The organism is Kitasatospora sp. NPDC056273 (assembly GCF_042268845.1).
Classification (GTDB): domain Bacteria; phylum Actinomycetota; class Actinomycetes; order Streptomycetales; family Streptomycetaceae; genus Kitasatospora.
Genome location: NZ_JBHJSJ010000044.1, coordinates 1 through 55,952 on the forward strand (window position 1 = coordinate 1; position 55,952 = coordinate 55,952).

Genomic DNA, 55,952 nt, shown 5'->3' on the forward strand with positions numbered 1-55,952 from the left:
CCGTCGAGTCGCTGTCCGCCACCCCGGCCCGGCTGCTCGGCCTGGGCGACTCGATCGGCTCGCTGGAGACCGGCAAGCTCGCCGACCTGGTCGTGCTCGACTCGGAGGGCTACGACCTGGTCGCGGTGATGCGCCGCGGCCGGTGGATCGTCGGCGGCGAGAGGTTCTCCACCGTCGAGCCCGCCTGAGCGACGCCGACGGCCGCCCTCCCCCACGCGGGGACGGGCGGCCGTGGTGTGTCCGGAGGAGGGGCGGGCTCAGCCGCCCGGCTCGATGGTGATCTGGTCGACCAGGACCGCGCCGGAGGGCACCGTGAGGGTCACCGTGTTCGGCCCGGCCTGGAACTGCGGCAGTATCCAGGTGCTGTACCAGGCGGAGGTCTGGTCCTTGGGCTGCGGCCCGTAGATCCTGTACGTCACCCCGCTCGGCCAGTCCTTGCCGTTCACCGCGGCCGAGCCCTTGAACTCCGCGCCCGAGTAGTTGTAGTGCACGGTCAGCTTGTACGACCCGGCGGTGGCGATCTCGCCGGTCCAGGTCACCGAGCCGCCCGGCTGGAGCGTCAGGTAGCTGCCGTCGGCCGACTTGGCGCCCTTGACGGTGTTGCCGGAGGGCGCGTTCTGCCCCTGGAGCTGGCCGGCGTCCACGGTCGTCGGTCCGGAGACCGGGGTGGCGCTCGCCGAGGGGGAGCCGCTGGCGGTCGTGGCGGTCGGCCCCGGGGTGGTGGGGGCCGGCGGGGCGGTGGTGGCGGTGCCGCCCTTGCCGGTCTTGTTGTCGTCCGGGTCCCCGGTGGAGAGGGCTATGCCCGCCCCGATCGCTATCGCCGCGACCACGGCCACCGCGCCGATCACCGCGCCCTTGCTCCGGCCGCTGCTGCGCGGCTCCTCCCCCGGCTGCGGCCGGGAGTGCTCGGCGTAGCGGGTCTGCTGGGTGGGCGCCGCACCGTACTCGGGCTGCTGCGGCGGGCCGGGCTGACCGTACGGGGCCTGCGGCTGGCCGCCCGGGTACTGCGGCGGCATGCCCTGCTGGCCGTACGGCTGCTGCTGTTGCTGCTGTGCCCGCGGCGGGTAGCCGTACTGGGCGCGCCCGACCTCCATCGGGCGGCTGTACGGCGTGCGCGGGACCCCCTGCTGCGGCTCGGCCGGCTGCCCGGTGGAACCGTCGGCCGGGCGGTAGAGGTAGCCGAACGGGTCGTCGTCCTGCGGGGCACCGCCCCCCTGGCCCTCGGGCACTCCGTTGCTGCCGGCGGTCGTCACGGTGGTCTGCTCCCCCATCCGGTGCGCCGCCTGCTGCGGGCGGCGCAGATCATGGACGCTGTCGTACCGGGAACCCTACCTGCCGTATGTGACGGCGGGAAAAGAACCCTTGACAACTCACGGGTAACCGGGACCGACCAGGGCCGGCCCGGGCCCGCGGGGGCCGTCCGCCGGCTCAGCCCGCGCGCCGGTGCGAGCGCTCGCCGCGCGCCCCGCGCACCGCCCCGCCCCGGGCCCGCTTCTCGTCGTACATCCGCTCGTCCGCGGTCTGCAGCACCTCCTCGATGCTCATCCCGCAGCCGGCCCAGCCGACGCCGAGGCTCACCCCCACCCGCATCGCCCGTCCGTCGATCCGCATCGGCGGGATGATCGCGCCCCGCAGCCGGTGGGCGAGGTCCTTGGCCTCCTCGCGGCCGATCCCGTCCGCCAGCACCACGAACTCGTCGCCGCCGAGCCGGGCCACCGTGTCGCCGTCCCGGACGGCCTGGCTCAGCCGCCGGGCGACCTCGACCAGCACCGCGTCGCCCGCGTTGTGGCCGAACCGGTCGTTGATCGACTTGAAGCCGTCCAGGTCGCAGAAGAGCACCGCGAGCCCCTTGTCCACCGCCGCCGCCGCGCCCGAGCGGAACGGAGCCGACCAGGCCTCGCCGCCCGGCCCGTACTCGGCCGGGACCACCGCGTGCACGTGCTCCCCGAAGCCCGGGCCGAGCCCGCTCGGCAGCCCCTCGGGCAGGCCGTAGCCGTGCGCCGGCCCGGCGTACCGGTCCGCGCCCTCCAGCCCGTCGTGCGCCGCGTGCGCGCTGTAGGAGTCGGCCGGGTAGCCGTACGGCTGCGGGTAGGCCACCTCGACCTGCCCGCCGGTGGCGCCGACCGGCTGCGGCTGGGCGCAGAGCCGGCGGGCCAGCCGGGCCTTGAGCTCGGCGCCGTTCGGCAGCCCGGTCAGGGCGTCGTGGCTGGCCCGGTGGGCGAGCTGGAACTCGTGCCGCTTGCGGTCCTCGATGTCCTCGACGTGGGTGAGCAGGAAGCTCGGCCCCTCGGCCGCGTCCGCGACGATCGAGTTGCGCAGGCAGACCCACTGGTAGCCGCCATCCCGCCGGGAAAGCCGCAGCTCCGCGCGGCCGCTCTCGGCGCTGGTGCGCTCCAGCAGCGCCCGGTCCTCGGGGTGCACGAGGTCGGCGAAGCTCTGCTGGCGCAGCACCGCCCGGGGCCGGCCGAGCAGTCGGCAGAGCGCGTCGTTGACCCTGGTCAGCTGGCCGCGCCCGACGCCGTGCAGCTCGGTGATCGCCATCCCGCTGGGCGCGTACTCGAAGGCCTGGCGGAAGCTCTCCTCGCTGGCCCGCAGCGCCTGCTGCTCCTTCTCCAGGCGGGCCAGCGCGCGCTGCATCTCGGCCCGCAGCCGGGCGTTGCCGATCGCGATGGAGGCCTGCAGCGAGAACATCTCCAGCGCCTCGCGGGTCCAGGCGCCGGGCCGCTTGCCGCTGCGCGGGCGGTCCACCGAGAGGACGCCGAGGAGGTCGCCGCCGGCGCTGTACATCGGGGCGAGCAGCCCGTCGGCGGGGTGCCAGTCGTTGGCGTACACCGGCAGCGGGCCGTCCCCGATCCAGCGCGGGATGTCGCTGGCGACGGCCCAGCCGCGGTCGTACGGCAGGAAGCGCAGGGTGCCCCAGTGGTCGCTGACGCCGAGCAGCCGGTCCCAGGACTCCCGGGAGCCGACCTGGCCGAGCAGGACAGAGGGGCCGCCCATCGGGCTCTCCTCCAGCTCCCAGACAGCCGCCACCACGAGGTCGCCGTCGGGCCGGACGAGGCTGACCGCGGCGGCGTCGAAGCCGAGCCCGTGCACCGCGCCCTCGACCACGGCCTGGAGCGTGCCAGCGAGGCTGCGGGCAGCGTTGAGGTCCGCCACGACCCGGTGCAAGGTGCGGAGGGTCGCGAGACGGACGTACGGCTCCGACTCGGCTTCCATGCGGGGGCTCCCCGGCTGCTTCGGATAGTTCTTGATTGGTTATCGTCCGATTGCCAGAAGAACTGAATCACAGGGAGCACAGCGCTCGGCACGCTCGGTCAGCAATAGGCCATCACTTGTGACTTAAATCACACGAGACTAATGCGCCCTTAATCAGTTCATCTGTCCCGTAGTGGGACATACAGCGCCATCGGAACTTTTCTGGTGGTCGACCGCATTGGCCGCCGACTGAAGCCGACTGCACCCGCCAGTCCGGTCGCTTCACTCCTGAGGGTGAGTTCGGCCACCGGGCGTAACCCTTCGGCCGGACCGCCGGTCCTACGACCAAGGCCCGATGCCGTTCCTCCCGGGTGACGACTACCGTGCGGTACGTGTACCCGTCGCCGCAGCCCGAAGCTGCCCCCCACGCCACGCCCGACGAGTTCCGGGCTGCCCTCTCCCAGCTCGCCGCCGGCGTGAGCCTGGTGACCGTCCACGACCCGGAGGACGGCGAGGACGTCGGCATGACCGCCACGTCCTTCCTCTCGGTGTCGCTGGAGCCGCCGCTGGTGCTGATCTCGGTCCGCGAGGACTCCCGGATGGACGAGGTGCTCTCCCGGGTGGACAACTGGGCGGTCTCGGTGCTGACCGAGGGACAGAAGACGCTCGGCTCCCGGTTCGCCATGAAGGGCCGTCTCAGCGACCGGCTGCTGTTCGCGGACACCCCGCACCACCGCGGCCCGCGCACCGGCGCCCCGCTGGTCGACGGCGCGCTGGCCACCGTCGAGTGCCGCACCGAGCAGCGGATACCCGCCGGCGACCACACCCTGCTGCTCGGCCGCGTCCTGGAGGCCACGGTGCCCGACCCCGGCGGCCGCCCGCTGCTCTACTTCCGCGGCGGTTACCGCACCCTCGGCTGAGGCCGCGCCGGCTACTCGCCGCCCCGCGGCGCCCGGCGGCCCCGCTTCAGCTCGGAGCGGTGCTTCTTGTTCTCCAGCCGCCGCTGGACCATCCCCCGGCTCGGCCTGGTCGCCCGCCGGGCCTTCGGCGGCGGCGCGCACGCCTCGGTCAGCAGCGCCGACAGCCGGGCCGCGGCCGCCTCCCGGTTGCGCCACTGCGAGCGGAACTCCGAGGCCTGGACCACCAGCACCCGGCCGTCCACCAGCCGGCCGGCCAGCCGCTCCAGCGCGCGCTCGCGCCACACCTCGGGCAGCGCCCTGGTCGAGGCCAGGTCGAAGCGCAACTCGGCCTTGGAGTCGGAGGTGTTGACGTGCTGGCCGCCGGGGCCGGAGGAACGCGAGAAGCGCCAGACGAGCTCGGCGTCGGGGACGACCACCGACCCCCGTACGCGGATGGGCTCGGACATGCGCCCATCATCCCGCGCCCGGCCCGCCCGGTCACCCGGATATCGGTACGCCCCCCGCTTCCGCACCCGGTTACCCCCGGGCGCCCCGAGCCCCGACAATGGCGTACGTGATCGAGCTCGGCTACTCCCTCTCCAACCGCTTCCCCGACCCCCCGCAGACGGACTACCGCACCGCGTCCGTGCACGCCCTGCGGTACGACCTGTTCTGCGGCGACGTCTACCTGGACGGCGAGGGCTCGGAACTGTCCACCGCCTGGGGCTGGGTGCCCGTGCTCGACTTCGCCTGGGCGCTGTGCGACGTCGCCGAACTCCTGGACCGCGACCCGGACGGCGTCCGGGCCGCCCGGGTGCAGACCGCCGACCTCGACTTCACCCAGAACACCGAGCTGCTGCGCTTCGCCCGCCGCTTCAACTGGGTCGAGGTCACCGCCACCTGGCTGCCGGACGAGCCGCCGGTGGTGGTCCGCCACGGCGAGCTGCGGCGCGAGGCCCGGGACTTCCTCCAGGACACCCTGGCCGACCTCTTCGACATGCACCCCGACCTGGCCGACAACCCGAACATCTGGACGCTGCAGGGCCGGTTCCGGCGCATCTGACACGTCCTTTGCCCGGTCTTTGCCCTCCGTTGGGCGCCCACGAAGAATTCACGGCCCCTGCGGAACCAAGCCACCGCGGTATTGCGTTGTCCCGGGAAATAGCGAACGAAGCGAACGAAGGGACTGCAATCGTCATGCCAGTGAGCCTCTCCAAGGGTGGCAACGTCTCGCTGACCAAGGAGGCCCCCGGCCTGTCCGCGGTCACCGTCGGCCTGGGTTGGGACGTCCGCACCACGACCGGCGCCGAGTTCGACCTCGACGCCAGCGCGATCGTCCTGAACGCGGACGGCAAGGTGCTGTCCAACGGCCACTTCGTCTTCTTCAACAACACCAGCACGCCGGACAACACCGTCGTGCACACCGGTGACAACCGCACCGGCGAGGGCGCGGGCGACGACGAGTCGATCAACATCAACCTGGCCGGCCTGCCGGTCGAGGCCGCCAAGATCACCTTCCCGGTCACCATCTACGACGGCACCGCCCGCGGCCAGAACTTCGGCCAGGTCCGCAACGCCTACATCCGCGTGGTGAACGCGGCCGGCGGCGCCGAGATCGCCCGCTACGACCTCTCCGAGGACGCCGCCACCGAGACCGCGATGATCTTCGGCGAGCTCTACCGCAACAACGGGGAGTGGAAGTTCCGCGCCGTCGGCCAGGGCTACGCCTCCGGCCTGGCCGGCATCGCCCAGGACTTCGGCGTCCAGCTCTGACGCACCCGCGGACAACGCCGCGGCGCGGGAAGTCGGTCCGTCCGACTCCCCGCGCCGCGGTTTCTCCGTTTCCGGGGCCCGGCGGGCCTCAGCGCGAGGCGCGCAGCTCCGGCAGCTGGATCAGCTCGGTCTCGTCCTCCGGCGTCAGGTCCACCACGGTCGGCTCGCCCTGCTCCGGCCGCTCGGCCGACTCCGCCGCCCGGGCCTCGGCCACGGCCTTCTCGGCCACCGCCTCGTCGCCCACCACGTCCGCCAGGTCGGCGCGCTCCCCCAGTTCGGCGACGCTGCCCACCGCCGGTGCCGGGGCCGCCGGGCGCGCCGGGGCAGCCGCACCGCGGCCGAAGAAGCTGAAGCCCTGCCCGCGGGCCGGACCGGACTGCGCCGGACGCGGCCGCTGCCGCTCCACCGGCGCGGGCGCCGCGGCCGGCCCGGCCGACGCGCCACCGAGCTGACCGACCGTCGCGGTCAGCGCCGGACGCACCGGCTCGGGCCGCACCGGCGCCGGGGCCGCCGGAGCCTGCCCCGGGGTCGGCACCGAGGGCGCCACCGGGGCCGGCACGGCCACCGACGCGGCCGGGGCGACCGGCGACTCCTTCGCGGGCTTCCGCAGGGCCACCTCCGCGCCCGCCGTACGCGCCCGCCGGGCCTCCTGCTCCGCCGCGCGGCGCTCCAGCAGCCGCAGCACGGACGCCGCCCGCACGTAGGCGGCCGGGCTGGCCGGGTGCTTCGGACGGCTCGCGGCGAGCGCCTGCTGGGCCGCCTCGGCCTCCTTGAGCGCCTGCTCGGCGACCGCCACGGCCCGCTCGCGCAGCAGCCGGGCGATCTCGGTCTCGGCCTTCGCCAACCGCGACTTCTCCGCCGTCAGCCGCCGCCCGAACCGGGTGGCCCGCTCCTCGGCGACCTCCGCCGCGTACTCGGCCTCGGCCAGCTGCTCCTCGAACCGCTCCTCGGCGCGCAGCCGCTGGGCCGCGGACGTCTCGGCGGCCGCCCGGGCCGCCTTGTCCCGCTGGCGCAGCAGCAGCGCGAAGCCGAGCGTCGCGATCACCGCCGCGACGCCCACCGAGCGCACCAGGACGGTGTCCTGACTGAAAAGCAGAGCGGCCAGTGCGGCGACCAGCAGCACGCCGGCGGCGGTGGGGGGAAAGACCCGGCCGAGGACGGAGGAATGACGGTGGCGTCCGCGAGACATGTCCAAGAAACTAGCGTGCGAATTGGGGGCCTGTCAGCCCAGGGTCCCCTTCCGCCCTTGACAGGGTGCGGTTTTTACCGCACGTGCCCGGATTCTCACGCAAGATCACGAGGAAAGCCCTGCTCAGCGGTGCCGACGAGGCCGACGGTGCCGGCGGGGCCGTCGAGGCCCCCGTGACGCCCGGGCGGCGCCCCGGCGCTGCCCCGGCCGCGTCTCAGCGGTGCGACGCCGCCGGACCGCCCGGGTCGTCGTGGTTCTCCGGCAGCTTGCACACGTGCTGGATCCAGAGCGCCGCCGCGATCACCGCGGCCCCCGCCAGCACCGCGAGCCCGGCCGTCACGGCCTGGTCCTTGCGGGCCGACACGTCCAGCTCGCCCAGCAGGTAGATCCCGGCCCCCGCGTAGATCCCGGTGACCACCGAGGAGACCAGCGCGCTGGCCTGCCCCAGCACCACCGCCCGGGCCGCCAGCAGCGGGTCGACCCCCTTCGCCCCGGGCTGCCGCTCGCGCACCGCCTTCAGCCGGGCCCGCAGCGACAGCGCGGTCGCCAGCAGGACCACCGCGACCGCCGCCAGCACCACCGGCGCCGCGGCCGGCACCGCCGGCAGCGTGTCCACGGAGGCCCACAGCTTGGAGCCGGCCCAGGACAGCGCCGTCGTGGCGGCGGTGATGCCGATCAGGAGGCGGAGGCGAAGCAGCTTCACTCGGAGGAGGTCCTTCCCGGGTACCCGAACCGGCCGCCCGCCCGGTGGCGCGGCGACGCCAGGCCACCGTACCGGGCCCGGCCGGGCGGGCACCCGCGTGAACGGCGGACACCTACTCGTACGGCCGGGCCCCCGGCCGAGTTCCCCGGGCAACGGCCCCGGTCACCGGCCTCCGGACCTACTCGGGCAGCGTCAGCCCGATGTCCTCGCGGCGCTTCACGCCCTGCGCGTCCGGACCGCCCAGCGCGGTCAGCAGCGCGTCCACCCGCCCGTGCCCGGGCACCTCGGCCTCCGGCTGGGCGTCCAGCCAGGGGGCGAGCACGAAGGCGCGCTCGTGCGAGCGCGGGTGCGGCAGCAGCAGCTGCGGGTCGTCGCTCAGCACGCCCTCGTAGGCCAGGATGTCGACGTCCAGGGTGCGCGGGCCCCAGTGGACGGTCCGCACCCGCCCGAAGGCGTCCTCGATGGCGTTGCCGCGCTCCAGCAGGTCCCGCGGGGGCAGCGAGGTGCGCAGCACCACGACCGCGTTGTAGTAGTTCGGCTGCTCGTCCGGCCCGCCGACGGCCTCGGTCTCGTACACCGCGGAGACGGCCTTGATCTTCAGCCCCGGGGTGTCGGCGAGCGCGTCGACGGCCCCCTGGAGGGTGTCCAGCCGGTTGCCCAGGTTGCTGCCGAGCGCGATCACCGCGCAGCGCTGGCTGTGCAGCGTGGTGTCGGCGGAGTCCACCCGGCTCTCCAGGTCGAACGCGTTCGGCGTGGCGGTCGGGTCACTGGTGCTCATGCGCCCGCCTCGCTTCGCTCAGCAGGGGCACTCACCCATGCGCACCTCTTGATCATCCGCTCGCTTCGCTCGCTCATCGGAAAACGTCCTCTACATCGGATACCGGGCGCGCGGTGGGGGTCATGCGCGGCCCCGGTGGATGGTCACGGTCACGTCGTCGAACGGCACGGTGATCGGGGCGTCCGGCTTGTGCACGGTGACCTCGACCTCCTCGACCGCTTCGTGCTTGAGGCACTGGTCGGCGATCCGCTGGGCCAGCGTCTCGATCAGGTCGACCGGCTCCCCGGCGATGATCGCGGTGACCTCCTCCGCCACCAGCCCGTAGTGCGCGGTGCGGGTGAGGTCGTCTCCGGCCGCGGCGGGGCGGGTGTCCAGGTGGAGCACGAGGTCGACCACGAAGGTCTGCCCCTCGACGCGCTCGCGCTCGAAGACGCCGTGGTGGCCCCGGGCTCGCAGCCCCCGCAGGGTGACGCGGTCCAGCAAACGAATCACTGCTCCCAGTCGGACGGGCCCCGCCCGGAGAAAGGCATGGACGGGCAGGGCGAAGGCGGGCGGCACGCCCGCCACTCCGTTTCGAATCTACCCGCGAGCACGGACAACGCCTGACCGTCCTACCCGGCACGAACCGACGCCACGCGCACCGATATGGCGATTGACGTGAACGTTCGGTGACCACTCGGAAATTCCCGGCGACTTCCCGGCACCGCATTTCCGCAAGTGCCGGAATCAGCTCTCCTCGTCGTCGTCCCCGCTGGTCAGAACGGGTGAACCGTGATGCGACCAGAGCTTCCACCCGGCCGGGGTACGACGGAACAGATTCGTCGACACGACCTTTCCGCCGACCAGCGGCCCGAGTTCCCCCTCCTCCTCCGACTCTCCGCCGGACAGGATGTTCTCGGTGCACGTGACAAGGGCCACATCACCGTGCACCTCGGCCTCGACATCGGTCAGGAAGAACTGGATGTACTCCGTGTTCATCATGATCAGCATGTACGAACGGGTCACCTGGGCCCGGCCGCGGAGCACCGGCCAGCCCGGGTGCACGCACACCACGCCACCCTTGTCGTCGGCGTCCGCGGCGCCCAGCCAGGCGTCCTCGACCGCTTCCAGGTCCCCCCGTTCCAGCGCCTCGTAGAGCCCCTGGTTCGCCGCCAGAACGGCCTCCAGGTCCGCCTCGCGGGCCCGCCCGGCCGTACCGCCGCTCAACCTGCCGTCACCTGTCACAGACCCTCCCTCACCCCAACCGCGCCGCGTGCTGCCAGGCCGCGACCACCCGGACGGCATCCGCCGTGCCGGACACGTCGTGCACCCGCACCGCCCAGGCTCCCGCCCGTGCGGACAGCACCGACACCGCGGCCGTCGCGTCGTCGCGCTCCCGGGCCGGGCGCAGTTCCCCGGTTGCCGGGTCGGCGAGCAGCGTACCCAGGAACCGCTTGCGCGAAGCCGCCACGAGCACGGGACGGCCGAGCGCGGTGAGCGCGTCCAGCCGGCCGAGCAGCGCCCAGTTGTGCTCGGAGGTCTTGGCGAAGCCGAGCCCCGGGTCGAGGATCAGCTGGTCCTCCTTGACCCCGGCCGCCAGCAGCGCGTCCACCCGGTCGGTCAGCTCGGCGACCACGTCCCGCACGACGTCGTCGTAGACGGCCATCCGGTCCATGTCGGCGGACTGCCCGCGCCAGTGCATCACCACGAAGGGCGCGCCGGTCTCGGCGACCACCCGGGCCATCGCCGGGTCGGCGAGCCCCCCGGAGACGTCGTTGACGATCGCGGCGCCGGCCTCGACGGCCCGCTCGGCGACCGAGGCGCGCATGGTGTCCACCGAGACCACCACCCCGGCGTCGGCGAGCTCGCGCACCACCGGGATCACCCGGCGCAGCTCCTCCTCCTCGGGGACCCGCTGCGAGCCCGGCCGGGTGGACTCGCCGCCGACGTCCACCAGGTCGGCGCCGCGGGCCCGCAGTGCGAGGCCGTGCGCGATCGCCTTGGCGGGGTCGTGCCACATCCCGCCGTCCGAGAAGGAGTCGGGCGTGACGTTGACCACGCCCATCACGGCGCAGCGCTCCAGTCGCGGCAGACCGGCCGGCAGGGAGAAGGAGGGCGAATCGTTCATGCTTCCCATTATCGAACGGGGCCCCCGCCGAGGATTCTCGGCGGGGGCCCCGTTCCGTGCCGTCGCGGCCCCGAAGGCCCGCGACGGGCCTCAGGCGGCCTCGGTGACCTCACGGGTCGACGGGACCGGCATCAGCCCCTCGCGCTGGCGCCGGCGGCCGAGACGCGGCATCCCGAGCGTGATGAAGGCCTCCGCCTGCATCGCGGCGAAGCCGATCCGCGGCAGGTCCCGGGTGCTCGGGAAGACCAGGAAGCGCGGCTCCCACTCGGGCTGGAACTTGGCGTTGAACTTGTACAGCGACTCGATCTGGAACCAGCGCGACAGGAACACCAGCAGCCCCCGCCAGGCGCGCAGCACCGGGCCGGCGCCGATCCGCTCGCCGCGGGCCAGCGCCGAGCGGAACATCGCGAAGTTGAGCGACACCCGGCGCACGCCCATCGCGGGCACCGCCTGCAGCGCGGCGACGATCAGCAGCTCGTTCAGGCCCGGGTCGGCGGCGCGGTCGCGGCGCATCAGCTCCAGCGAGATGCCGTCCGGGCCCCAGGGCACGAAGTGCAGCACGGCCTTCAGGTCGTCGCCCTCCTCGCCCTCCTCCGGGGCCTTGTGGGCGGTGACCACCACGCAGTCGTCGTCCAGCGGGTCGCCGAAGCGGCCGAGGGCCATCGAGAAGCCCCGCTCGGTGTCGGTGCCGCGCCAGCGGGCGGCGGCGTCGGCGATCCGGTACTTCTCCTCCACGGTGAGCTCGGAGACCCGGCGCACCTGGCAGGAGTAGCCGTTGCGCTCGATCCGCTTGACCATCTGGCGCACGTTGCGCATGGCCCGGCCGGAGAGCGAGAAGGACGCGGTGTCCACGATCGCCTCGTCGCCCAGCTCCAGCGCGTCCAGGCCCGCCTCACGGGTCCAGACCTCGCCGCCGACCTCGCTGCACCCCATCACGGCCGGCACCCAGGCGTGCTCGCGGGCCTCGGCCATGAACACCTTGATCGCGCCCGGCCAGGCCTCGACGTCGCCGACCGGGTCGCCGGAGGCCAGCATCACGCCGGAGACCACCCGGTAGGAGATCGCGGCCTTGCCGGTGGGCGAGAACAGCACGCTCTTGTCGCGGCGCAGCGCGAAGTAGCCGAGCGAGTCGCGCTCGCCGTGCCGCTTGAGCAGCTCGCGGACCTTCTCCTCGTCCTCCGCGGTCAGCTCGGGCTTCGGCTTGCCCGGGCGCAGCGCCAGGTACGCGGTGGTGAAGGCGGTCAGCAGGCCGAGCCCGCCGAGCAGGTAGGCGACCAGGTCGGACATCCGGACGTTGTTGTACCGGATCGGGCCCTCGAAGCCGAACAGTCCGTACCCGACGTGCTGCAGGCGCTCGGTCAGGCCCGGGTGGCCGATCTCGTACTTGGTCCGGGTGCTCACGATCAGCAGGCCGAGCAGCACGCTGAGGACGCCCATGACGACCAGGTTGACCACCGCCCGCCAGCGGGTGCGCGGGTCGGCCTTGGCGTAGAACTCGCGCTGGTGGACCAGCATCACGGCGAGGACCACCAGCGAGACGACCGCCGGGCCGATCTGGTGCCAGCGCACGATGTGCAGCCCGGCGCTGACCGGCAGCAGCACGCAGACCGCCCGCCAGGCCCGCCGCTTGCGCCGGCGCAGCGCGTGCGCCAGCGGCACCAGCAGGATGCCGACCATCAGCGCGCCGACCGCCGCCAGGCTGGTGGTGCCGCCCGGCAGCTGCCCCGCGAAGGTGTGCACCTTCGTGTGCCGGAGCCTGGGGAACACCGCGCTGGCGATGTCCACGAGCCCGATCAGCAGACAGGCGTAGCCGACCGCTCCGGGGAGCCAGGCCCTCGGGACGGCGGACGCCTGGTTGCGCAGCGTCTGCAGGCCGCGGCGACGGCGCGGCGGCTGCTCGGGGCTCGGCTCAACGGACACGGGAACGCTCATGGAAGCTCAGCGTAGAGGCTGCGGTGCGGTGTCCGGTCACTCCGGGGGAGGACGCGTGATGGACCTTCATGCCTATTCCTTCATCAGGCAATGCGCATACCAAGGACCCGGAAACGGTCGGTAAACCGGGGCCGTGGTCGCGCTGCGGGTTGAGCCGGCGGTGGGAGCCGGGGGCCCGCCGCAGCGTGGCGCGACGGGACCCTCCGGGACGCGTTACGTACGGTGGACGCCGCATTCTAGGGCGCCGGTTGCCTCCGGCTCTCCCCGCCCTACCAGCCCGCCCGGGCATCCGGACAGCCTAGCCACGGTGGCCCGGCCTGACGGACCGCCAGACGATGAAGCCTGCACCGACAGTGTCCCACCGGAAGGCCGACGGCATGGAACTGACCAGCGACGCGCTGGTGAACTCGCTTCTCGCACTCGGCGCCGCGGCGGTCGTCACGACCCTGTGGCTCTGGCCGCGGCTGGCGCCGCAACGTCCACTGCCGGTGCTCGGCCGGATCGGGTTACTGACGGTCGTTCAAGCCTCGGTCCTGGCCGTGCTCGCGCTGTCGGTGAACAACTCCTTCGGGTTCTACACCTCCTGGGACGACCTGCTCAGCCCCGGCGGCGCCAAGCTCGCGCTGGCCGGCAACGAGAACCACAGGGGCGGCACCCCGGTCCCCGACGCGCTGGTCCAGCCCACCACCGAGGGCGGCCTGGAGACCATCACCAACCTGCCGAAGGGCCCGCCCGAGGAGGTCGGCAGGATCGAGTCGGTCCGGGTGAGCGGCAAGGAGACGGGCTTCTCCGACCAGATGTTCGTCTACCTGCCGCCCGCGTACTTCGACCCGAAGCTCACCCTGGTCCGCTTCCCCGTCCTGCTGGCCATCGCCGGCTACCCGGGCACCACCCTGAACCTGCTGCACGAGCTGCCCCTCGCCCAGACCGCGATCGAGCTGCAGCGCTCCGGCAAGATGCCGCCGACCGTCCTGGTGATGGCCCGCCCGGCGGTCGTCCCGTCCCGGGACACCGAGTGCGTGGACGTCCCCGGCGGGCCGCGCACCGAGACCTGGTTCGTCAAGGACGTCCCCGAGGCCATCCTCAGCGCCTACCGGGTCGGCCGCACGGCCGGCTCCTGGGGCACCCTCGGCTACTCCACCGGCGGCAGCTGCGCGCTGCGCCTGGCGATGCGCTTCCCGAACGTCTACGGCAGCGCGGCGAGCCTGCACGGCGACTTCACCGTGCGCCAGGACAACTACACCGGCGGCGACCTCTTCAACGGCGACAAGGCGCTGGCCCAGCAGCACGACCTCGGCTGGCGGCTGCAGAACCTGCCGGTCCCGGCGCTCAACGTGCTGGCGGTCTCCACCCGCGCGGAGGGGGACTACCCGCAGACCGTCCAGTTCGTCGACCTCGCCACCAGGACCGCGGCGGCCAACCCCCAGTTCAAGATCGACTCGCTCTACCTGGACGACGGCGGGCACAACTTCGACAGCTGGACCAGGGAGCTGCCGGCCACCCTCGAATGGCTGGGCTCGCACCTCGGCTAGCGCACGTGGGTGACTACCCGCCGGTCGGCCCGCCCGGCCGGCGGCCCGGGGGAACGTATCGCGACCGCCCGTCGGCCCCCGCCGGGCGCCCCCGGACCCGCGCAGGAGGCACTGTGCTGAGCACCCGCTCGCTCTTCGACGAGATCTACCGCAACGACCAGGCGTACCAGCTGTTCTGCAGCATCGCGGCCGGCGGCGAGGACCAGGGCGGCTGGGAGAACGAGCGGATCGCCGCCCTCACCCGGGACCCGGTCCTCGCCCCGAAGGTCGCCCGGCACGGTGCCGACGAGCGCAAGCACGGCCGGATCTTCGCCCAGCTGCTGAACCGGCGCGGCCTGCCCAAGGTGCCCGTGCCCGACGAGACCGACTACTGCATGCTGCTGGAGCGCCAGGGCATCGGCCTCTCGCACGAACGGCTGAACACCGACGTCCCGCTGACCGACCGCGAGCTCATCACCTACCTCGCGCACAGCCGGGTCACCGAGCAGCGCGCCGCCGAGCAGATGCGGCAGCTGGTCAAGGCGTACGCGGACAACCCGGCCCTCGGCCGGGCGATGCGGGTGATCTCCGCCGACGAGGACGACCACCTCGCCTACTGCCACGAGGAGCTGCTGCGGCTGATCTCCGAGGGCCACGGCCCGTACGTCCGGCACGCCCTGGAGACCAGCGCCCGGGGCGAGGTCCGCACCTACCGGGACGTCGGCCTCGCCGTCACCGCCCGGATGGCCCGGATCCTGCGCTGGCCGCGCTGGCAGCTCGCCCTGATCACCCTCGGGGTGCGCGCGCTCCACCTGTACGACCGCGCCTACGGCTGGCGCCGGATGGTCACGCTGCGGATGCCCGAGCACCGCAACGCGCTGGGCACCCCGGCTCCGCCGCACGCGGAGCACGAGGTGCCCGGTTCCTGAACCGTCGGCCGGCCGGCGCCCTACCGGCCGATGATGAGGCTCATCGCCTCGGCCCGGGTGGCCGGGTCGCGCAGCTGGCCGCGCACGCAGGAGGTGATGGTCTTGGCGCCGGGCTTGCGGATGCCGCGCATCGACATGCACATGTGCTCGCACTCGACCACGACGATCGCCCCGCGCGGCTCCAGGATCCGCATCAGCGCGTCGGCGACCTGGCTGGTCAGCCGCTCCTGCACCTGCGGCCGGCGGGCGTAGACGTCGACCAGCCGGGCGAGCTTGGACAGCCCGGTGATCTTGCCGCTGGTGGACGGGATGTACCCGACGTGGGCCACGCCGCGGAACGGCACCAGGTGGTGCTCGCAGACCGAGGTCAGCTCGATGTCCTTGACCAGCACCATCTCGTCGTGGCCGAGGTCGAAGGTGGTGGTGAGGACGTCCTCGGGCTCCTGCCACAGGCCCGCGAATATCTCCTTGTAGGCGCGCGCCACCCGGGCCGGGGTCTCCAGCAGGCCCTCGCGGTCCGGGTCCTCCCCGACGGCGAGGAGCAGCTCGCGGATGGCGTTCTCGGCCCGCTTCTGGTCGAAGGTACCGACGGCGGGCGGACCGTCGAAGGTCACCGGGTCGATCATGCGGGCCTCGCTTATGTATCGGAAGACTCTGGCTGAACAGCACGGATGCCGCGCCTCCAGGGTACAAACCCTGGTGACGCGGCATCCATTCCCTACGGAGCGGGGGTCAGCCCTCGGTCGGCGGCTCGGTGGCCGGCAGCGGCGGGAGCTTCACGACGTCCACCGGAGCGGCCTCGCCGGAGGCGGCGCCGTTGGTGAGCGCCAGCTCCTTCGGGGACTGCACCGGAGGCCGGGTGGACGGCGTGCGGCGGGCGGAGCCCGTCCAGGCCGGCCGGGTCGGGCGCTTGACGATCGGGGCGAAGACCTCGGCGATCTGCTCCTTGTTCAGGGTCTCCTTCTCCAGGAGCTCCAGGACCAGGTTGTCGAGCACGTCGCGGTTCTCGACCAGGATCTCCCAGGCCTCGTTGTGCGCCGTGTCGATGAGCTTCTTGACCTCTTCGTCGACCAGCCCGGCGACCTCTTCCGAGTAGTCGCGCTGGTGGCCCATCTCGCGGCCGAGGAACGGCTCCGAGTTGTCCGAGCCGAACTTGATCGCGCCGAGGCGCTCGGTCATGCCGTACTGGGTGACCATGGCCCGGGCCGTCGCGGTGGCCTTCTCGATGTCGTTCGAGGCACCGGTGGTCGGGTCGTGGAAGACCAGCTCCTCCGCCGCGCGCCCGCCCATCATGTAGGCGAGCTGGTCGAGCATCTCGTTGCGGGTGGTGGAGTACTTGTCCTCGTCCGGCAGCACCATGGTGTAGCCGAGGGCCCGGCCGCGGGACAGGATGGTGATCTTGTGCACCGGGTCGCTGTACTGGCAGGCCGCCGCGACCAGGGCGTGGCCGCCCTCGTGGTACGCGGTGATCTTCTTCTCCCGGTCGGACATGATCCGCGTGCGCTTCTGCGGACCGGCCACGACGCGGTCGATCGCCTCGTCCAGGATGCCGTTGTCGATCAGCTTCTTGTCCGAGCGGGCGGTCAGCAGCGCCGCCTCGTTGAGGACGTTCGACAGGTCGGCACCGGTGAAGCCGGGGGTGCGCTTGGCGACGGCCGACAGGTCGACGTCGGGCGCGATCGGCTTGCCCTTCTGGTGCACCTTGAGGATGTCCAGCCGGCCCTGGAGGTCGGGGCGCTCGACCGCGATCTGGCGGTCGAAGCGGCCCGGGCGCAGCAGCGCCGGGTCCAGGATGTCGGGGCGGTTGGTCGCGGCGATCAGGATCACGCCGCCCTTGACGTCGAAGCCGTCCATCTCGACCAGCAGCTGGTTGAGGGTCTGCTCGCGCTCGTCGTGGCCGCCGCCGAGGCCCGCGCCGCGGTGCCGGCCGACGGCGTCGATCTCGTCGACGAAGACGATCGCCGGGGCGTTCGCCTTGGCCTGCTCGAAGAGGTCGCGGACGCGGCTGGCGCCGACACCGACGAACATCTCGACGAAGTCCGAGCCGGAGATGGAGTAGAAGGGCACCCCGGCCTCGCCCGCGACGGCGCGGGCCAGCAGGGTCTTGCCGGTGCCGGGCGGGCCGTAGAGCAGCACGCCCTTGGGGATCTTGGCGCCGACGGCCTGGAACTTGGCCGGCTCCTGGAGGAACTCCTTGATCTCGTGGAGCTCCTCGACCGCCTCGTCCGCGCCGGCGACGTCGGCGAAGGTGGTCTTCGGGGTGTCCTTGGTGAGCAGCTTGGCCTTGGACTTGCCGAACTGCATGACCCTGGAGCCGCCGCCCTGCATCTGGTTCATCAGGAACAGGAAGACCAGGACGATGATCACGATCGGGAGCATCGACAGCAGCAGGCTGACGAAGGTGCTCTGCTTCTCCGGGCTGATCGTGTAGCCCTCGGCGAGCGTGCTCGCGTCCTTGTCGTTGACCTGGGCCTGGAGCTTGTCGGCGATGGCGACACCCTGGTCGCCGATGTAAGAGGCCTGGAACTTGGTACCGGACGGGGTCTTGCCCGTTCCGGCACTGGGCAGCGTGGCGCCGTCCTTGAGCTGGATCTTGATCGTGTTCGAGTCACCGGTGGTGATCTGCGCCGACTTGACGTTGTGCGCGTCGATCGCCGCGACGACCTGACCGGTGTCCACCGTCTTGTAGCCGTTGGAGTCCGAAACGACCTGCATCAGCACGATGACGGCGAGGACGGCCAGCACGATCCACATGATCGGCGCACGGAAGTATCGCTTGACGTCCATCCATGCGGGGCGTTGCCGCCCCGTCCCTCCTGCCACTCAACGGCGCCGGGGGGCTGTTGGGCCGCGGCGCAATCCGATTGGTGCTCATGTGAAGAGCGGTTTATTGGACCGTACCGCAGTCGGACCCACCCATGGCGGGAGCACGGCGAGACGGCTGTGGTTCTTTGTCCCCGGGGGTCCAACGGGCGGGAACGGCCTACTGTTCCCGCCCGTAACCCGAACGGGGCCGTCAGCCGCCGTAGACGTGCGGGGCGAGGGTCCCGATGAAGGGGAGGTTGCGCAGCTTCTCCGCGTAGTCCAGGCCGTAGCCGACCACGAACTCGTTGGGGATGTCGAAGCCGACGTACTTGACGTCGATCTCGACCTTGGCGGCGTCCGGCTTGCGGAGCAGCGCGCAGACCTCCAGCGAGGCCGGACCGCGCGAGCCCAGGTTGCCGAGCAGCCAGGACAGCGTCAGACCGGAGTCGATGATGTCCTCGACGATCAGGACGTCACGGCCGGCGATGTCGGTGTCCAGGTCCTTCAGGATCCGCACCACACCGGAGGACTTGGTGCCCATCCCGTACGAGGAGACGGCCATCCAGTCCATGGTGACCTGCGAGTGCAGGGTCCGGGCCAGGTCGGCCATGACCATCACAGCCCCCTTGAGGACGCCGACGATCAGCAGGTCCTTGCCTGCGTAGTCCCGGTCGATTCGCTCGGCCAGCTCCAGGAGCTTGGCGTCGATCTCGTCCTTGCTGATGAGCACCTTCGCGAGGTCAGCGCCCATGTCGTTCTGGTCCACCGGGGATACGTCCTCAAACGTTCGGGGTCTGTGTGGCCGGCGGTCGGCTCCCCCTGGGCATGCCTCGCCCGTCAGTCGCCCTGCCGCCGAAAGACCAGCGTGCCACACCTGCGGGTGGCCTCGACGCCCCCGGGTAGGTGCAGCGGGCCCTGTCCGCGCCATCCGGTGACCAGCAGGTCGATCGTCTCCAGGTGCCGGGCGAACAGGTCCCCGGCCGGACAGCCCGCCCGCAGCGCGGCCCGGCGCAGCACCCGGCGGCGCACCGCGGGCGGCAGTTCGGCCAGCTTCACGGCGTCCAGGGCGCCGTCGCCCGTACGGAGGTCGCGTTCGGCCAGTGCGGCCCACTGGTCGAGGGCGTCGGCGTCGTCGCGGAACAGCCGGGCGGTGCGGGCCAGCGCCTCGACCACCCCGCCGCCCAGGTGCTTCTCCAGGACCGGCAGCACCTCGTGGCGGACCCGGGAGCGGGTGTAGGCGGGATCACAGTTGTGCGGGTCGTCCCAGACCGGGATCGACTGGGCGGCGCAGGCCTGCCGGGTGGCCGCCCGGTCCAGCTCCAGCAGCGGGCGGCGGTAGCGGCCCTTCTGGGCGGGCATCCCGGCCAGCGAGCGGGAGCCGGAGCCGCGGGCCAGGCCCAGCAGCACGGTCTCGGCCTGGTCGTCCCGGGTGTGGCCGAGCAGCACCGCGATCGCGCCGTGGCGGTCGGCGGCCGCGTCCAGGGCGGCGTAGCGGGCGTCCCGGGCGGCGGCCTCCGGGCCCCCGGCGCGGCCGACCCGGACCGGGACCGCCTCCACCGGGTCGAGGCCGAGGCTGCGCAGCCGGTCGGCCACCTGGGCGGCGCGCTCGGCGGATCCCGCCTGGAGGCCGTGGTCGACGGTGACGGCGCCAACCCGCAGGCCGATCTTGGGGGCCTCGAAGGCGGCGGCGATGGCCAGCGCCATCGAGTCGGCGCCGCCGCTGACCGCGACCAGGACCAGCGGCGAGCCGGGCGCGGCCGGGGTGCGGGGCAGCCCGGAGGGGTGGCGCGCGGCGTTGCCGATCAGGGTGGTGCCGACCGCGGCACCCACCAGCGGCGCCCCGGCCGGGCGCTCCCGCGGTCGGCGCACGGGCGCGGTGAAGGTGGAACCGGCCTCGGCGGCGAGGTCGGTGAGCGTACGGCGAACGGCCAGGCGTATCGCGGCGACGGCGGGGTGAGGACCCACGGCGGACGACTCCTCGACGGAGGGGGGACAGGACGTGCGGCGGACGCGGCGGGGACCGCGCACCCGCATGAGCACCCGGTTACCGGGCGCTCACAGATGGTGGCAGATAGTGGCCACCCACTACGCCACCCGCGCCCCCGGCAGGTCGACCGTCCCACGTTCGGGTGAATGAAGAAACGCTTCTTCACTCGTCGTCGGCCTGATTGGACCACTCGTACGAGCGGGTTTGACCGGCGCGCGCCGCTTGCCGTCCGGCGTACGGCGCGCCCGCGTCACGACCGCGCTCAGCGGGCCACCCGGGCCACCCAGGCGGCCGGGTCGTGGATCTCGTCCTTGGTGGGCAGGGTGTTCGGGGAGGTCCACACCCGGTTGAACCCCTCCATGCCGACCTGCTCCACCACCCCGCGCACGAACACCGCGCCGTCCTGGTACTGGCGCAGCTTCGCGTCCATGCCGAGCAGCCGGCGCAGCAGCAGGTCGAGCCGGTTGGCGCCGCGGTCCCGGCGCTGCTGGAACTTCTCCCGGATCTCGGCGACCGTCGGCACCACGGCCGGCCCGACGCCGTCCATCACCACGTCCGCGTGGCCCTCCAGCAGCGACATCACGGCCGTCAGCCGGCCGAGGATCTCGCGCTGCGCGGGCGACTGGACGATCTCCAGCAGGTTCCCGGAGGAGGCGCCCTCCCGGCTGCCGCCACCCGGCAGGCCGCCGAGCGAACCCGCCGCGTCCCGCAGCCGCTCCAGCAGGGCGCCCGGGTCGACGTCCGTCTCGGCGAGGAAGGACTGCACCTCGGACTGGATGTGGTCGCGCAGCCACGGCACCGCGGTGAACTGCGTCCGGTGCGTCTCCTCGTGCAGGCACACCCAGAGCCGGAAGTCGGACGGGTCGACGTCCAGCTCCCGCTCGACGTGCACGATGTTCGGCGCCACCAGCAGCAGCCGGCCCGGCCCGGGGCCCTCCGGCCCCAGCCGCGGCTTGTCGAACAGCGCCGCCGGGCTGTCCGGCGCCTCCAGCGGGGGCTCGGCCGGGGCGAAGGTCTCGTACTGGCCCAGCACCTTGGTGGACAGGAACGCCAGCAGCGCCCCGACCTCGATCCCGGTCGCCTTCTCGCCCACCGCGCCGAACACCCCGGCCGCCGTGCTGTTCGCCCGACGCGCCTGGAGCTTCTCCACCAGCGGCTGGACGACCGTGCGGAAGCCCGCCACGTTGGCCCGGATCCACCCCGGACGGTCCACCACCAGCACCGGCGTCGCCGCGGCCTGGGACAGGCTGGACGAACGCATGCCGGTGAACGCCCGCACGTGCTCCTCCGCCTCCAGGGCGTGCCGGCGCAGCTCGGCGACCACCGCCGCCGCTTCCTCCCGGCTCACTTCCGGACCCGGCCGCACCAACCTGGTCGCGGTTGCGACCGCGAGGTTCCAGTCGACCATGTCAGCACCGCCACTCGCGCTCGTCATGCCCTCACCGTACGTGCTCCCCACCACCAACGGCAGCCACCCGCCGCGAACACCTCTCCCCAACGGGCCCCGGCCCCACCGGTCTCCGGCCGCGGCCGGTGGCGGGCGGCGGACCGGTGCGCGGCGGCGGGGTGCCTCCGGGCCGCCGGGCCGGGGCCGTTGAAGGGCGGCGGCGGGTCAGTGGCAGCCGCAGGTGGTGAGGCGGGCGGCGACGCGGTCCATCGCGGCGCGGGCGGTGTCGGCGGGGGCGGCGGTACGGGTCATGACGGCGAAGGCGAGCAGGCGGCCGTCGGCGTCGACGACGGTGCCCGCGAGGGTGTTGACGCCGCTGAGGGTGCCGGTCTTGGCGCGGATCAGCCCGGCCGCGTCGGCGGCGCCGGACCCGGAGCCGTACCGCTTGTTGAGGGTGCCGGTGAAGCCGGCGACCGGGAGACCGGTGAGCACCGGGCGCAGGGCGGGGTGCTGCTCGGAGGCGGCCAGCGCGAGGAGTCGGACCAGGACGGCGGGCGGTATCGCGTTGCCCGGGTGCAGGCCGCTGCCGTCGTTGAGGACCACGGTGCCCATCGGCACGCCGAGCCGGGTGAGCTCCTGGGTGACGGCGGCCGCGGCGCCCTCGAAGCTCGCGGGCTGGTGGGCGGCGATGGCGACCTGACGGGCGATCGCCTCGGCGAGCTGGTTGTCGGAGGTGGTCAGCAGGCGTTCGACCAGCCGGGCGACGGTCGGCGAGAAGACGTCGCCGAGGGGCGCCGTGCCGGTGGCGGTCGGGGCGGGCGCGGGCGCGGCGGCGGGGCCGGCCTTGCCCGTCACGGTGATGCCGCGAGCCCGGAGCAGCGCGGCGAAGGCCTCGGCGGCCGCGGCCGCCGGGTCGGCGACCCGGTCCGGCGCGTCCTCCCGGCTCTTCGGGTCCGCCTTGGCCTCGTCCACCATCAGCGGGACCACCAGGGCGATGTTCTGGGCGTCGTGGTTCCTGTGCTGCGGGCCGCCCGCGTACATCGACAGGTCGTAGTCCAGCTGGACCGTCGTGGTGCCGAGGCCCTTGAGGCTGTCGGCGGTCTGCTGGGCGAGGGAGTCCAGTGAGGCGGGGGCGGTGTCGGCGTCGGCCGGCTGACCACCGATCTGCACCTGGTCGGCGGGCAGCGCGGTGAGCGTCGGGTCGCCGCCGCCGACCAGGGTGATGGTGCCCGGGGCCGCGCCCTGGACCACCCGGGTGTGCAGCCGGGTGTCGCCCGGGATGAGGGACAGGGCCGCGACCGCGGTGGCCAGCTTGGTGGTGGAGGCAGGGGTGGCCGGGGTGTTCTCCCCGGAGCCGTACAGGAGTTGGCCGGTGCCGGCGTCCGCGACGGCGAAGGTGACCTCGCCGAGGCTCTTGTCGGCGAGCACGGCGGCGAGCGCCTGCCGGAGGCCCTGCGCGGTGGGGACGGCGGCGCCCGGGCCGCCCTCGACGGCGGCCAGGACGGCGCCCGGCGCGGGGGCCGGGCGCGCAGCGGACGCGTCGCCACCCCCGGTGGCGGGCACGGAGGCGCCGGGCACGGAGGCCGCGGGTGAGGGGGCGGCGGGCGGCGCGGCCCGACGGGCGGGCGCGGCGCCCGGGTCGTCGTTCGACCGGGGACCGGCGCCGCCCTTCCCGTGCTCGCCCTTCCTCCCGCCGTGGCCGTTCGGTCCGTCGTGGTCCTCGCCCTCGCCCGGCCCGGCGCTGTGCCCGCCCGGCGGCGGGGCCGGCTGCGCGACCGCACCACCCGAGGTCAGGACCGTACCGACGACCAGGAGCGCCGCTCCGAACAGCCCCGCGGCCGTCCCCCCGCGGCGGCCCGCCGCCCCTCCCCCTGTGCCCACCGACCGGCCCCTTTCCCGAGCACCCGCTCCCGTAGGAGACACTTGGATTCTGTCAGTCCCTACCTTGGAGGAACCGTTGGAGTTCGACGTCCTTATCGAAATCCCGAAGGGCTCTCGTAACAAGTACGAGGTCGACCACGAGACCGGCCGTCTGCGGCTCGACCGGATGCTCTTCACCTCGACCCGCTACCCGGCCGACTACGGCTACGTCGAGGGCACGCTCGGCGAGGACGGCGACCCGCTGGACGCCCTGGTCATCCTGGACGAGCCGACCTTCCCGGGCTGCCTCATCAAGTGCCGCGCCATCGGCATGTTCCAGATGACCGACGAGGCCGGCGGCGACGACAAGCTGCTCTGCGTCCCGGCGACGGACCCGCGCTGGGAGCACCTGCGCGACATCCACCACGTGTCGGAGTTCGACCGCCTGGAGATCCAGCACTTCTTCGAGGTCTACAAGGACCTGGAGCCGGGCAAGTCCGTCGAGGGCGCCAACTGGGTCGGCCGCGCCGAGGCCGAGGCCGAGGTCACCGCTTCGATCAAGCGTCTGGCGGAGCAGGGCGGCCACTGAGCCGTCGTTCCGATCCCACTCGGCCGGGGACGGTCGGAGGCAGGTCGGGGCAGCCCGGGGCCGGGGTTCGCGGATTCGTCCGCGGACCCCGGCCTCTGTCGTGTCCGGGGACGGGACGTCTTGCCGACAGCCTGTCGGCAAGACGTGAGGTTAGGTTAGGCTAACCACACATTCAGCCGATTCCCACCGGCCGATCCCGGACCCTGGAGGCCGCATGCCCACGCCCGCGCCCGCCCCGTTCTCCACCGTGCTCCGCACCGCCAGCAGCGAGGAGCACGAGGCCGCCGAACAGTCCTCGTTCATGAGCCGGCTGCTGGGCGGCGGTCTCGGGATCGAGGCGTACGCCGACCTCACCGGCCAGCTCTGGTACGTCTACCGGGCCCTGGAAGAGCGGGCCGAGCAGCTCGCGGAGCACCCGCTGGCGGGCCCCTTCATCGACCGGGCGCTGCTGCGCACCGCCGCCATCGAGCGCGACCTGGCGCACCTGCGCGGGCCCGACTGGCGGGACGGCCTGGCCCCGCTGCCGGCCACCGCCGCGTACGTCGCCCGGCTGGAGGAGCTGGCCGCCGAGTGGCCGGCCGGGTACCTCGCGCACCACTACACCCGCTACCTGGGCGACCTGTCGGGCGGTCAGATCATCCGGGGCATAGCGGAGAAGACCTGGGGCTTCGAGCGCAAGGGCGACGGCGTGCGGTTCTACGTCTTCGAGGAGGTCGACAACCCGGCCGCCTTCAAGCGCGAGTACCGGGCGAAGCTGGACGCGGCCGGGGAGGCGATGGACGAGGTCGAGCGGCGCCGGGTGGTCGAGGAGTGCAAGCGGGCCTTCGTGCTCAACGGGGCGGTCTTCCGCGACCTGGACACGCGCTACCCGCTGAGTGCGTAAACGTTCCTCCTTACCCCGGTCACGGGAAACGGCCCCGGCGAGCGCTTGCTCACCGGGGCCGTTTCGGCACTCCGTCCGGGCGTCAGGCCTGGACCGCGCCACGGCGGTTGCGCACCAGGACGGTGGCGCTGCCGCCGACCAGCAGCAGACCGGCCGCGGTGGCCAGCAGCGGGACCACCGGGGTGTCCGCACCGGTGGCGGCCAGCGAGCCGCCGCCCGTACCGCTCAGGCCGCCGGTGGTCAGCGAGGCCCCGCCGGAGGTACCGCTGCCGGTGCCCTGGCCGCCGCCGGCCGCGGAACCACCGCCGGCGCTGCCGTTGCCGTTGCCGGAGGAGCCGGCCGGCGGCAGCTTGGCGTCCTTGTCGAAGGCGAGGGTGGCGCTGACCGGGTCCAGGGCCGTACCGGCCGGGTAGTTGGAGAAGGCCGGCACCCCCTCGGCGGTGAGCGTGGCCGGCACACCGGAGAGCGTCACCACGCCGCCGACCGGCTTCAGGGCGGAGGCCGGGACGTCCAGCCGGGCGATCCTGACACCGCTCAGCGAGGTCGAACCGCCGTCCTGGGACTTGCCGTTGACGTCGGCGGTCAGGAAGGCGCCGTCCCGGTCGATGGTCAGGCCCAGCTTGGAGAGCGTGGTGTCCAGCGCCCAACCGTCCTTGCCGGGGTGGCCGAGGAAGCGGACCGAGCCGTTGAAGGCGGCGCTCAGGGAGTGGTCGGTGGTGTTGTAGGCGCCGGTGGCACCGCCGAAGCGGTAGTCGGCCGCGCCGCCGCCGAACTCGACCTTCCCGGCGGCCATCGGGGACTCCAGGTACGTGCGGAAGCTCTCCTTGACCTTCCAGTCCAGCGTCCCGTTCACCACCGGCAGGGTGGCCGGGGCCGTGCCGGGGCCCCCGCTCGCGGACGGGGAGGCGGTGGCGCCGGGCGCCTGGGTGGCCGACGGCGAGGAGCCGGCCGAGGGGGTGCCGGACGACGGGGTCGCGGTCGGCGTGCCGGTGGCCGTGGCGGTGGGGCTCGCGCTCGGGCTGCCGGTGGGGCCGCCGGTCGGGCCCGTGCTCGGCGAGGAGGTGGCGGTCGGCGTGGCGGTGGCCGTCGCGGTCGGCGGCACGGTCGGCGGGGTCGTGGCCGGGCTCTGCTTCAGCAGCAGCGACAGCGGGTCCATGTCCGCCCCCGCAGGGTAGAAGCCGGCGAAGGCCCGGGCGCCCTGCTCGGTCAGCTTGGCCGCGGCGGGCGTCCCGTTGGTGGTGTCCCGCGCGACGGTGAACGTCACCAGCGGCACGTCGTCCCGGCGGGTGACGTCGGCGGCGCCCACCGACTCCTTGGAGGCGGTGTCGGCGGTCAGCGTGCCGGTGGTGCCGGAGGTGGTGATCCGCAGGTCGCTGAGCGCGACGTCCAGCGCGCCGTGGTGGGCGGTGAAGTGCACGCCGCCGGTGAAGGAGGAGCTGAGCGCGTGCGTGGTGAGGTCGTACGCCGCGTTCGCCAGGCCGAAGTGGAAGGTGCCGTCGGCGTTGCGGGTCGCGCCGCCGGTCAGCTCGATCGCGCCGCCCTGGGAGGCCGGGCCCTCGATGTAGCTGCGGAAGCTGGCCTTCACACCCCAGTCCAGCGCTCCGGTGTCGTACGTGACGCTGCTCGGGCCGCCCGCGCCGAAGGCCAGTGCGGGGGCGCCGAGGGCGGTCAGGCCGAGGCCGGCGGTGGCGGCCGCGAGGGCGGCCAGCCGGGTGCGGTTGCGGGACATGCTGGGTACTCCGTTCGGATGGGGGGAGGGAGCGGGGGGACGCTCCCGGAGGGGTCAGGCCGCGTCGTCGGCGTCGGGCCCGGTGGCGGGGGCCCCGGCCGCGGCGGCCGCCCGGCGGCGGCGGACGAGCAGGCCGCCGGTGGTGGCGAGGGCCGCCACCAGCACCGCGCCGCCGATCACGGCCGGCACCGGGACGCCGTCCGGGGAGGACGCGGCGACGGGCGCGGCGGCCGGGGAGGCGGGCGGGCTCGCGACGGCGCCCGGCGGGGTGGCCGGGGCGCTGCCGAGGTCGGGCAGCGGGGGCAGCGCGGCGGCCGGGTCGAGGGCGACGGCGAAGCTCAGCGGGTCCATCGCGGTGCCCGCCGGGTACAGGCCGCCGAAGGCCTCGGCGCCGCCCTCGGCGAGCGTGAGCGGCAGTTCGACGGCCGTCAGCAGGCCGCCCTCGGCCTTGAGGCCGGCCGGGTCGAAGGTCGCCAGCTCGACGCCGGGGAGCTGCCGGGTGCCACCGTCCGGGGTCCGGCCGGAGACGTCGGCGAGCAGTCGGCCCTGGCCGCCGGAGACGCTGACGCCCGGGTTGGCGAGGGTGAGGTCCAGGCCGTAGCCGTCGCCGGCGCGCATGCCGGTGAAGCGGACGGTGCCGGTGAAGGCGGCGGTCAGCTCGCCGGTCGCCGGGTCGTACGCGCCCTTGGCCGGGGTCCAGCGGAAGAACGCGCCGCCGTCGGCCGCGCCGCCGCCGAGCTCCCAACGGCCTTGGGCGATCGCGCCGGTGACGTAGTCGCGGAAGGTGCGGCGCACGCCCCAGTCGAGGGCGCCGTTGGCGAACCCGGTACGGGCCGGGGCCTGGGCGGCCGGCTCGGTGGCCGGCGGGGCGGCCGGCTCGGCCGGCGACGGGGCGGTCGCCGGCGGCATGGTCGCGGGCGCGGTCGTGGCGGCCGCGCCGGACGTCGGGGCGGGTGCCGCCAGCGTCGGCTGCGCGGCGGGCAGGTTGACCGAGAGGCTGAGCGGGTCGAGGGCCGTGCCGGCCTGGTAGAAGCCGCCGAAGGCCTTCGCCCCGGCGTCGGTGAGGGTCGCCGGGACACCGCTCAGCGTCAGGGTGCCGGCCGCGCCCCGCAGGTCGACGCCGGCCAGCGAGAGGTCGGCCAGCTTGGCCTGGCTCGCGCTGCTGACCTGCCCGGTCTCCTTGGACTTGCTGCTGACGTCGGCGTACAGCCCGGCCGCGCCGCCCTGGACGGCCTTGAAGGTGAGCCGGCCGATGCTCAGGTCGAGCGCGTTGGAGCCGCCCTCCTGGTGCCCGGTGAACCGCACGCCGCCGGAGAAGGCGGCGGTCAGCGCGCCGGCCGCCGGATCGTACGTGCCGTTCGCCGAGTGGAACCGGAAGGTGCTGCCGCCGACCGTGGCCGCGCCGCCGGTCAGCCCCCAACTCCCCTTGGCGATGGGCCCGGTGACGTAGGTCAGGAAGGACTGCTTGATGCCCCAGTCCAGCCGTCCGCCGGAGACCCTGCCCTCGGCGGCGGCCGCCGGCCCCGGCGACAGGCCCACGGCCAGCAGGGCGGCGAGGGAGGCCACCAGGGCGGCGGCCAGACGGCGGAGCCGGCTGGACAGGGGCACGGCGAATCACTCCTCAGGGGGCATGGGGGATGCCGCAAAGGGGGCCCGGCGGGCACCACCCCCTTGCGGAACTCAGGTAAGGCTAACCTAATATATGAGTCAAGAGCCCCGCCGCCCCCTCCCCCGGCGGCGGGGCGCCACAGGCACCAACTCCCGGTGAAGGGAACCAGGTTGAGCAGCGTTACGATCCGATCCGGGGCGGCCCGCGGGCCCGCCCTCCTGCTGCTCGCCCTCGGCCTGCTGCTCGCCCTCACCGCCTGCGGCGCCGCGAGCGGGACCGCCGGGGCAGCGGGGGCGGCCGTCTCCCGCACCCCCGACGCCGTCGAACCGCTGCCCGGCGAGCCCGTCCCCCGGCTCCCGGCCACCACCGCCTCCGCCGACGGCCGCCAGGTCACCGTCACCAGCGCCGAACGGGTCATCCCGCTCAACGGCAGCCTCGCCGAGCTGGTGTTCAGCCTCGGCCTCGGCCCCAAGGTGGTCGCCCGGGACGTCTCCACCACCTTCGAACAGGCCGCCGCCCTGCCGGTGATCACCCAGGCCCACGACGTCTCCGCCGAGGGCGTGCTCTCACTGCACCCCACCGTCGTCCTCGCCGACCGCTCCACCGGCCCGGCCGAGGCGATCGCGCAGATCCGGGCGGCCGGCGTCCCGCTGATCGTCCTGGACGACGCCAAGCGGCTGGCCGACGTCGGACCGCGCATCGACACCGTCGCCGCCGCACTCGGCGTCCCGGACGCCGGACGGCAGCTCAAGGAGCGCACCGAGCAGCGGATCGACCAGGCCATGGCCGCCGTCCCGGCCGACGGCCGGCACCCCCGGGTCGCCTTCCTCTACCTGCGCGGCAGCGCCTCCGTCTACCTGCTCGGCGGCCCCGGCTCCGGCGCCGGCTCGCTGATCGAGGCGGTCGGCGGCGAGGACGCCGGCACCGCGGCCGGCCTCACCAACGACTTCGTCCCGCTCACCAGCGAGGCCCTGGTCAAGGCCGCACCCGACGCGATCCTGGTGATGAGCAAGGGGCTCGACTCGGTCGGCGGAACGGACGGCCTGCTCAAGCTGCCCGGCGTCGCCCAGACCCCGGCCGGGCTCGACCGCCGGATCGTCTCGATCGAGGACGGCCAGCTGCTCAGCTACGGCCCGCGCACCCCGCAGGTCCTGCGCGGGATCACCGACCAGCTCTACCCGGCGGACGCCAAGTGACCACCGCCGTACGGGAGGAGACCTCCCGCGAGGCCCCCGGGGAGAGCGCCGCACCGACCGCCGGCCGGACCGCCCTGCTCACCGCCGGACTCGCCGCCGCCCTGCTCCTCTGCGCCCTCCTCGCGGCCGGCGTCGGCGCCTACCGCATCCCGCTCGGCGACATCCTCGCCTCCACCGCCCACCGCCTCGGCCTCGGCGGCCACGCCCTGGACCGGGTGCCCGAGTCCGTGCTGTGGAACGTCCGGCTGCCCCGGGTGGTGCTCGCCCTGCTGGTCGGCGGCTCGCTCGGCTGCGCCGGGGCACTGATGCAGGGCGTGTTCGGCAACCCGCTCGCCGAGCCCGCCGTGATCGGGGTCTCCTCCGGCAGCGCGGTCGGCACGGTGGCCTGCATCGTGCTCGGCCTGAACACCCTGGGCGGTTGGACGGCCCCCGTCTTCGCCTTCGCCGGCGGCCTGCTGACGGTCGTCGCGGTGTACGCGATGTCCCGCTCCGGCGGGCGCACCGAGGTGGTCACGCTGATCCTCACCGGCGTCGCCGTGAACGCCTTCTGCGGCGCGCTGATCGGCATCCTGCTGTTCATCGCCGACCCCGCCGCGATCAGCCAGGTCACCTTCTGGCAGCTCGGCTCGCTCTCCCAGGCCACCTGGGGCAAGGTGCTCGCCGTCCTGCCGTTCGCGCTGGCCGGCCTGGCCGTCGCCCCGCTGTACGCCCGCAGGCTGGACCTGCTGGCGCTCGGCGAGCGCCCGGCCCGCCACCTCGGGGTGGACGTCGAGCGGATGCGGCTGGCGCTGATCACCGTCGTCGCCCTGCTCACCGCGGCGGCCGTGGCGGTCAGCGGCATCGTCGGCTTCGTCGGCCTGGTCGTCCCGCACCTGCTGCGGATGCTCGCCGGGCCCGGCCACCGCTTCCTGCTGCCCGCCTCGGCACTCGGCGGCGCGCTGGTGCTGGTGGCCGCCGACCTCGCCTCCCGCACCGTCGCCGAGCCCGCCGAGATCCCGCTCGGGGTGGTCACCGCACTGATCGGCAGCCCGTTCTTCTTCTGGCTGCTGCGCCGGACCAGGACCAGGCAGGGAGGCTGGGCGTGAGACTGCGACGCCACCGGGAGATCCCCGAACGACCGGAGCCCGGAAGCGAGTTGCTCGCCGCCGAGGGCGTCCGGCTGAGCCTCGGCGGGCGCCCTCTGCTGGACGGCGCCGCCGTCCGGGTCGCGGCCGGCGAACTGGTCGCGCTGCTCGGGCCGAACGGCGCCGGCAAGTCCACCCTGCTGTCCGTACTGGCCGGCGACGTCCGGCCGGACGGCGGGTCGGTCGCCCTGCGCGGCCGCCCGCCGGCCGACTACGGCGCCGCCGAACTCGCCCTGCACCGCGCCCTGTTGCCGCAGTCCGCCGCACTGTCCTTCCCGTTCCCGGCCGGCGAGGTGGTCCGGATGGGCCGCGCGCCGTGGGCGGGCACGGCGGCGGCCGCCGAGGACGCGGCGGCCGTGGCCGAGGCGATGGCGGCCACCGAGTCCACCGCCTTCGCCGGGCGCCCGTTCACCGCCCTGTCCGGCGGCGAGCGGGCCCGGGTGGCGCTGGCCCGGGTGCTGGCCCAGCGCACCCCGCTGCTCCTGCTGGACGAGCCGACCGCCGCCCTCGACCTGCGCCACCAGGAGCTGGTGCTGCGGGTCGCCCGGGCCCGGGCCGCGGCCGGGGACGGGGTGGTCGTGGTGCTGCACGACCTGTCCCTGGCGGCGGCCTACGCGGACCGGGTGGTCCTGCTGACGGGCGGGGCGACGGTCGCGGACGGGCCGGTCGCCGAGGTGCTGCGGGCGCCGCTGCTCAGCGAGGTGTACGGGCACCCCGTCGAGGTGCTGGCGCACCCGCGCACCGGGGTGCCGCTGGTGCTGCCGGAGCGCTGAGCGCTTCGCCGGCGCTCAGTCCTCCAGCCGGAAGCCGACCTTGATGCACACCTGGTAGTGCTTGATCCGGCCGTCCTCCAGGTGGCCCCGGACCTGCGAGACCTCGAACCAGTCGAGGTTGCGCAGCGTCCGGGAGGCCCGCTCCACCCCGTTGCGGATCGCGGCGTCGACGCTCTCGGCCGAGGACCCGACGATCTCGGTCACCCGGTACACATGGTCGGTCATGGCGGACTCCCTCAGCTGTACGGACGCCCCCGGTCCACCGTGCACCGACCCGGGTCCGCCCGCACCCCGACGGGTGGCCTCCGACGCCGCGGGCTGGTCCTAGAACGCCGCCCGCACCTCGCCGACCGGCACGCCGCCGCCGAGCAGCGGGGCCGCGCCGATCCGCTCGACGGTCCCGTCCGCCCCGGTCACCCCGAGCCGGCGCAGCGCGGCCGCCAGCACCGGGCCGCGGGCCCGCTCGGCGCCGTCCTCGATCTTGAAGGCCAGCGCCCGGCCGTCCGGCAGCGCGACCACCTGGACGGCCTCGGCGCCCATCTTGGACAGCGCGCCCGGCACCGCCCGCATCAGCCAGGTGTCGGCCCGGCGGGTGCCGGCCACGTACTCGGGGTGGGCGCGCATCGCGTCGGCGACGCGGCGCGGCTCGCTGCCCTCGGCGGCCAGCAGCAGGCCGCGGTAGCCGCGGGCCAGGCCGGTCAGCGACACGGCCAGCAGCGGCGCGCCGCAGCCGTCCACCCCGGCGTGGGCGGCGGTCTCGCCGGTGGCCTCCTCCAGGGCCTCGCGGGCCAGCCGCTGGATCGGGTGGGCCGGGTCGAGGTAGCTCTCGGTGTCCCAGCCGTTGGCCGTGCAGGCGGCCAGCCAGCCGGCGTGCTTGCCGGAGCAGTCCATCAGGATCGGGGCGCGCCCGCCGCCGGCGGCGAGCAGCAGCTCCGCCTCGGTCTCGTCCAGCGGCAGGTCGGCCGGGGTGCGCAGGGCCGACTCGTCGAGCCCGGCGGAGCCGAGGATGCTCCGCACGCCATCGAGGTGAAACGATTCCGCGGAGTGGCTGGAGGCCGCCAGCGCCAGCAGCTCACCCTCGATCGCCAGCCCGGCCCGCAGCGTGGCCACCGCCTGGAACGGCTTGGCGGTCGACCGCGGGAAGACCGGGGCGTCCGGGTCGCCGAGCGCGAACTCGACCGAGCCGTCGGCCGCGAGCAGCACCAGGGAGCCGCGGTGGCGGCCCTCGACGAAGCCGGAGCGTATGACCTCGGCGAGAACGGGCGCGGGGGCGGGCAGGGACATGGCGGTGTGAGCCTTCCGGGGCGAGGGTGGGCCGGGAGCGAGCCGGGCCTCACCCGCCCGCGGCGACCCACCCGGTCAGAGCGGCCCCCGTGCGAGCAGGTCGTCGACCCGTGCTTCCCCATCACGGTACCTGCGGGTGATCTCGGCGTTGCAACCGTCGGCCGTGCGCAGCAGCCGCTGGCGCCGTCCGGACACCTCCCGCTCGTACGCCCGCAGCCGCTCCAGGGCGGCCAGCAGCTCCTCGGCCGGGTGCGCCGCCAGGTCGGCGAGCTGGACGTCGCCCATCAGCGCGTCCGCCTCCAGCCGGGACTCCCGGGTGCGCGGCGGCCCGAGGGTGACGTGCCGGGCCGAGCGCCGCACGGTGGAGGGCGCGTCGGTCAGGATGGCCGGCAGCCGGTCCAGCAGGTCGCCGGGGGCCGGGGCGGGGCCGGACGGGTCGGCCGTACGGACCGGGCCCGTGCCGGGCCGCCGGTCGAGTTCGGCGCGCAGGATGTCCATCCGCCCGTGCAGCAGCCGCCGCAGGTAGGACAGGTCGGCCTCCTGCTCCAGGGTCTCCCGGCGCAGCACCCGCAGCTGCTCCAGGCCCAGCCCCTCCAGGTCGGGCTCGTCCTCCGTGCCCGCCGCCGGACCGTCCGGGCCCCCGGGGGCCCGCACCACCGACCCGGACCGGTCCCGCGCCACGCTGCTCGCGTCCATCACCCAACCACCTGACGTCGTCCGATCCCGCCCGCTCGCGGCACCCCGTCGCTGCCGCCGGTCCGACCCGTCCCCCGACGGGCCGCGCGTCCCGTCCACCGGCCCGCCGGGAACCCCCGGAGGCTCCGGTCCCCGGCCGTGACGCCCACCGGGGCGGCACCGCCAGACGCCTGACCTACCGGCTCGACCGCCCGGCCGAACCCGGGTCCGGCGCGGCGGACCTCCTGGCGCCCCGGACCCCTCGTACGGTCCACCAGCGTGCCACCCCACCCGGCGCACGCGCACCGCCCGTGCACCCGAACGGCCCCCTGGCGAACGGGGGTGGCTGATATGACCAGCCCTTTCCCCAGGAAGAGTGGCGCCCGATTCCGCGCAGGCGCGCACCCCAGGGCGTGCACGGCCTTCACGCGCGCCCCTGGTGTGCGCCCTGGGGAGGCCGCGAGGGCGGAGGGACGGGGCCGACCGGAGGGGCGGCCGGGCGGAACGGCCGGGAAGGGCGCGGCGCTGAGCCGGGGGCACGGCGGATGCGCGGGCGCGGAGGGGAGGCGGACGCGCCGGGCGCGGGCCGCGCGGAAAGCACCCGGGGGTCCTCCGGGGGCCGTACGGCGCTCCGGCACAATGGCGGCATGCGAGCAGTGGTGCAGCGAGTGACCGAGGCCCGGGTGACCGTGGCCGGTGAGACCGTCGGCGCGATCGAGGGGCCCGGGCTCTGCGTCCTGGTCGGCGCCACCCACGACGACACCCCCGCCAAGGCCGCCCAACTGGCCCGCAAACTCTGGACGCTGCGGCTGCTGCCCGCGAACGACGAGGGCGTCGAGCAGAGCTGCTCGGACCTCGGCGCCCCGCTGCTGGTGATCAGCCAGTTCACGCTCTACGGCGACGCCCGCAAGGGCCGCCGCCCCACCTGGAACGCCGCCGCCCCCGGCCCGGTCGCCGAGCCGCTGGTGGACGAGGTGGTGGCGCAGCTGCGCGCGCTGGGCGCCAAGGTGGAGACGGGCCGGTTCGGCGCCGACATGCGGGTGGCGCTGGTGAACGACGGCCCGTTCACCGTCCTCGTCGAGGTCTGACCCCGCCGGGGCCCCACCGGGCCCGGCCGGGGCGCCGAGCGGCCCCGGCGCGGCCCCGGCGCGGCCCTGGAGGGCCCTACTGCGGGACGATCACGTCCTGGGTGCCCGGCACCGTGCCGGCCAGCAGCACGGCGTCCACCGGGACGTTCCGCTTGACGATCGCCAGCGCGATCGGCCCCAGCTCGTGGTGCCGGGCCGAGGAGGTCACGAAGCCCAGCGCCCGCCCGTCCGGGTCGGTGGCCAGCCGCACCTCGGTGCCGTGCGGGGGCAGCGTCTCCTCGGTGCCGTCCAGGTGCAGGAAGACCAGCCGGCGCGGCGGGCGGCCCAGGTTGTGCACCCGGGCGACGGTCTCCTGGCCGCGGTAGCAGCCCTTCTGCAGGTGGACGGCGGTGCGCAGCCAGTCCACCTCGTGCGGGATGGTCCGGTGGTCGGTCTCGAAGCCCAGCCGGGGCCGGTGGCCCTCGATCCGCAGCGCCTCGTACGCCCAGACCCCGGCCGCCGGGCCGTACCCGGCGGTGAGCCGCTCCAGCTCGGCGCGCGGCACGAACAGGTCGCGCCCGTACGGGAGTTCGCGGACGGCCGCGGCGCCCTCGACGGAGGCGGTGGAGCCGGCCGGCAGGTGGACCACGGCGTACTCGGCGGTCGCGTCGGCGACCTCCACCCGGTAGAAGAACTTCATGCCCTCCAGGTAGGCGACCAGCGCCTCCTGGGTGCCCGGCTCGACGTGCGCCCAGGTGGTGGTGCCGTCGTCCACCAGGTAGAGCGCGTGCTCGACGTGCCCGTTCGGGGAGAGCACCAGCGCCTCGGCGGCCTGCTGCGGCGGCAGCTCGCTGACGTGCTGGGTGAGCAGCAGGTGCAGCCAGGAGAGCCGGTCCGCGCCGGTCACGGTGACCACGCCGCGGTGCGAGAGGTCGACGAAGCCGACGCCCTGCGACAGCCTGCGTTGCTCGCGGAAGATGTCGCCGTAGTGGGCGGCGACGCCCTCGTCGGCCCCCTCGGCGGGGACGGCTCCGGGCAGGGAAAGCAGCGGGCTCTTCACACCGGTCATACCGGCCAGCTTACGGCTGGTCCCCGACGAGCTTGGCGGTGCAGTCGGCGCAGCGGCCGAAGATGGCGAAGTGCTTGAGGTCGGTGTCGAAGCCGTGCCGCTCGCGCAGGCTGTCGATCAGCGGCTGGGCGATCTCGGTGCCGGTCTCGGTGACCTTGTCGCAGTCCCGGCAGACCAGGTGCAGGTGGTGGTGGCGGCCGGCCAGGTGGTAGGTCGGGGCGCCGTGGCCGAGGTGGGCGTGCGAGACCAGGCCCAGCTCCTCCAGCAGCTCCAGGGTCCGGTAGACGGTGGAGATGTTGACGCCGCTGGCGGTCCGGCGGACGTGGCAGAGGATGTCGTCGGGGGTGGCGTGGTCGAGCTCGTCGACGGCCTCCAGCACGAGCTGCCGCTGCGGGGTGAGCCGGTACCCGCGTTCGCGCAGGTCGGCCTTCCAATCGCCGGAGAGCTGCCAGTCGGTGGTGCCGGTGTCCGCCACGGTACTCGTCCCTGCCAATGGTCGGGGGTCCTGGAGCAAGTGTAGGGACCGGCCGGGGGCCGGTCCCTACCTCGTGCACGGAAGTGCCGGTCGCGCGATCGGCCTACTTGAAGAAGGCGATGCCGTCGTCCGGCAGGTCGTTGATGTCCTTGATCAGCTGGGCCGGGCTGAGCACCTTCTTCAGCTGGGCGGACATGTACGGGCGCAGCGGCACGCTCGGGGCGGCCTTCTCGCCGACCCAGAGCAGCTCGCCGTTGACGAAGCCGTACAGCCGCTTGCCGCCCGAGTACTCCGGGGAGCCCTCGATCCGGGCGACCGCGTCGGTGGAGACGTCGACCTGGGGCTTGCCGTCGGCCAGCTCGCCGTACCAGATCTCGACCGTGCCGTCGTCGCGGACGGAGGAGATCTCGATCCCCCGGACACCGCTGGTGCCGTCGTGGTTGCTGGTGATGCGCCAGAACGCGTGCTCGTTCTCCAGCGGACGGACCTTCTCGCCCTCGCTGTCCAGCACCCAGGTCCGGGAGCGGAACTCCAGGAAGGGGCGGCCGTCGTGGCGGATCACGATCTCCTGGCCGAAGTTGCACTTCTCCGCGCCCGGGAAGTCGTAGACGCCCGCGCCCTCCCAGGTGCCGAGGAGGAAGGCGAGCGGGACGACGTCCCTGTGGAGGTCAGAAGGGATCTCGATCATGTTCCTGGTCGCTGTTCTCGTCGGTGTGGGACTGCCTCAACCGTACGGCAGTCTCAGCGCTGGCCCTGGTACAGCTTCATCACCGAGAAGATGGCGAACCAGGTGATCAGCACGGCCATGAGGGCCAGCAGACCGTCGAAGAAGATTTCCAGACCGGACACGGGTGGCTCCCAGGCGGCGACAGTGTGGTGGATTGTGCTCGGCTCACTCTATCCGCCGGGTTCCGGAGGGTCGCGGTGAGCCCCACCACGTCGCCGTTCGCGCCGTCCTCCTGCGGCTGCTCAAGCTTTGCCCAAGGCTTCCGGGGATGCCGGACGGCGGGGGCGCCGGCACCTCTAAGGTGGCGCCATGGCGAAGAAACTGGTCATCAAGGTCACCGCAGGGGCGGACGCGCCGGAGCGGTGCTCGCAGGCGTTCACGGTGGCGGCGGTGGCCGTCGCCAGCGGGATCGAGGTCTCGCTCTGGCTGACCGGGGAGTCCTCCTGGTTCGCGCTGCCGGGCCGGGCCGCGGAGTTCGAACTGCCGCACGCGGCGCCGCTGCCGGACCTGCTGGAGTCGATCCTGGCAGCCGGCTCGGTGACGCTGTGCACCCAGTGCGCGGCCCGGCGCGGGATCACGCAGCAGGACACCGTCGAGGGTGTCCGCATCGCGGGCGCCCAGGTCTTCGTCAGCGAGATCATGTCGGACAACGTCCAGGCGCTCGTGTACTGAGGCACCTCGCACATTGACGCCTACGGGCGTTCCTCGTGGTCGGGGCGGTCCCGGTCGTGGCCGGGCTCGTCCCACTTCGGGTCGTCCCAGCGCGGGTCGTTCCACCAGTCGTCGTCCGGGTCGCGCTTGTTGGCGAACACCGCGGCGGCCGGCGGGATGACCATCGCGACCACGCACATGCCGATCGCCGCGCCGACCGAGAAGAACCGCACCACGCCCCAGGCCATGACGAACAGGCCCAGACACACGCCCATCATGGCGAAGTAGTAGCGACGCCGCCGCCTTGCCTGCACCCCTCCACGGTACGACCGAGGGCCCCTGCTCGGCAGGGGCCCTCGGAGTCTGGTCCGGGATCGTCCCGGCTCCGGTCAGACCGCGATCGCGACCTCGACGGCGGTGCCCTGGGAGGCCACCACCTGACGGTCCACGGTCTGGCCCGGCACCAGCGCGCGCAGGGTCCACTTGCCCGGGCGGGCGAAGAACCGGAACTGGCCGGTCGCCGAGGTGGGCACCTCGGCCGTGAACTCGCCGCCCTCGTCCAGCAGCCGCACGTAGCCGTTGACCGGCTCTCCGTCGCGGGTCACCGAACCCTGGATGATCGTCTCGTTCGCCACGTCAACTCCTGCCAGGTCCGGGCCGCCGGCCTTCGCACCGCACATGTCTGTCTCCTTCTGACTTACGGGTCGAGCCGGGGGCTCAGTTGCTGCCGAGCTCGATCGGCACGCCGACCAGGCTGCCGTACTCGGTCCACGAGCCGTCGTAGTTCTTGACGTTCTCCTGGCCGAGCAGCTCGTGCAGCACGAACCAGGTGAGCGCGGAGCGCTCGCCGATGCGGCAGTAGGCGATGGTGTCCTTCGCCAGGTCGATGCCCTCGGCCTCGTACAGCGCCTTGAGCTCGTCGTCGCTCTTGAAGGTGCCGTCGTCGTTGGCGTTCTTGGCCCACGGGATGTTGCGGGCGCTCGGCACGTGGCCGGGGCGCTGCGACTGCTCCTGCGGGAGGTGCGCCGGGGCGAGCAGCTTGCCGGAGAACTCGTCGGGCGAGCGGACGTCGACCAGGTTCAGGGTGCCGATGGCGGCGATCACGTCGTCGCGGAAGGCGCGGATCGAGGCGTCGGCGGCCTGCGCCGTGTACTCGGTGGCCGGGCGGGCCGGCACCTCGGCGACCAGGTCGCGGGAGTCCAGCTCCCACTTCTTGCGGCCGCCGTCCAGCAGGCGGACGTCGCCGTGGCCGTACAGCTTGAAGTACCAGTAGGCGTACGAGGCGAACCAGTTGTTGTTGCCGCCGTACAGCACGACGGTCTGGTCGTTGGCGATGCCCTTGGCGCTCAGCAGGGCCTCGAAGCCGGCCTGGTCGATGAAGTCGCGGCGGACCGGGTCCTGGAGGTCCTGCTTCCAGTCGATCCGGACGGCGTTGCGGATGTGGTTCTTCTCGTACGCGGAGGTGTCCTCGTCGACCTCGACGATGACGACCTTCGGGTCGTCCAGGTGGGCCTGGACCCAGTCGGCGTCGACCAGGACGTCGCTGCGGCTCATGGTGGGTTCTCCATCCGAGGGCGGTTGTGCGGAAGGTGCTGCTCAGGAGGGTGCTGCAGGGTGCCCGGGAGGGTGCGGTCCGAAACCCTGTCCGAATAGCGGGACAAGGGGGTGGGCCGGTGCGGCCGGGCAGGAGACTGCGGAGTACCTCGGCGACCGCCGGCCCGGGGGGCCGGGCGCGGTCGCCGGAAAGATCGGCGGCGGGCGTCAACTGCCCTGCCGGGGCGCCGAATCAGCGCATTCGACACAGACAGGCGGCCACGCGGCACAGGTCTACCGCCCGCCGCTTCGTGAGGTCCGTCTGTCGCTTCATGCCGACGATGCTAGGGACACCGGAGGCCCGCTGTCATCAGCGTATCGAATAGTGGGATCAGAACGACCGGATGATGGGATTTGCCCCCGGTCCGGCCTGTCCGGGCCCGGCCGGCGGCCCCCGGAGGGCGTGCGCGGGGCGCGAACGACACCGCTCCACGGCCCGCGCTGGACAGCGCGTCTCGCGGAGCGGAACGATTCGGCACAGCCGTGGGCGGGCCCCGAGGACGGGCCGGGGACGGGCCGCGCACGGGCCTGGATCAGCCCAGGAGCTTGACGTCCTTGCCGTCGAAGGTCAGCTGGAGGCCCTCCGGCAGCGGCGTCACACCGCCGCCCCCGCCCTCCTTGTCGGCCAGCTTCAGCCCGGCCGGCAGCGAGTCCAGGGTGAAGCTCATCGGCTCCAGCTGCTGGTTGGTCGCGCCGGCCACCAGCCCCGCCAGCGAGCTCAGCCGGAAGCCGTCCACCGTGACGGTGTTCCCCTTGTTGCGCACGCTGCCCTCGCCGATCTCGATCGGACCCAGCGAGGCCTTGACCTTGCCCGGACCGGCGTAGGCCAGGCTCAGCCGGGAGTTGCCGCCCACCGGCAGCTTGGCGCCGTGCAGCAGCTGGGAGGCGGGCGGCAGCAGCTGCGCGAGGTCCGGGTAGGAGATCACCCCGCTGCCGGTGCCGCTGTCCACCGTGGCACTGCTCATGCTGTCGCTGACCTTGACGCCGGCGAGCCGCGCCTTGAACGAGTGCAGCGCCACCTGGTGGCTGCCGTCGCCGACGGCCAGGCCGTCGGAGGAGATCCGGACGTCGTCCAGCTTCATCGACAGCACCTGGGTGAGGAACGGGAAGCCCTCGATCGAGACGTCCGGGCGCTGGCTCATCCGCCCGCTCTTCACGATCCGGTCGGCGGCCTCGTCCTCGGCCACGCCCACCGCGATCCGGTCCGCACCCAGCAGCAGGCCGGAGAGCACCGCCAAGCCGATCGTGGCCTTCAGCCATCCGCGCATCGTGTCCCCCGTCGTCGCCGGTCGCTGTGGTCGTTCGTCGCTGTGGTCGTTCGCAGTGGGTCGTTCACCGTTCCGTGGCGGACGCAGGACACGTCCGCCCTCGCACGACCGTACGACGTCCCGCCCCGGAACATGGTTCCGGGGCGGGAATTCGACCTGAACAGGCCTGGACGGGTGGGTACGGGTGGCTCAGGCCAGCAGCTCCGTGGCGATCCAGGCCAGCGGCGCGGCCACCGCCAGCGGCAGCGCCACGCCCGCCGTCATGTGCACGAAGCGGGACGGGAAGTCGTACGCCGCGACCCGACGGCCGACCAGCGCACCCAGCCCGGCCAGCGCACCGAGCGCCGGCGGGGCCCCGACCAGCAGGCCCAGCAGCACCGCCGCGGCCAGGCCCAGCACCGGGCCCAGCTGCTTCGGCCCGGGCAGCGGCGCCGCGGCCAGCAGGGTGGCCAGCGCCACCGCGCCCACCGCGGCCGGCACCCAGTCGGCCAGCAGCAGCGCGGTGCACAGCACCGTCACCACGGTGGCCGAGCCGAGCACGGTCAGCGCGTAGAACCGCTCCTTCGGGTCCGACGGGCGGAACGTCTGCAGCACCAGGACGAGCAGGAAGAACCCGCCCAGGGTGCCCACCACGGCCGCCACGCCACCGTCGGAGTCCGCCAGCAGCACCGCCACGTCCGCCGTCAGGCCCGCCAGCGCGGCGAGCAGGATGCCCTGCCGGGCCGGCCACATGCCGTTCAGCCGGAACCAGCCGGCCGCCGTCAGCAGCTGGAGCGGCGCGACCACCAGGGCCAGCGCGACCTGCCCGAGCGCGGCACCGCCGGCCAGCAGCGCGGCCACGGCGGCGGTGATCAGGGCCGGCTGCAGGCCCGGGTCGATGATCGGTGAGCCGGTCCGGCCGCGCGGACCGGCGGGCGGCGCCGCCTGCGGCGGGACGGCCCCGTACGGCGGCGCGGCGGGGGCGCCCAGCGGGCCGGGGGCCACCGGGCGCTTGAGCGTCATGGTCGGCGGGTCGAAGGCCTCCGCCGCCTGCTGCGCGGGGGCCTGCTGCGGCGCCGGGGCCGCGTGCCGGGCCCGCGGCCCCGGCGGCCGGGGGAGCTGCAGCTGGATCGTCGGATCCGGCTGGGGCTGCACCGGCTGCTCCGGCGGCCGCCGCCGCTGCCGCGGCTGCGGGGCCTGCGGCGGCTGCGGGACCTGCTGGGCCTGCGGGACCTGCGGCGGCTGGTACGGCTGGTGGGCCTGCTGCGGCTGGTGACCCTGCGGCTGGTACGGCTGGTGACCCTGCTGCCGGGGCGCGCCCGACAGCGGACCGGACACCACCACCGGCGGCAGCAGCGCCGTCGCCTCGGCGTCGCTCACCGCCGGCACCGGCGGCAGCAGAGTGGTCGCGGCCGCGTCGTCGAACGCGGGCACCGCCGGCAGCACCGCGGTCGCCGCCGCGTCGTCCACCGGGTAGCCGTACGGCGACTGGTGGCCGGGCTGCTGCGGCGGGACGTACGGCTGCTGCTGCGGGTACGGCTGCTGTCCCTGGGGCGGGTACGGCTGGTGGGGCTGCTGCGGCCACTCGCCGTGGCCGCCGTGGTTCGGGTGGTTCGGGTTGTTCATGTCCGTCACGCCGCTCAGCCTCCCGCGAACGGCGGGAGGACCTCGACCGTCCCGCCCTCGGTCAGGGCGACGGTCGCGTGGTCGCGGCCGCCCACCTGGGCCCCGTCGACCAGGTACGAGCAGTGCCCGAGCAGCTGGACGAGCTTCGGCCGGTCGGCGTGCCGCGCCCTGGCCGCCGCCAGCGCCTCCGCCAGGGTCGCCGCCTCGTACGGCTCCTCGGCCAGCCCGGCCTCAGACTTCGCCGCCGCCCAGTAGCGGATCGTCCCGCGCACCCGGGCGCCGCTCGCGGGCTCGGTGGTCGCGCCCATCGGGCCACCCCTTCTCGTCGTCCTCGCCCGGCTCCGGTACCCCGGTCCGGCTCGCCACCGCGACGGCCGCCCGACCACCCGAACGATGGACCCGAACAGCGCCTCCGATGTGCGCCCCCCATGATGGCGTGTCGGCCACCACGAGCGGCAATCGCCCTGGCCGGACCGGCACGGAGTACGCACCGGCCTCGCACCGGACCGCCACCCGGAGGCGCCGGACCAGCGCCGGACCGGCGCTCGAAGCTGTGTCCAGCCTCACCCGGCGCACGCCCGAATTGGGCGAACCGCCGGATTCCGGCACTCCCGGCGGAGGGGGCGGTCGGCTATCCTCGACCACCAAGAGGGATCCGGGCAGAGTCGCCCCCGGGTCCTTTTGTGCTTCCAGGACGCCGGTACGGACGTTCTTGCGATTCGTCGGCCCACCCCCGGCGCGCAGCAGGGACCTCCCGGCCGGCGCGGCACAACGACGTGCCCCGGCCGGCCGGGGCATCGCCACCCGGCACCGGGCCGCCACCCGGCGCCGGACCAGACCGGAGGGTTCGCGGTGAGGAACAGGGCAGAAACGGTGCGCCCGGGGTTGCGGGACCCCCGGCGGACCCGCCGTCGCGCCCCGCACGCCGTCCGCTCCCCCGGTCCGCCGCGACCGGCCGTCGTCCTCCCCTCCCCCTCAGCACGTGCGCCATCCGGCTGTGGCGGCAGCCGTCACGCGACCGCGACGACCCGGAAAGGGGACCACCGGGTATGAGTTCTCTCCTCCTCCTCACCAATGCGCTGCAACCGTCCGCCGAAGTGCTGCCCGCCCTCGGACTGCTGCTGCACAACGTCCGGGTGGCCCCCGCCGAGGGCTCGGCCCTGGTGGACACGCCCAGCGCGGACGTCATCCTGGTCGACGGCCGGCGGGACCTGCCGCAGATCCGCAGCCTCTGCCAGCTGCTGCGGTCCACCGGCATCGGCTGCCCGCTGATCCTGGTGGTCACCGAGGGCGGCCTGGCCGCCGTCACCGCCGAGTGGGGCATCGACGACGTCCTGCTGGACACCGCGGGCCCGGCCGAGGTCGAGGCCCGGCTGCGGCTCGCGCTCGGCCGCCTCCAGGTCGTCACCGACGACAGCCCGATGGAGATCCGCAACGGCGACCTCTCGGTCGACGAGGCGACCTACTCCGCCAAGCTCAAGGGCCGGGCGCTCGACCTCACCTTCAAGGAGTTCGAGCTGATCAAGTACCTCGCGCAGCACCCCGGCCGGGTCTTCACCCGGGCGCAGCTGCTGCAGGAGGTCTGGGGCTACGACTACTTCGGCGGCACCCGGACGGTGGACGTGCACGTCCGGCGGCTGCGCGCCAAGCTCGGCGTGGAGCACGAGCAGCTGATCGGCACGGTGCGCAACGTCGGCTACCGCTTCGTCGTCCCGGAGAAGCCCGAGAAGGGCGAACGGCCGGAGCTCGCCCAGCGCCCCGCCACCCCCCTGGACGCCTGAGGACCGGCCGGGCGGGCCGTCCCCCGCCCGGCTTGTCCGGTTCCTCCCGGAGCCGCCCGCCGGCCTGCCGAACAAGGCCCCAGCTCCCCCTGCCGCCCCGGAGGCCACACGCGTAGACTCCCCCCGTGGCCAAAGTGACGCGCGACGATGTAGCCCGGCTGGCTGGTACCTCGACCGCGGTCGTCAGCTACGTCATCAACAACGGTCCGCGCCCGGTCGCACCCGCGACCCGGGAGAAGGTCCTCGCGGCGATCGACCAGCTCGGCTACCGGCCGAACAGCGTCGCCCAGGCGATGGCCTCCCGGCGCACCAACCTGATCGGCATGGTCGTCCCGGACGCCCGCCAGCCCTTCTTCGCCGAGATGGCGCACGCCGTGGAACGGGCCGCCTCCGAGCGCGGCAAGCTCGTGCTGATCGGCAACTCCGACTACGTGGACGACCGCGAGGTGCACTACGTCCGCGCCTTCCTCGGGATGCGCGTCTCCGGCCTGATCCTCGTCAGCCAGGGCCCCTCGCAGCGCGCCGCCGAGGAGTTCGCCGCGATGGAGGGCGCCAAGGTCGTGCTGCTGCACCGCCGGCCCGAGGCGATCGACGACGTCGCGGTGGTCACCGACGACGTGGCGGGCGCCGAGGCGATCGTGCGCCACCTGCTGGAGGTGCACGGGCACCCGTACGTGGCCTGCTTCGGCGGCCCGGTCGAGTCCCCCGCCCCCGGCGACCCGGTCATCGACCACGTCGAGGGGTGGCAGCGCGCCATGGACGCGCACGGCGTCCCCACCGAGCCGCACCTGATCGACGCGCCCTTCCACCGCTACGGCGCCTACGACGTCGCGCTCGGCGTGCTCCGCTCGCCGGACCGGCCGCGGGCGATCTTCTGCTCCACCGACGACCAGGCGATCGGCGTGCTGCGGGCCGCCCGCGAGGTCGGCCTGCGGGTCCCGGAGGACCTCGCGGTGGCCGGCTTCGACGACGTGCCGGAGGCCGCGCTCGCCGACCCGCCGCTGACCACCGTCGCCTCCGACCGCGACGCGATGGCCCGGGCCGCCGTGGACCTGGTGCTGGACGACTCGCTGATGGTGCCCGGCTCGGACACCGAGCGGGTCCGCACCTTCCCGTCCCGGCTGGTCATCCGCCGTTCCTGCGGCTGCGGCGGCGACGCCCCCGGCCGGTCCGTAGCGGAGTAGCCGGCCCGGACCGGAGCGGCGGGCCCGTACCGGAACGGCCGGTTCCGCTCGGCAGGCGGGCTGACCAGGCTTTATGAGAACCCAACGGGCTTCTCTCCCCGTTCTGAGCCGGTTCTCATCCACTCCTCATGCACCGGGCCGAGCTTGGTCGACATGAGCGAGAAGCAGCAGCACCCCAGCGAGCAGTACGGCCCGTACGAGCCCCACGAGCAGTACGACCCCTACCAGGCCCACGGCCGGTACGGGCAGCACGGCCAGTACCAGGCCCACGGGCAGTACGAGGCCCAGGAGCCCCGGGTGATCGAGGGCACCGTGCTCGGCAGCGGCCCGGCCGCCGGCGGCTCCGGCACCACCGGCGCGGACGGGTACGGGCCCGGGTACAGCTACCGCGAGGACCACTCCGACGGCGGCTTCGACGCCCCGCCGCCGCCCCCGCCGATCCCGCCCGAGCCGCCCACGATCCTCGGACCGGGCTCCCCCGAGGGCCCCGGCCACCACGGCGGCCGGGCCCGGCGCGGACTGCTGCGCGGCCGGCTCGCCCTGGTCACCGCCGTCGCCGCGGTCGCGGCCGTCCTCGGCGGGGTCACCGGCGGCCTGGTCGCCGCCGACCACCAGGGCTCCGAGAACCGCGTCGGCACCATCGCCAGCCCGGTCTCCGCCCGCTCCGACGGCACCGCCGACGTGGCCGCCGTCGCCGCCGCCGTCTCGCCCAGCACCGTCGAGATCACCGTCAAGACCGGCAACGGCACCGCCACCGGCACCGGCGTCGTCCTGAACACCGACGGGCAGATCCTCACCAACTACCACGTGATCGACACCGCGTCCGCCGGCGGCCGGATCACCGTCACCTTCAAGGACGGCTCCACCGCCCAGGCCACCGTCACCGGCACCGACAAGGCCCTCGACGTCGCCGTGATCACCGCCACCGGCGCGAAGAACCTCACCCCCGCCGTCCTCGGCGACTCCTCCACCGTGGCCATCGGCGACCCGGTCGTCGCCATCGGCAACCCCGACGGCCTCACCGGCACCGTCACCTCCGGCATCATCAGCGCCGAGAACCGCGACGTCACCGTCCAGCTCGACGAGGGCAGCACCAGCAACAACGGCGGCTTCGGCCTCCCCTACCTGCCCGGCGTGCCCGGCCTGCGCGGCACCGCCCCGCAGTCCGACAGCGGCAGCACCACCACCTACAAGGCCTTCCAGACCGACGCCGCGCTCAACCCCGGCAACTCCGGCGGCCCGCTCATCAACGCCAACGGCCAGGTCATCGCCATCAACTCGGCGATGTACGCGCCCGGCGGCTCCGGCTCCTCCGGCGGCTCGGCCGGCAGCGTCGGCCTCGGCTTCGCCATCCCGATCAACGACATCAAGCAGGTCCTGCCGAAGCTCGAAGCCGGCCAGAACCTGTGAGCACCGCTCCCTGAGACGGACAATTGCTCCCAGCAGGCCCTCCACCCGACGAGAAAGGGCACCCGCCCATGACCCCGTCCGCCGACGACCGCACCACCGCCGAGGCCGGCCACCCCTTCGCCCGGCTCCTCGTGGTCGACGACGAACCCGCCCTCCGGGACGCCCTGGAGAGCAGCCTCGCCTTCGAGGGGTACGAGGTCGCCACCGCCACCGACGGCTACGAAGCCCTGGAATCCGTCGAACGCGACCGGCCCGACCTCGTCCTGCTGGACATCATGATGCCCCGGATGGACGGCCTCACCGCCGTCCGCCGGATGCGCTCGCGCGGCGACACCGTCCCGGTGCTGATGCTGACCGCCCGCGACGCCGTCGGCGACCGCGTCACCGGCCTCGACGTCGGCGCCGACGACTACCTCGCCAAGCCCTTCGAGCTCGACGAACTGCTCGCCCGCGTCCGCGCCCTGCTGCGCCGCAACGCCCTCGCCGCCGAGGCCGCCGCCCGCGCCGCCGTCGAGGACGAGAGCGAGGTGCTCGCCTTCGCCGACCTGCGGATGAACACCGCCACCCGCGAGGTCACCCGGGCCGGCAAGCCGATCGAGCTCACCCGCACCGAGTTCATGCTGCTGGAGATGTTCCTCGCCCACCCCCGCCAGGTCCTCACCCGCGAACAGATCCTCAAGGCGGTCTGGGGCTTCGACTTCGAGCCCTCCTCCAACTCCCTCGACGTGTACGTGATGTACCTGCGCCGCAAGACCGAGCAGGGCGGCATGCCCCGCCTGATCCAGACCGTACGCGGCGTCGGCTACGCCCTGCGCCCGGCCGCCGGCACGAGCGCGTGAACCACGTCCCGCCCCCACCGCTGGCACCCCCGCTGGCACCGCCCCGCACGCCCCGCCGCCGACAGCGCCTCCTCCACTGGTTCCGCTCCCGCTCGCTGCGCAGCCGCCTCACCTTCCTGAGCGCGGCGGCGGTGGCGGTGGCGATCGCGCTGTCGGCGCTGGCGTGCTGGTTCATCGTGGAGAAGCAGCTCTACGACCAGGTGCGGACCGACCTGGCCAACGCGACCGTGCCATCGGCGGCCCGAGTACCCCTGCTCCTCTGTTACCCGACCGCAGAACAGGCTCTGGCGAACCAGCCTACGAGCACCACCTCGGAGAACAGCATCGCAGTGGCCCGGGACACCCAGTTCGTGGTGGCCAACCCGACGGGCGTCTGCCTGCCCCCGAACGCGACCAAGGCGATCGTGGTCCAGCCCGGTGACGCAGCCGGGTTCAGGCTCAAGAACGGCCAGTCGATCATCCGCGACGGCCGTTTCACCGACGGGACCCCGGCGGTCGTCCGGATCTCGCTGGCCCACTCCGCGTCGGGGCCGGCCCTGCTGATGGTGGCCACCTCCACCCAGCCCGTCGAGGACTCCCTCCAGGGCCTCGCCATCCTCCTCGGCTCCGTCTCCGCCGGCGGCATCCTGCTCGCCGCCATCGCCGGCCGGCTGGTCGCCCGCTCCTCCCTCAAGCCCGTCGACCAGCTCACCGACGCCGTCGAGCACATCGCCCGGACCGAGGAGGTGGGCACCACCATCCCGGTCAACGGACACGACGAGATCGCCCGCCTCTCCACGTCGTTCAACTCGATGAGCACCGCCCTCGCCAACTCCCGCGAGCGGCAGACCCGGCTGATAGCCGACGCCGGGCACGAGCTCCGCACCCCGCTGACCTCCCTGCGCACCAACGTCGACCTGCTGATCCGCAGCAACGACACCGGCCGCCCGCTGCCCGCCGCCACCAAGACCAAGCTGCTCGGCAACATGAAGGCGCAGATGCAGGAGCTCACCGTGCTGATCGGCGACCTGCTCCAGCTCTCCCGCCCGGACACCCCGAAGAGCGGCCCGGCCCCCACCGTGGTCGCCCTGCACGAGCTCGCCGGACGGGCCGTCGAACGGGCCAAGCTGCGCGGCCCGGGGCTGGTCTTCGAGACCGACACCGAGCCCTGGTACGTGCACGGCGACGCGGCCGGGCTGGAACGGGCGGTGATCAACCTGCTGGACAACGCGGTCAAGTACAGCCCGCCCGGCGGCACCATCGACGTCCGGCTGCACCGGGGCGTGCTGACCGTCCGCGACCACGGCCCCGGCATCCCGCCGGACGAGCTCCAGTACGTCTTCGACCGGTTCTGGCGCTCGCCCTCCTCGCGCCAGCTGCCCGGCTCCGGCCTCGGGCTGTCGATCGTCGCGCAGAGCGTCCGGGAGGCGGGTGGCGAGGTCACCCTCGGCCCGGCCGCGGACGGCGGTCCGGGCGCGCTGGCCACCGTCCGCCTGCCCGGCGGCCCCGCCCCGGAATGACGGAATGACGGAATGACGAAAGGGGCGGGTGGGGCGCCCCGACAGCGCCCCACCCGCCCCCGTCCCAGGGCACACGCCCCGGAGCCGGCTCACGGTCAGTCGATGTCGCTGCCCGGGCCGATGACCTTGATCCGGTCCTGCGCCGGGGCCTGGAGCGGCGAGGCCGCCGTGCTGTGGGCGCTCAGGTAGGCCACGAAGACGTCCAGGTCCGAGGCGCCGACCAGCTTGTCGGTGCCGGCCGCGAAGGCCGGGAAGCCGTCGCCGCCGCCGGCCAGGAACTCGTTGGCCGCGACCCGGTAAGTGGCCGCCGGGTCGACCGGTGCGCCGTTCAGCCGCACCGAGTCCACGACCACCCGGTCCGCACCGGTCTTGCGCATGTCCAGGGTGTAGTGCAGGTTCGAGGACACCTGGAGGACCTTCGGCGCGGCCGCGTTGGAACCGCTCACCTGCTGCTGGAGCAGCTGGATCAGCTGGGCCCCGGTCAGCGTCTTGACCTGCATCATGTTGGTGAACGGCTGGACGGTGAACGCCTCGCCGTAGGTCACCACGCCGTCGCCCTCGCCGCCGGAGGCCTTGTAGACCAGGTCGGAGCGGATGCCGCCGGGGTTCATGAAGGCGACCTGCGCGCCGCCCTTGTCGGCCGGGGCCAGCCCGGCGAGCTGCGAGTCGGCGATCACGTCACCGAGCGGCTTCTCCAGGTCGCTGCTGCCGCGGCCGTTGATGTCCGAGGCGACGTAGCCGACCGGACGGTTGGCGATCGGGGCGGCCAGCTTGGAGTAGTGGTCGACCAGCGCCGTCATGTCCGACGCCTTCTCGACCGTGCGGCGCACCACGTGGTTCTCGGCCTTGACCGAGGGGCGCACGATCTCGCCGGTGGTCTTGTCCAGCTTCATGTCGATCTCGGTGAAGAGCCGGCCGAAGGAGGCGGCACTGGTCACCGAGCGCGGGACGCCGTTGGGGTCGGGGATGCTGCAGGCGTACGCGTTGTGGGTGTGGCCGGTGACGATGGCGCCGACCGCCGGGTCGATCTTCTTGGCGATGTCGACGATCGGGCCGGAGATACCCTGACCGGCCGCGCCGCAGTCGTAGTTGTAGACGCCGCTGGCCGGGTAGCCGCCCTCGTGGATCAGCGCGACGATCGAGTTGACGCCCTTGGCCTTGAGCTCGGCGGCGTACTTGTTGATCGTGGTGACCTCGTTGGCGAACTTCAGGCCCTTGACGCCCTCGGCGGTCACGATGTTCGGCGTGCCCTCCAGGGTGACGCCGATGAAGCCGACCTTCACGCCCTGGGACTTGGTCACCCAGTAGGGCGCCAGCAGCGGCTTGCCGGTCTTCTCGTCGGTGACGTTGGCCGACAGGTAGTTGAAGTTGGCGCCCTTGAAGGTGCGGCCGGGCTCGTAGCAGCCGTCGGTCGGGTGGCAGCCGCCGTCCTGCATGCGACGCAGCTCCTGCGCGCCCTCGTCGAACTCGTGGTTGCCCACGGAGGTGACGTCCAGGCCGAGCTTGTCCATCGCCTCGATGGTCGGCTCGTCGTGGAAGAGCGCCGAGGTCAGCGGGCTGGCGCCGATGATGTCGCCGGCCGCGACGGTGATCGAGTCGTCGGCCGGGATGCGCGCCTTGCGCAGCTCGGTGGCCAGGTACTCGATGCCGCCGGCCGGGGTGGCGACCTCCTTGCCGGTGGCCGGGTCGATCTCCTTGATCGTGCCGGACGAACCGGCCGGAGGCTCCAGGTTGCCGTGGAAGTCGTTGATCGCCAGCAGCTGGAGGTTGACGGTCTTGTGGCGCTTGGCGTCGGCGGCCTGGGCGGCCGTCGGCACGACGACCGTGCCGAGCAGACCAGCGGCGGCGACGACGGCGAGCGCCGTCCGTCGGGATCTGACGGTGAGCATGAAGGGTTCCCCTGCACCTTGGAGGGAGCACCGGCTGCGGACAGCGGCGGCGTTCGGGCGTGTGACATGTGCTGCGACTGCGAAGCCTAGGGTCAACGCGCGTAGCTGTCAGGACGTGGAACGTAACGAGAGGATTACCTCCGGACGAACCGTCACCGTCCGCCGGGTGCGGAGCCTGCGGAGAAGGCCCCTCAGACCCCCGGCTCGGCCGCCAACTTCTGGTCCGCGCGCACCCGTTCGGCCACCGCGTCCTCGGTCATCGCGCGGTCGGTGTAGACCAGCGGGCGCTCCGCCTCGGTGATGATGTGTTTGACCACCTGGACGTTGCTGTTGACGTCCCAGACCGCGATGCCCGGCGACAGGGTCGGGATGATCTCCACCGCCCAGCGCGGCAGGCCCAGCACCCGGCCGGTGGCCCGCGCCTCCTCGGCCTTCTGCATGTAGATCGTCCGGGTCGAGGCCATCTTCAGGATCGCCGAGGCCTCCTTGGCCGCCGCGCCGTCCACCACGTCGGACAGGTGGTGGACGACCGCGACGAAGGACAGGCCGAGCCGGCGGCCGAACTTCAGCAGCCGCTGGAACAGCTGGGCCACGAAGGGGCTGTTGATGATGTGCCAGGCCTCCTCGACCAGGAAGATGCGCTTCTTCCGGTCCGGCCGGATCCAGGTGTGCTCCAGCCACACCCCGACGATCGCCATCAGGATCGGCATCGCGATCGAGTTGCGGTCGATGTGCGAGAGGTCGAAGACGATCAGCGGCGCGTCCAGGTCGATGCCGTCGGTCGTCGACCCGTCGAACATGCCCCGCAGGTCGCCGTCGACCAGCCGGTCCAGCACCAGCGCCACGTCCAGGCCCCAGGACTGCACCTCGCCCACCGCCACGCCCAGCGACTCCACCGAGGACAGTTCGGGGTTGCGCAGGGTGTCGATGATGTCGTCCAGCACCGGCTGGCGGTCCTTCACCGAGGCCACCACGTGGGCGTGCGCGGCCTTCAGCGCGAAGCCGGCCCGCTCCTCCAGCCCGCGCCCCATCGCCACCTCGACGATCGTGCGCAGCAGCGACAGCTGGCCGTTCTGGGTGATCGCCGGGTCCAGCGGGTTGAGCTTCACCCCGCCGTCCCGGGCCGCCATCGGGTCCAGCCGGACCGGCTTTATGCCCAGCGCGTTGGCGATCAGGTTCCACTCGCCCACGCCGTCCTCGCCCTGCGCGTCCAGCACCACGACCTGGCGGTCGCGGAACCTCAGCTGCCGCAGCACGTACGTCTTCTCCAGCGCCGACTTGCCGTTGCCGGACTCGCCGAGCACCAGCCAGTGCGGCGCGGGCAGCTGCTGCCCGTACAGCTGGAAGGGGTCGTAGACGTACCCCTTGCCGCTGTACACCTCACGCCCGATGATCACCCCGGAGTCGCCCAGCCCCGGCGCGGCGGTCGGCAGGTAGACGGCCTGCGCCTGGCCGGTGGAGGTGCGCACCGGCAGACGGGTGGTCTCCACCTTGCCGAACATCAGGCTGGTGAACGCCTCGGAGAGGTTGCCGAGCGCCATGGGCGGGCTCCTGACGGGTCAGCGGTGGACGGACGTACGGGTGTGCGGGTGCACGGGTGTGCGGGTGCGTCCGCTCAGCGGCGGATGCCGGTGGCGAACGGGAGGGTGTTGACGAAGGCCCGGTGGTGCTCGCGGTCGCACCACTCCAGCTTGAGGTAGCTCTTGCCGGCCGAGGCCCGAATGGTCCGCTTGTCGCGGGCCAGCGCGTCGGGGTTGCGCGAGGAGACCGTGATGTAGCCGACCAGGTTCACCCCGGCCGCGCCGGAGGCCAGGTCGTCGCCGCGCTGGTCCACCCGGCCGGTGTGGGCCAGGTCGCGCGGGTCGACCGTGCGGTTCATCTTGGCCGCGCGGCTCGCCTCGGCCTCGTCGTTGGTCTTCTCGGTCAGCATCCGCTCGATCGCGACGTCGGTGGGCTCCAGGTCCATCGTCACCGCGACCGTCCGGATCACGTCCGGGGTGTGCACCAGCAGCGGCGCCAGGAAGTTGACGCCCACCGGGGTGAGCGGCCACTCCTTGATCCACGCGGTCGCGTGGCACCACGGCTCCCGGGTCGCCGACTCCCGGGTCTTCGCCTGCAGGTACTGCGGGTCGGTCGCGTCCAGCTCGGCCGGCCAGGCGTTGCGCCGGGACATCGCCTGGATGTGGTCGATCGGGTGGTCCGGGTCGTACATCGAGTGCAGCAGCGAGGAGAGCCGGGCCTGGCCCAGCGGCTGGCGCACCCGGATGTCCGCCTCGGCCAGCCGGGCGCAGATGTCGGTCAGCTCGCGCGCCATCACGGCCGCCAGCCCCTCGTCGTCCCGCGCCCGCCGCCCGGTGGCCGTCCGGCCCATCGCGTGCGCCTCGGCGGCCAGGTCACGGGTGTAGTGCATGCAGGCCACCAGGTACGCCCGGTGCTGCTCCGAGGAGGTCGACACCATCGACTGGAGCTGGTCGTACGAGTCCTGCAGCCAACGCGGCGAGGACGGGTCCCCGCGCCGCTCGACATCCTTGGCGTGCGCGTCCGGGTCGGCCGGCAGGGTCCGGGCCAGGATCTGCAGCCGGGTCACGAAGCCGTCCCCGTTGGCGACGTGCTTCAGCAGCGTCCCGAAGCGGTCGACCAGGGCCTCCTGGTCCTCCGAGTCCCGCAGGCCCACGCCCGGGCCCTCGATCTCGATCGCGGCCGTCACCGTGCGCCGCTCCAGGTGCATCAGCACCCCGACCTCGTCCGGCCCGAACGGCGCCGTCAGCCAGCGCAGCCGCCCCACCCCCGGCGGCGGGCCGACCTCCACCTCCCGGCCGTCCAGCCGGGTGCCCGCGTCCATCACGTCCGAACGCCACACCGCCCGCCCGCTGCGGACCGTCCGGCGGTAGGTGCGGTTGATCTCCACCCACTTGTAGAACGTCCGCCTGCGGTACGGCACGTACACCGCCGCGATGGCGAGCGCCGGCAGACCGACCAGACCGCCGATCCGCAGCGGCAGGACCGGCATCAGCAGGCCCCAGAGCATGCCGAGGAAGGCCCCGAAGATGATCAGCACGATCTCGCCGGACTCCCGGTTCCGGCCGATCGGCGCGTTCGGGCGGGCCTTGCCGATCAGGTAGGTGCGGCGCTGGTGGACGTACGGCTGGGCGTACTGGGCACCGTACTGGCCGAGCGGTTCACTGCTCACTTACCCGTCACCCTCCCTTCGCTGGATTGCTGTCGCGGATCGGAACCGGGCCCTGCTTCGGCCCGCCCTGCGGCGGCGGGGACGGCGTCCGCCCGGCGTGCGCGGCGATGCCCGGCGCGACCGAACCGCCGCCGGCACCCCCGCCACCACCCGTACCGGCCGCCTGACCGCGGTCGCCGTGGGTGCTGATGCCCTGCTTCATCAGGTTCGCGGTGCCGTTGATCATCGCCGAACCGGCCTGCACGGCATTGGCCCGGGCCCCGCGCATGTTCAGCATCTCGTCGCCGAAGCCCGGCACGAAGCGGTAGACCGAGGCGCTCGCGAAGATCGACAGGAACAGGATCGCCAGCCCGGACAGCACCCGGGCGAAGTCGTCGTCCGCCCCGGAGCCGGTCGCCACCGCGCCCGCCAGGCCCAGGATGACCACGATGATCGGCTTCGCCAGGTCCACCGCCAGCATCACCCCCGCCCAGCGCCGCACGTGCTTCCACAGCTGCCGGTCCACCAGCCCCGCGTACACCGCCGTACCCAGCAGCGCGCCGACGTACAGCATCGCCGCCCGGATCAGCAGCTCCACCCAGAGCACCGCCGCCGCCAGCACCGCGACCAGCGACACGATCACGAGTATCAGCGGGCCGCCGCCCACGTCGCCCTTCTCCAGCGTGTCCGCGAAGCCCCCCAGGTACGACCCGGTGTCCGTCTTCGTCCCGACCGCGATCGCCTTGGTCAGCCCGTCCGTCACGCTCACCACGGTGTACAGGATCAACGGCGTGAACGCGGACGCCACCACCGTCAGCCACAGGAAGCCGATCGCCTCCGAGAACGCCGTCGCCAACGGCGCCCCCCGCACCGCCCGCTTCGCCACCGCCAGCAGCCACAGCACCAACGTGATCACCGTCGACACGGCGAACACCACGGCGTACTGCTGCAGGAACGACGCGTTGGTGAAGTCCACCTGCGTCGTCCCGTCGATCGCCCCCGACAACTTCCGCACCACCCACGCCGCGGCCTGCGCACAGCTCTTGGCCAACGACCCGAGCGGATCGGCCACAGCCCCGACGGCGCCGCCCCCGGGGACCGAACCTCCGGGCTTGGAGGCACAGTAGACGTCGCTACCGGGCAACGGTAGGACGTCGCAGTTGTTGCTGGCCGAAGGGCTCGGGCTCGGGTCCGCGATGGCCCGGGACGCCATACCGATGGCTGCGGCCTGGAAGAGAGCGAAGGCCGTGACGACCCGGCCGAACCGAGGAAGCCGTTTCCTGATCTCGCCGTCAACGCGCATAGCGGAACCCTCCGAACTGCTCTGCTGATCCGGCGATCTCATCCGCTGTGGCCGCCTGCTGGTCGCCCGGCAGGGGGGCCGGGCCTGACTTACGAGTGAAGTCGGTGAGCTTCCAGTCGCTGCCCGTCCAGTGCAGCGAGAGCGTGAGGGTGAACCAGTTGGTGGTCACCGGCTGGACGGAGTGCTCGCCGGCGAGGCCGGTGAGGCCGGTGCACCACACCTCGACCTTGGCGTCGCCGTCGCTGTAGCCCGTCGACTTGGTGCCGACCGGTACCGTGCGGCTGACGAAGGTGAGGCCCTTGGGCGCGTGGCCCTGGGCGTCGAGGCCGTAGCGGGTGGCGGTGTCACCGCCGAAGCCCTGGTCCAGCCGGACCTGGAGCCCCGCCAGGGCGCCCGGGTCGGCGATGGTGGCGATGATGCCGTGCCGGCTGTCGGTGCGGAACATGTCCGCGGAGCCGATCGCCACCGCGTAGTTGGTGGCGGCCGACTGGGCGCCGGGTTCGGTGTGCGGGTAGCCGGTGGGGATGCCGTTGGCGGTGGTGCCGACGGGCTGGTCGCCGCTGGGGGCGGGGCCGGCGCCGGAGCCGGCGCGGTCGGCGGAGGTGCCGCCTCCGGTGCCGCTTCCGCTGCCGGGTGTGACCCGGTTGGCGATGGCGATGGCCACGACGAGCAGGGTGACGACCACGAGGACGGCCAGCAGGGCGCGCAGCGGGCGGGACTGACGGTGGTTCTGCTGGGGGGAGGACTGTTCGCCGACCGGCAGGCGCGTACGGGTGCGCGGCTGGTCGTCGGACAACGGCACGGCGGCCCTCCTGGTGCGGGGAGCCGGGGCGGCTCCGGGGGCCCTCCGCCCGGGGGCGGGCGCGAGCGGAGGGTGGGAACGGGGGTGGGGTCCTGGCGGGCCGGCCGTCGGAGGGGGTCCGGACGGGGACCCGGCCTCAGGCAGGTCGGACTACTGCTGTCCGATCGTCAGATCGCCATGCCGTAGACAATGGTGAACAGAGTGCCGAGTGATCCGATGATGAACACGCCGGTCAGTCCGGCGACGATCAGCCCCTTGCCCTGTTCGGCGCCGAAGCTGTCGCGCATCGCGGTCGCCCCGATCCGCTGCTTGGCCGCGCCCCAGACCGCGATGCCGAGGCAGAGGAGGATGGCGACGGCCATGATGACCTCGACCATCACCCGCGCCTCCGACCCGAGGGTCGCGAACGGCCCCCAGTCCGGGGCGATTCCGCCGATGATGGTGTCGATGTTCGGCTTCTTGGGGGGGTCCTCGGCCAGGTGGCTGACCGCATTGGTGTGCACGCTGCTCAGGTTCATTTCCATCTCACCGCCCGATCAGGCAAATTCAAGGGCCCGGACCCGGCCCGCGCGAAGGGTCGGTACCTATTCTTGGCCAGATCTGATGTCGACTTGGCTACTTCTCGCGAATTGGTCGTGAGGCATCGGACACGTACGCGAGGATGTACACCGTACGAAGGATAGCGCTCACTGTTCGTATCTCTG

Annotated in this window: 55 protein-coding genes; 18 read left to right on the forward strand and 37 right to left on the reverse strand. The window is 73.5% G+C overall.

What is annotated here, in order from left to right:
• Positions 1–188 (forward strand): amidohydrolase family protein (locus ACFCY1_RS30230; RefSeq protein ID WP_375876657.1); only part of this gene is annotated, 188 nt, incomplete at its 5' end.
• 69 nt (positions 189–257) lie between these two features.
• Here the strand turns inward: ACFCY1_RS30230 and ACFCY1_RS30235 are convergent.
• Complete coding sequence (locus ACFCY1_RS30235) at positions 258–1,271, reverse strand: hypothetical protein (RefSeq protein ID WP_117489047.1); 1,014 nt, start codon at positions 1,269–1,271, stop codon at positions 258–260.
• Positions 1,272–1,428: 157 nt separating this feature from the next.
• On the reverse strand, positions 1,429–3,216 hold the full coding sequence (locus ACFCY1_RS30240) for a diguanylate cyclase (protein ID WP_049655177.1): 1,788 nt from the start codon (positions 3,214–3,216) through the stop codon (positions 1,429–1,431).
• A gap of 362 nt (positions 3,217–3,578) precedes the next feature.
• Here ACFCY1_RS30240 and ACFCY1_RS30245 point away from each other — a divergent pair, with 362 nt between their 5' ends.
• On the forward strand, positions 3,579–4,115 hold the full coding sequence (locus ACFCY1_RS30245) for a flavin reductase family protein (RefSeq protein ID WP_375876677.1): 537 nt from the start codon (positions 3,579–3,581) through the stop codon (positions 4,113–4,115).
• An 11-nt stretch (positions 4,116–4,126) separates the two neighbouring features.
• Here ACFCY1_RS30245 and arfB read toward each other — a convergent pair whose 3' ends face one another.
• Positions 4,127–4,561, reverse strand: coding sequence for an alternative ribosome rescue aminoacyl-tRNA hydrolase ArfB (arfB, locus tag ACFCY1_RS30250; RefSeq protein ID WP_049655169.1), 435 nt, complete (start codon positions 4,559–4,561; stop codon positions 4,127–4,129).
• 98 nt (positions 4,562–4,659) lie between these two features.
• Between arfB and ACFCY1_RS30255 the strand changes: the two genes are divergently transcribed.
• Positions 4,660–5,157, forward strand: a complete 498-nt coding sequence (locus ACFCY1_RS30255; RefSeq protein WP_369808326.1) for a hypothetical protein — start codon at positions 4,660–4,662, stop codon at positions 5,155–5,157.
• Positions 5,158–5,291: 134 nt separating this feature from the next.
• Complete coding sequence (locus ACFCY1_RS30260) at positions 5,292–5,867, forward strand: TerD family protein (protein WP_049655167.1); 576 nt, start codon at positions 5,292–5,294, stop codon at positions 5,865–5,867.
• 88 nt (positions 5,868–5,955) lie between these two features.
• Here ACFCY1_RS30260 and ACFCY1_RS30265 read toward each other — a convergent pair whose 3' ends face one another.
• The 7 genes from ACFCY1_RS30265 to ACFCY1_RS30295 form a co-directional block, all read right to left on the reverse strand.
• On the reverse strand, positions 5,956–7,056 hold the full coding sequence (locus tag ACFCY1_RS30265) for a hypothetical protein (RefSeq protein ID WP_375876658.1): 1,101 nt from the start codon (positions 7,054–7,056) through the stop codon (positions 5,956–5,958).
• A gap of 214 nt (positions 7,057–7,270) precedes the next feature.
• Positions 7,271–7,759 carry a DUF3180 domain-containing protein gene (locus tag ACFCY1_RS30270; RefSeq protein WP_049654061.1) on the reverse strand — a complete coding sequence of 163 codons (489 nt, stop codon included), beginning with the start codon at positions 7,757–7,759 and terminating at the stop codon, positions 7,271–7,273.
• A 178-nt stretch (positions 7,760–7,937) separates the two neighbouring features.
• Positions 7,938–8,537 (reverse strand): 2-amino-4-hydroxy-6-hydroxymethyldihydropteridine diphosphokinase, encoded by a 600-nt coding sequence (folK, locus tag ACFCY1_RS30275; RefSeq protein ID WP_117489038.1) that lies wholly within the window; start codon positions 8,535–8,537, stop codon positions 7,938–7,940.
• Positions 8,538–8,657: 120 nt separating this feature from the next.
• Positions 8,658–9,017 (reverse strand): dihydroneopterin aldolase, encoded by a 360-nt coding sequence (gene folB, locus ACFCY1_RS30280; protein WP_049654068.1) that lies wholly within the window; start codon positions 9,015–9,017, stop codon positions 8,658–8,660.
• A 246-nt stretch (positions 9,018–9,263) separates the two neighbouring features.
• On the reverse strand, positions 9,264–9,743 hold the full coding sequence (locus tag ACFCY1_RS30285; protein WP_049654066.1) for a nuclear transport factor 2 family protein: 480 nt from the start codon (positions 9,741–9,743) through the stop codon (positions 9,264–9,266).
• A gap of 28 nt (positions 9,744–9,771) precedes the next feature.
• Complete coding sequence (gene folP / locus ACFCY1_RS30290) at positions 9,772–10,644, reverse strand: dihydropteroate synthase (protein ID WP_049654059.1); 873 nt, start codon at positions 10,642–10,644, stop codon at positions 9,772–9,774.
• A gap of 90 nt (positions 10,645–10,734) precedes the next feature.
• Positions 10,735–12,576: a phosphatidylglycerol lysyltransferase domain-containing protein gene (locus ACFCY1_RS30295; protein WP_079272951.1), complete on the reverse strand. Its 1,842-nt coding sequence runs from the start codon at positions 12,574–12,576 to the stop codon at positions 10,735–10,737.
• Between the two features lie 377 nt (positions 12,577–12,953).
• Between ACFCY1_RS30295 and ACFCY1_RS30300 the strand changes: the two genes are divergently transcribed.
• Both ACFCY1_RS30300 and ACFCY1_RS30305 read left to right on the forward strand, forming a co-directional pair.
• Positions 12,954–14,108, forward strand: a complete 1,155-nt coding sequence (locus ACFCY1_RS30300; RefSeq protein WP_063780220.1) for an esterase family protein — start codon at positions 12,954–12,956, stop codon at positions 14,106–14,108.
• A gap of 113 nt (positions 14,109–14,221) precedes the next feature.
• A complete protein-coding gene (locus ACFCY1_RS30305) occupies positions 14,222–15,016 on the forward strand; it encodes a ferritin-like domain-containing protein (protein WP_375876659.1) in 795 nt (264 codons plus the stop codon).
• A gap of 20 nt (positions 15,017–15,036) precedes the next feature.
• Here the strand turns inward: ACFCY1_RS30305 and folE are convergent, their stop codons facing one another.
• From folE to dacB, 6 genes are all read right to left on the reverse strand, one after another.
• Positions 15,037–15,642: a GTP cyclohydrolase I FolE gene (gene folE / locus ACFCY1_RS30310; RefSeq protein ID WP_049654054.1), complete on the reverse strand. Its 606-nt coding sequence runs from the start codon at positions 15,640–15,642 to the stop codon at positions 15,037–15,039.
• A gap of 106 nt (positions 15,643–15,748) precedes the next feature.
• The gene (gene ftsH / locus ACFCY1_RS30315) at positions 15,749–17,803 is read right to left on the reverse strand and encodes an ATP-dependent zinc metalloprotease FtsH (protein ID WP_074006436.1); all 2,055 of its coding nucleotides are present in this window, start codon (positions 17,801–17,803) and stop codon (positions 15,749–15,751) included.
• A gap of 229 nt (positions 17,804–18,032) precedes the next feature.
• Entirely contained in the window at positions 18,033–18,587 is a 555-nt protein-coding gene (gene hpt / locus ACFCY1_RS30320) for a hypoxanthine phosphoribosyltransferase (RefSeq protein ID WP_049654051.1), read from the reverse strand.
• Positions 18,588–18,658: 71 nt separating this feature from the next.
• Positions 18,659–19,786, reverse strand: coding sequence for a tRNA lysidine(34) synthetase TilS (gene tilS, locus ACFCY1_RS30325; protein ID WP_074006435.1), 1,128 nt, complete (start codon positions 19,784–19,786; stop codon positions 18,659–18,661).
• 284 nt (positions 19,787–20,070) lie between these two features.
• On the reverse strand, positions 20,071–21,243 hold the full coding sequence (locus ACFCY1_RS30330) for a zinc-dependent metalloprotease (RefSeq protein ID WP_049659916.1): 1,173 nt from the start codon (positions 21,241–21,243) through the stop codon (positions 20,071–20,073).
• Between the two features lie 177 nt (positions 21,244–21,420).
• A complete protein-coding gene (gene dacB, locus ACFCY1_RS30335) occupies positions 21,421–23,076 on the reverse strand; it encodes a D-alanyl-D-alanine carboxypeptidase/D-alanyl-D-alanine-endopeptidase (protein WP_375876660.1) in 1,656 nt (551 codons plus the stop codon).
• A gap of 76 nt (positions 23,077–23,152) precedes the next feature.
• Between dacB and ACFCY1_RS30340 the strand changes: the two genes are divergently transcribed.
• A complete protein-coding gene (locus tag ACFCY1_RS30340) occupies positions 23,153–23,644 on the forward strand; it encodes an inorganic diphosphatase (protein WP_030244505.1) in 492 nt (163 codons plus the stop codon).
• Between the two features lie 214 nt (positions 23,645–23,858).
• Positions 23,859–24,527, forward strand: a complete 669-nt coding sequence (locus tag ACFCY1_RS30345; protein WP_375876661.1) for a heme oxygenase (biliverdin-producing) — start codon at positions 23,859–23,861, stop codon at positions 24,525–24,527.
• 82 nt (positions 24,528–24,609) lie between these two features.
• On the opposite strand, the gene ACFCY1_RS30350 is transcribed toward ACFCY1_RS30345, so the two are convergent.
• Entirely contained in the window at positions 24,610–26,256 is a 1,647-nt protein-coding gene (locus ACFCY1_RS30350) for an HtaA domain-containing protein (protein ID WP_375876662.1), read from the reverse strand.
• Positions 26,257–26,310: 54 nt separating this feature from the next.
• Positions 26,311–27,864, reverse strand: coding sequence for an HtaA domain-containing protein (locus ACFCY1_RS30355; protein ID WP_375876663.1), 1,554 nt, complete (start codon positions 27,862–27,864; stop codon positions 26,311–26,313).
• A gap of 171 nt (positions 27,865–28,035) precedes the next feature.
• On the opposite strand from ACFCY1_RS30355, the gene ACFCY1_RS30360 reads away from it, so the two are divergent.
• From ACFCY1_RS30360 to ACFCY1_RS30370, 3 genes are read left to right on the forward strand one after another with little or no spacing between them, the layout of a single operon-like run.
• A complete protein-coding gene (locus ACFCY1_RS30360) occupies positions 28,036–29,061 on the forward strand; it encodes a hemin ABC transporter substrate-binding protein (RefSeq protein ID WP_375876664.1) in 1,026 nt (341 codons plus the stop codon).
• On the forward strand, positions 29,058–30,146 hold the full coding sequence (locus ACFCY1_RS30365; RefSeq protein ID WP_117489025.1) for an iron ABC transporter permease: 1,089 nt from the start codon (positions 29,058–29,060) through the stop codon (positions 30,144–30,146). The genes ACFCY1_RS30360 and ACFCY1_RS30365 overlap by 4 nt, the downstream gene beginning before the upstream one ends.
• 2 nt (positions 30,147–30,148) lie before the next feature.
• On the forward strand, positions 30,149–30,958 hold the full coding sequence (locus ACFCY1_RS30370; protein ID WP_375876678.1) for a heme ABC transporter ATP-binding protein: 810 nt from the start codon (positions 30,149–30,151) through the stop codon (positions 30,956–30,958).
• 15 nt (positions 30,959–30,973) lie between these two features.
• Here ACFCY1_RS30370 and ACFCY1_RS30375 read toward each other — a convergent pair whose 3' ends face one another.
• The 3 genes from ACFCY1_RS30375 to ACFCY1_RS30385 form a co-directional block, all read right to left on the reverse strand.
• Complete coding sequence (locus tag ACFCY1_RS30375) at positions 30,974–31,183, reverse strand: dodecin (RefSeq protein ID WP_049661518.1); 210 nt, start codon at positions 31,181–31,183, stop codon at positions 30,974–30,976.
• A 99-nt stretch (positions 31,184–31,282) separates the two neighbouring features.
• Positions 31,283–32,242, reverse strand: coding sequence for an asparaginase (locus ACFCY1_RS30380; protein WP_375876665.1), 960 nt, complete (start codon positions 32,240–32,242; stop codon positions 31,283–31,285).
• Positions 32,243–32,317: 75 nt separating this feature from the next.
• Positions 32,318–32,938 (reverse strand): ABC transporter substrate-binding protein, encoded by a 621-nt coding sequence (locus ACFCY1_RS30385; RefSeq protein WP_375876666.1) that lies wholly within the window; start codon positions 32,936–32,938, stop codon positions 32,318–32,320.
• 626 nt (positions 32,939–33,564) lie between these two features.
• Between ACFCY1_RS30385 and dtd the strand changes: the two genes are divergently transcribed.
• Complete coding sequence (gene dtd / locus ACFCY1_RS30390) at positions 33,565–34,005, forward strand: D-aminoacyl-tRNA deacylase (RefSeq protein ID WP_049656260.1); 441 nt, start codon at positions 33,565–33,567, stop codon at positions 34,003–34,005.
• 76 nt (positions 34,006–34,081) lie between these two features.
• On the opposite strand, the gene ACFCY1_RS30395 is transcribed toward dtd, so the two are convergent.
• From ACFCY1_RS30395 to ACFCY1_RS30405, 3 genes are all read right to left on the reverse strand, one after another.
• Positions 34,082–35,044, reverse strand: coding sequence for a folate-binding protein YgfZ (locus tag ACFCY1_RS30395; protein ID WP_117491889.1), 963 nt, complete (start codon positions 35,042–35,044; stop codon positions 34,082–34,084).
• Positions 35,045–35,063: 19 nt separating this feature from the next.
• Positions 35,064–35,528 carry a Fur family transcriptional regulator gene (locus tag ACFCY1_RS30400; RefSeq protein WP_049656259.1) on the reverse strand — a complete coding sequence of 155 codons (465 nt, stop codon included), beginning with the start codon at positions 35,526–35,528 and terminating at the stop codon, positions 35,064–35,066.
• A gap of 103 nt (positions 35,529–35,631) precedes the next feature.
• Positions 35,632–36,216, reverse strand: a complete 585-nt coding sequence (locus ACFCY1_RS30405) for an FABP family protein (protein WP_049656257.1) — start codon at positions 36,214–36,216, stop codon at positions 35,632–35,634.
• A gap of 348 nt (positions 36,217–36,564) precedes the next feature.
• Here ACFCY1_RS30405 and ACFCY1_RS30410 point away from each other — a divergent pair, with 348 nt between their 5' ends.
• Positions 36,565–36,927, forward strand: coding sequence for a DsrE family protein (locus ACFCY1_RS30410; RefSeq protein WP_049656255.1), 363 nt, complete (start codon positions 36,565–36,567; stop codon positions 36,925–36,927).
• A gap of 20 nt (positions 36,928–36,947) precedes the next feature.
• Here ACFCY1_RS30410 and ACFCY1_RS30415 read toward each other — a convergent pair whose 3' ends face one another.
• The 7 genes from ACFCY1_RS30415 to ACFCY1_RS30445 all read right to left on the reverse strand — a co-directional run bounded on the left by ACFCY1_RS30415 (position 36,948) and on the right by ACFCY1_RS30445 (position 41,680).
• Entirely contained in the window at positions 36,948–37,220 is a 273-nt protein-coding gene (locus ACFCY1_RS30415) for a DUF3099 domain-containing protein (RefSeq protein ID WP_082346012.1), read from the reverse strand.
• 75 nt (positions 37,221–37,295) lie between these two features.
• A complete protein-coding gene (locus ACFCY1_RS30420; RefSeq protein WP_030059605.1) occupies positions 37,296–37,586 on the reverse strand; it encodes a DUF1416 domain-containing protein in 291 nt (96 codons plus the stop codon).
• A gap of 37 nt (positions 37,587–37,623) precedes the next feature.
• Positions 37,624–38,460 carry a sulfurtransferase gene (locus tag ACFCY1_RS30425; RefSeq protein ID WP_049656251.1) on the reverse strand — a complete coding sequence of 279 codons (837 nt, stop codon included), beginning with the start codon at positions 38,458–38,460 and terminating at the stop codon, positions 37,624–37,626.
• Positions 38,461–38,692: 232 nt separating this feature from the next.
• Entirely contained in the window at positions 38,693–38,773 is an 81-nt protein-coding gene (locus ACFCY1_RS30430) for an Ms5788A family Cys-rich leader peptide (RefSeq protein WP_350517234.1), read from the reverse strand.
• 259 nt (positions 38,774–39,032) lie between these two features.
• Positions 39,033–39,767, reverse strand: coding sequence for a DUF2993 domain-containing protein (locus tag ACFCY1_RS30435; protein WP_049656250.1), 735 nt, complete (start codon positions 39,765–39,767; stop codon positions 39,033–39,035).
• Positions 39,768–39,956: 189 nt separating this feature from the next.
• Positions 39,957–41,381, reverse strand: a complete 1,425-nt coding sequence (locus ACFCY1_RS30440) for a hypothetical protein (protein WP_375876667.1) — start codon at positions 41,379–41,381, stop codon at positions 39,957–39,959.
• Positions 41,382–41,386: 5 nt separating this feature from the next.
• Positions 41,387–41,680: a MoaD/ThiS family protein gene (locus ACFCY1_RS30445; protein WP_049659718.1), complete on the reverse strand. Its 294-nt coding sequence runs from the start codon at positions 41,678–41,680 to the stop codon at positions 41,387–41,389.
• A 741-nt stretch (positions 41,681–42,421) separates the two neighbouring features.
• Between ACFCY1_RS30445 and ACFCY1_RS30450 the strand changes: the two genes are divergently transcribed.
• The 5 genes from ACFCY1_RS30450 to ACFCY1_RS30470 all read left to right on the forward strand — a co-directional run bounded on the left by ACFCY1_RS30450 (position 42,422) and on the right by ACFCY1_RS30470 (position 48,085).
• Positions 42,422–43,153, forward strand: a complete 732-nt coding sequence (locus ACFCY1_RS30450) for a response regulator transcription factor (RefSeq protein ID WP_074006427.1) — start codon at positions 42,422–42,424, stop codon at positions 43,151–43,153.
• 125 nt (positions 43,154–43,278) lie between these two features.
• Positions 43,279–44,337 (forward strand): LacI family DNA-binding transcriptional regulator, encoded by a 1,059-nt coding sequence (locus tag ACFCY1_RS30455; RefSeq protein WP_049659714.1) that lies wholly within the window; start codon positions 43,279–43,281, stop codon positions 44,335–44,337.
• Positions 44,338–44,490: 153 nt separating this feature from the next.
• Positions 44,491–45,747, forward strand: coding sequence for a S1C family serine protease (locus tag ACFCY1_RS30460; protein WP_375876668.1), 1,257 nt, complete (start codon positions 44,491–44,493; stop codon positions 45,745–45,747).
• 68 nt (positions 45,748–45,815) lie between these two features.
• On the forward strand, positions 45,816–46,586 hold the full coding sequence (locus ACFCY1_RS30465; protein WP_074006426.1) for a response regulator transcription factor: 771 nt from the start codon (positions 45,816–45,818) through the stop codon (positions 46,584–46,586).
• Positions 46,583–48,085: an ATP-binding protein gene (locus ACFCY1_RS30470; protein ID WP_375876669.1), complete on the forward strand. Its 1,503-nt coding sequence runs from the start codon at positions 46,583–46,585 to the stop codon at positions 48,083–48,085. Before ACFCY1_RS30465 ends, ACFCY1_RS30470 begins: the two co-directional genes overlap by 4 nt.
• A 95-nt stretch (positions 48,086–48,180) precedes the next feature.
• Here the strand turns inward: ACFCY1_RS30470 and ACFCY1_RS30475 are convergent, their stop codons facing one another.
• From ACFCY1_RS30475 to ACFCY1_RS30500, 6 genes are all read right to left on the reverse strand, one after another.
• On the reverse strand, positions 48,181–49,974 hold the full coding sequence (locus tag ACFCY1_RS30475; RefSeq protein ID WP_375876670.1) for a bifunctional metallophosphatase/5'-nucleotidase: 1,794 nt from the start codon (positions 49,972–49,974) through the stop codon (positions 48,181–48,183).
• 191 nt (positions 49,975–50,165) lie between these two features.
• Positions 50,166–51,515, reverse strand: a complete 1,350-nt coding sequence (locus ACFCY1_RS30480; protein ID WP_049654291.1) for an ATP-binding protein — start codon at positions 51,513–51,515, stop codon at positions 50,166–50,168.
• 74 nt (positions 51,516–51,589) lie between these two features.
• A complete protein-coding gene (locus ACFCY1_RS30485; protein ID WP_049654294.1) occupies positions 51,590–53,164 on the reverse strand; it encodes an SCO6880 family protein in 1,575 nt (524 codons plus the stop codon).
• A 7-nt stretch (positions 53,165–53,171) separates the two neighbouring features.
• Positions 53,172–54,488 carry a hypothetical protein gene (locus ACFCY1_RS30490; RefSeq protein WP_375876671.1) on the reverse strand — a complete coding sequence of 439 codons (1,317 nt, stop codon included), beginning with the start codon at positions 54,486–54,488 and terminating at the stop codon, positions 53,172–53,174.
• Positions 54,436–55,248, reverse strand: a complete 813-nt coding sequence (locus tag ACFCY1_RS30495) for a hypothetical protein (protein WP_375876672.1) — start codon at positions 55,246–55,248, stop codon at positions 54,436–54,438. The genes ACFCY1_RS30490 and ACFCY1_RS30495 overlap by 53 nt, the downstream gene beginning before the upstream one ends.
• Before the next feature lie 167 nt (positions 55,249–55,415).
• Positions 55,416–55,766: a hypothetical protein gene (locus ACFCY1_RS30500; protein WP_049654299.1), complete on the reverse strand. Its 351-nt coding sequence runs from the start codon at positions 55,764–55,766 to the stop codon at positions 55,416–55,418.
• Positions 55,767–55,952: the final 186 nt, after the last annotated feature.

Coding starts and splice junctions, on each gene's coding strand:
- ACFCY1_RS30375 (WP_049661518.1), bottom strand. CDS start 31,183: ATGACCGACCATGTGTACCGGGTGACCGAGATCGTCGGGTCCTCGGCC.
- ACFCY1_RS30260 (WP_049655167.1), top strand. CDS start 5,292: ATGCCAGTGAGCCTCTCCAAGGGTGGCAACGTCTCGCTGACCAAGGAG.
- ACFCY1_RS30235 (WP_117489047.1), bottom strand. CDS start 1,271: ATGGGGGAGCAGACCACCGTGACGACCGCCGGCAGCAACGGAGTGCCC.
- ACFCY1_RS30500 (WP_049654299.1), bottom strand. CDS start 55,766: ATGAACCTGAGCAGCGTGCACACCAATGCGGTCAGCCACCTGGCCGAG.
- ACFCY1_RS30435 (WP_049656250.1), bottom strand. CDS start 39,767: ATGCGCGGATGGCTGAAGGCCACGATCGGCTTGGCGGTGCTCTCCGGC.
- ACFCY1_RS30240 (WP_049655177.1), bottom strand. CDS start 3,216: ATGGAAGCCGAGTCGGAGCCGTACGTCCGTCTCGCGACCCTCCGCACC.
- ACFCY1_RS30475 (WP_375876670.1), bottom strand. CDS start 49,974: ATGCTCACCGTCAGATCCCGACGGACGGCGCTCGCCGTCGTCGCCGCC.
- ACFCY1_RS30295 (WP_079272951.1), bottom strand. CDS start 12,576: ATGAGCGTTCCCGTGTCCGTTGAGCCGAGCCCCGAGCAGCCGCCGCGC.
- folE (WP_049654054.1), bottom strand. CDS start 15,642: ATGATCGACCCGGTGACCTTCGACGGTCCGCCCGCCGTCGGTACCTTC.
- ACFCY1_RS30450 (WP_074006427.1), top strand. CDS start 42,422: ATGAGTTCTCTCCTCCTCCTCACCAATGCGCTGCAACCGTCCGCCGAA.
- ACFCY1_RS30405 (WP_049656257.1), bottom strand. CDS start 36,216: ATGATCGAGATCCCTTCTGACCTCCACAGGGACGTCGTCCCGCTCGCC.
- ACFCY1_RS30480 (WP_049654291.1), bottom strand. CDS start 51,515: ATGGCGCTCGGCAACCTCTCCGAGGCGTTCACCAGCCTGATGTTCGGC.
- ftsH (WP_074006436.1), bottom strand. CDS start 17,803: ATGGACGTCAAGCGATACTTCCGTGCGCCGATCATGTGGATCGTGCTG.
- ACFCY1_RS30465 (WP_074006426.1), top strand. CDS start 45,816: ATGACCCCGTCCGCCGACGACCGCACCACCGCCGAGGCCGGCCACCCC.
- ACFCY1_RS30350 (WP_375876662.1), bottom strand. CDS start 26,256: ATGTCCCGCAACCGCACCCGGCTGGCCGCCCTCGCGGCCGCCACCGCC.
- ACFCY1_RS30420 (WP_030059605.1), bottom strand. CDS start 37,586: ATGTGCGGTGCGAAGGCCGGCGGCCCGGACCTGGCAGGAGTTGACGTG.
- ACFCY1_RS30460 (WP_375876668.1), top strand. CDS start 44,491: ATGAGCGAGAAGCAGCAGCACCCCAGCGAGCAGTACGGCCCGTACGAG.
- folP (WP_049654059.1), bottom strand. CDS start 10,644: ATGAACGATTCGCCCTCCTTCTCCCTGCCGGCCGGTCTGCCGCGACTG.
- dtd (WP_049656260.1), top strand. CDS start 33,565: ATGCGAGCAGTGGTGCAGCGAGTGACCGAGGCCCGGGTGACCGTGGCC.
- ACFCY1_RS30385 (WP_375876666.1), bottom strand. CDS start 32,938: ATGGACGCGAGCAGCGTGGCGCGGGACCGGTCCGGGTCGGTGGTGCGG.
- ACFCY1_RS30330 (WP_049659916.1), bottom strand. CDS start 21,243: ATGACGAGCGCGAGTGGCGGTGCTGACATGGTCGACTGGAACCTCGCG.
- ACFCY1_RS30300 (WP_063780220.1), top strand. CDS start 12,954: ATGGAACTGACCAGCGACGCGCTGGTGAACTCGCTTCTCGCACTCGGC.
- ACFCY1_RS30430 (WP_350517234.1), bottom strand. CDS start 38,773: ATGAAGCGACAGACGGACCTCACGAAGCGGCGGGCGGTAGACCTGTGC.
- ACFCY1_RS30490 (WP_375876671.1), bottom strand. CDS start 54,488: ATGAGATCGCCGGATCAGCAGAGCAGTTCGGAGGGTTCCGCTATGCGC.
- arfB (WP_049655169.1), bottom strand. CDS start 4,561: ATGTCCGAGCCCATCCGCGTACGGGGGTCGGTGGTCGTCCCCGACGCC.
- ACFCY1_RS30445 (WP_049659718.1), bottom strand. CDS start 41,680: ATGGGCGCGACCACCGAGCCCGCGAGCGGCGCCCGGGTGCGCGGGACG.
- ACFCY1_RS30265 (WP_375876658.1), bottom strand. CDS start 7,056: ATGTCTCGCGGACGCCACCGTCATTCCTCCGTCCTCGGCCGGGTCTTT.
- ACFCY1_RS30425 (WP_049656251.1), bottom strand. CDS start 38,460: ATGAGCCGCAGCGACGTCCTGGTCGACGCCGACTGGGTCCAGGCCCAC.
- ACFCY1_RS30255 (WP_369808326.1), top strand. CDS start 4,660: ATGGCGTACGTGATCGAGCTCGGCTACTCCCTCTCCAACCGCTTCCCC.
- ACFCY1_RS30410 (WP_049656255.1), top strand. CDS start 36,565: ATGGCGAAGAAACTGGTCATCAAGGTCACCGCAGGGGCGGACGCGCCG.
- folK (WP_117489038.1), bottom strand. CDS start 8,537: ATGAGCACCAGTGACCCGACCGCCACGCCGAACGCGTTCGACCTGGAG.
- ACFCY1_RS30345 (WP_375876661.1), top strand. CDS start 23,859: ATGCCCACGCCCGCGCCCGCCCCGTTCTCCACCGTGCTCCGCACCGCC.
- ACFCY1_RS30380 (WP_375876665.1), bottom strand. CDS start 32,242: ATGTCCCTGCCCGCCCCCGCGCCCGTTCTCGCCGAGGTCATACGCTCC.